Consider the following 55741-nt stretch of genomic DNA (forward strand, 5'->3'; position numbering starts at 1 on the left):
CAACAAGGCCGCCGCTGGCCAGTCGCTCGCGCTCAGCGCCGCGGCAACCGCCTCGACCTCCGTGCTCCGCGGGCCCTGCCGGGCCCACGGGGGAGGTCAGCGTTCCTCGCGGAAGTCGACGTGCCGGCGCGCGACCGGGTCGTACTTGCGCAGCACCAGCCGGTCGGCGTCGGTGCGGCGGTTCTTGCGGGTCACATAGGTGAAGCCGGTCTCGGCCGTGGACCTGAGCTTGACGACGGGGCGCAGTTCGCTGCGGGCCATGGTTCTCCTCCTCCGAGGGGTGGGCGGTCGGGAAACGGCTTCCGCCGAAATGGAAGTCGTTTTCACGGGGTTCAACACGGCCTCCGCCCCGCCCATTCCCCGGCGGCGGCGGGCGGTGGCGGCGCTGGTCGGCCGCGCGACCGCGTACGCGCCGGGGCTCGTCGGGCGGCGCGCGCTCCCGCCGGCGGCTCCGGTCGTCCGGTCCGCCGCCCGCACCGTCCGTCCGGGTGTCCGACCAGGGCCGTCCTGGTCCGGTCGGATCCGCTCGGCGGGCGGATCGGGGTGGGGCTCCGTAGGCTCGACGCATGTCTGATGCGTACGCGGTCCGGCGGGAGCGTCTGAGGGAGCACGGCAGTGCGGCCGGGGCCGATGCGGCGCTGATCACCCGGGCGGCGAACGTGCGGTACCTGACCGGTTGCCCGCCGTGCGGCGCGACGCTGCTGCTCACCCGGGAGCGGGCGCTGCTGGCGCTGCCGGACGACCTGCCGCCGGACGACACCGGTGAGCACCTGATCGTCGAGGACGTCACCCGGGTGCCGGTGGCGGCGGGCGCCGACACCGCGCTGGCGGCCGCCGCGGCCGCGGCCCGGCTGGGGGTGGCCGACCTGGCGGTGGAGGAGCACGACCTGACCGTCGCCCGGCACCGCGCCGTGGCTGGTCTGGCGGAGGGCGTCCGGCTGGCCGACCTCGGCCGGGCGGTCGAACAGCTGCGGGTGATCAAGGACGAGCACGAGATCGCGGACCTGCGGATCGCCGCCGAGATCGCCGACCAGGCGCTCGGCGAACTGCTGGAGTCGATCCTGGTCGGCCGGACCGAGCGGCACCTGGCGATGGAGCTGGAACGCCGGATGATCGACCACGGTGCGGACCGGGCGGCCTTCCCGGTCTCGGTCGGCACCGGCAGCCACTCCGGCCAGCAGTCCCACCAGCCCACCGACCGGCGGGTGGAGGAGGGTGACTTCCTCACCGTCGTCCTGGGTGCCCAGTACCGCGGGTACGGCGTCTCGACCGCCCGGACCTTCGTGATCGGCGCCGCCCCGGCGCCCTGGCAGGTCGAACTGCACCGCCTGGTGTTCCGGGCCCAGCGGGCCGGGCGGGAGGCGCTCGGTCCGGGCGTCGAACAGTACGTGCCCGACCAGGCCGCCCGGGAGATCCTCCACGCGGCCGGGCACACCGAGAGCTCGCCGCACCCCGTCGGTCACGGCATCGGGCTGGAGATCCGGGAGGCCCCGCGCCTCGGGCCGTCGGACATGGGTAAACTGGACAGCCGCGTGCCGGTCACCGTCGGTCCAGGGGTTCACCTCCCGGGCCGGGGCGGTGTCCGGATCGAGGACACGCTCGTGGTGCGCCCCCTCGAAGAGGGCGGGCCCGAGCTGCTCACCATCACCACCAAGGAGCTCCTCGCCCTGTGACCCGCGACCGCCCGAGGCGGCCGGGGGCGGCAGGACGCACCCCTTGGTTCCTTGACAGCTATATCCAGGAGTAAGTGCGCCCGTGGCTTCCACGAACGATCTCAAGAACGGCATGGTTCTCAAGCTGGAGGGCGGCAAGCTCTGGTCCGTCGTCGAGTTCCAGCACGTCAAGCCCGGTAAGGGCCCGGCCTTCGTGCGCACCAAGCTCAAGGAGGTCCTGACGGGCAAGGTCGTCGACAAGACCTTCAACGCCGGCACCAAGGTCGAGACCGCCAACGTCGACAAGCGTGGCATGCAGTTCTCGTACAAGGACGGCGAGAACTTCGTGTTCATGGACACGGACACCTACGACCAGACCACGATCGAGCCCGCCGTCGTCGGCGACGCCGCGAAGTACCTGCTGGAGGGCTTCGAGGCCCTGGTCGCCATGTACGAGGGTGCTCCCCTGTACATCGAGCTCCCGGCCTCGGTCGAGCTGACCATCTCCCACACCGAGCCGGGCGTCCAGGGCGACCGCTCCACCGGTGGCTCCAAGCCGGCCACCCTGGAGACCGGCGCCGAGATCGCCGTGCCGCTGTTCATCGTCACCGGTGAGAAGATCAAGGTCGACACCCGCGACGGCAGCTACCTCGGCCGGGTGAAGTAAGTCCGTGTCGGCCGCACGCAGCAAGGCCCGTACGCGAGCCTTCCAGATCCTCTTCGAGGCCGACCACCGCGGGGTCGACCCGCAGCGGGTCCTCGCCGACTGGGTGGCCCGTGCCCGGGAGCCCAAGCCGGACGAGGGCACCCCGCAGGTCGGTGAGTACACCATGGAGCTGATCGAGGGGTACGTCCAGCACGCCCGCCGGATCGACGACCTCATCTCCGAGTACGCGGTGGGCTGGACGCTCGACCGGATGCCGATCGTGGACCGCAACGTCCTGCGGCTCGGTGCGTACGAGCTGATCTGGGAGGACGGCGTCCCGGACGCGGTCGTCCTGGACGAGGCCGTCGAGATCGCCAAGGAGTTCTCCACGGACGACTCCCCGGCCTTCGTCAACGGCCTGCTCGCCCGCTTCCTGGAGCTCAAGCCGAGCATCCGCCGGTAGGCGGCACTCCGACGCACGGCCGCCGGACCCGACAGGGTCCGGCGGCCGTCGTGCGTTCGGGCCGGGTGGCGTATGTTGGGACCCTACTCGCCAGTAACCTGGTGCTCCGGTGACCCACGCGCACCGGTGACCCCGCAGCGAAGGGCAGGCCACCCCCCATGACCACGGCGATCCGCAGCGAGTTCGACCAGGGCATCGCCCTCACCAGGCACCCGGCCGAGCCGGGCCGCTACGACGGCGAACTGGGCGCCGGCTGGCAGATCGGCGGCGGCGTCAACGGCGGGCTGCTGCTCGCGATGGCGGGCCACGCCCTCTCGCTGGAGCACGGCGACCACGCCGACCCGGTCTCGATCAGCGGTTACTACCTCTCCGCCTCCCACCCCGGCCCGGCCACCGTCCGTACCGAGGTGCTCCGCACCGGCCGCTCGCTCTCCACCGGCACCGCCTCGCTCAGCCAGGACGGCGTGGAGCGGCTGCGCGTGGTGGCCACCCACGGCGACCTCGCCGACGCCGGCGGCGACGTGCGGACCACCGCCCAGCCGCCGCAGCTGCCGCCGCCGGACCAGTGCGTCGGCGTGGAGCACGCCCCCAAGCAGCTGATCGAGCAGGCCGCCCTCCTGGAGCGGTTCGACCTGCGGCTCGACCCGGCGACCATCGGCTGGGCGCTCGGGCAGCCCTCCGGCAACGGCCGGATCCAGGGCTGGTTCCGGCTCGCCGACGGCCGGGAGCCCGACCCGCTGCTGCTCCTGCTGGTCGCGGACGCGCTGCCGCCGGTCACCTTCGACCTCGGGATGCCCGGCTGGGCCCCCACCATCGAGCTGACCGTCCACCTGCGGGCGAAGCCGGTGCCCGGCTGGCTGCGCGTCACCCATGCCACCCGCAACGTGGCCGGCGGCTACTTCGAGGAGGACGCCGAGGTCTGGGACGAGTCCGGCCGGCTGGTCGCCCAGTCGCGTCAGCTCGCCCGGGTGCCGCGGCAGGCCTGACCGCCGCCGTCCCGCTGCCCGCCGCGCCCGGCTGCCCGCCGGGTGCGGCGCGGTCCTGCGGGTTGCGCCGACCGGGTGACGTGCCTCGTCTCACGGTCGGTTACATTCCTGTGACACGCCGTACGTGTGCGACACCCGGGGCTGGGGAGGACAACGGTCGGCGGCACCCCTGCCGCCGCCGACCGCCACCGCCCCAGGAGCCTCCGATGAGCCGCAACGGCCGCGCCCGCCGCACCCCCGACTGCTCCGCCGCCGGCCCCCGCCCCCGCGCGCGGCTGCGGCACGAGCGGCGCCGGGCGGACGGCGCGGGGCAGGCCTTCGTCATCGGGGTGCTGACCAGTGCCGCCGACTTCGAGCGCGCCGCCGCCTGGCGCCTCTGCGACGCCCCGGACTACGAGACCTACCTGCGGGACACCGCCGACCTGCTCGCCGAGGCCCGGCGCGGCTTCGACACCGTCCGGGCCCGGATGTTCCACCCGCAGGACTTCGAGGAGTTCTGCCTCCTGCACGGCCTCGACCCGGCCGAGCCGGGCGCCCGCGACCGCTACCTGGTCAATCCGCCGCTGCAGACCCAGCTCCTCGCCTACCAGGGCGAGGACCTCGCCGGGGACTTCCTGCCCCGTCTGGTCCGGGCCCGCGAGAACGGGCTGACGCTGCGCCACGCGGACCTGCTGCTGGACGGCGGGCTCTACGAGGAGCACGGCCGGGCCGTCCGGGAGGCCTACCAGCGCGGCGCCGAGGTGTTCCGGCGGATGCTGGTCGGCGCGGGCAGCGGGGTCTACGAGCTGCGCCTCGCCGTGGACGCCCCCGGTGGCCGGCTGACGGCCGCGGCCCGGGTGCTCCAGTGGGAGGACGGCGTGGTGCGGATCAACGACGAGGACCTGGAGCTGGTCTGCGCGGTGCTCTGCGCGGGGCTGGCCCGGGAGCTGCCGGGGCTGGCGGTGCTGCACGGCACGCAGGGCTCGGCGGCGGCCTGCGGAGCCGGTGACGGGGCTGCCGGCCCCACCGGTGACGGAACCGCCGACCGGGCCTTCCGCGGGGCGGCCTGGGCCTGGGCCAGCTCCGGGCAGGGCTGGGCGCCGACGGCGGCCGCGGTGCGGCTGGAGGGCGTGGCGGCCGAGCCCGGCTACAGCCTGGGCACGGTCCGCTGAGGCCGCCGGAGCGCCCCGGGCCGGCTTCGGTCCGGGGCCGGACGCGCGACGGCGCGGCCCCCGTTCCGGGGCACCGCGCCGTGACGTTTCTGCTTGGCCCTGCCCGTTCCTGCTGGTGGGAGCTGGTGGGAGCTGGTGGGAGCCGGTGGGGGCGAGCCTCAGCTCGCCTCCTCCTCGCGCACCGCACGGCGCGCGTCGGGGTTCAGCACGCCCCAGGAGATCAGCTGCTCGGTCAGGATCGACGGCGACTGGTCGTAGATCACGGCCAGCGTGCGCAGGTCGTCCTGGCGGATCGAGAGCACCTTGCCGTTGTAGTCACCGCGCTGGCTCTGGATGGTCGCCGCGTAGCGCTGCAGCGGACCGGCCTTCTCGGACGGGACCTGGGTCAGTCTCTCCAGGTCCAGCACGAGGCGCGGCGGCGGCTCGGCCGCACCACCGGGCGTACCGCCGGGCAGCAGCTCCTGGACCGGAACGCCGTAGAACTCCGCCAGCTCGGCCAGCCGCTGCACGGTGACCGCACGGTCACCGCGCTCGTACGAGCCGACGACGACTGCCTTCCAGCGCCCCTGGGACTTCTCCTCGACACCGTGCAGGGAGAGCCCCTGCTGAGTGCGGATCGCTCGGAGTTTTCCTCCGAGTTGCTTCGCGTAGTCGCTGGACATTGATCTCCCCGGACGAGATTGCTTCGCGTTCAGTGGTGGGTCACGGGCGATTGTCGACGTCGTTACCGGTGGGTTCGACGCCAGTCTCGTAACTCACTGTGAGGTTACGTAGAGTGAGGTAGCTGCGTCAAGCCGAATGGGGCAGTCGTGCGAATGGCCCGCGTCCGCGGTGCGTCGCGGACGTTAACCCGGTGAAGCGGAATGATGGACGCCGGTTTGCCGCCGGGCGCGCTGGTACGATGGCGGGAGCCCGCGCCGCGTCGGCGGGGGCGTTCCAGACATCCTTTAAGGCCCGTCCAGTGAGGCGGGGAAGGAGGTCCGCTTCGGCATGACCACACATCACGAACCGACGCCGCGCCCGCCGCACCAGGTGCTGGACGGCACGGACATCGCCCGGGTGATCACCCGGATAGCGCACGAGATCGTCGAGCGCGCCAAGGGCGCGGAGGACGTCGTGCTGCTCGGCATCCACACCAGGGGCGTGCACCTCGCCCGCCGGCTGCGCGACCGGCTGACCCAGATCACCGGCCGGGAGATCCCGTTCGGGACGCTGGACATCACCATGTACCGGGACGACCTGCGGCTGAAGCCCGCCCGGGCCCTGGAGCACACCGAGATCCCGGCCGGCGGCATCGACGGCAGGCTCGTCGTCCTGGTCGACGACGTGCTCTTCTCGGGCCGCACCATCCGCGCCGCGCTCGACGCGCTCAGCGACATCGGCCGCCCGCGCGCCGTCCAGCTCGCCGTCCTGGTCGACCGCGGCCACCGCGAGCTGCCGATCCGCGCCGACTACGTGGGCAAGAACCTCCCCACCTCGCTGCGCGAGGCCGTGCAGGTCCGCCTCGCGGACAGCGACGGCGTGGACGCCGTGCTGGTCGGCGACCGCGACCACGCGGACGCGTCGCGCCCCCCGCGCAGTGAGCGCAGCTCGCAGGCCCTGGCCGCCCGGCCGTCCGAACCGCACCTCCCGGAGTACCCCGCGTGAAGCGCCACCTCGTCTCCGCCGCCGACCTCACCCGCGACGACGCGCTGCTGATCCTGGACACCGCCGAGGAGCTGGCCCAGCTCTCCGGACGGGCCGTCAAGAAGCTGCCTACGCTCCGTGGTCGAACGGTCGTCAACCTCTTCTTCGAAGACTCCACCCGCACCAAGACCTCCTTCGAGGTCGCCGAGAAGCGGCTCTCCGCCGACGTCATCAACTTCTCCGCCAAGGGCTCCTCGGTCTCCAAGGGCGAGAGCCTCAAGGACACCGCGCTGACCCTCCAGGCGATGGGCGCCGACGCGGTCGTCATCCGGCACCACGCCTCCGGCGCGCCGGCCCGGCTGGCCCAGTCCGACTGGCTGCACGGCAGCGTCATCAACGCCGGCGACGGCACCCACGAGCACCCCACCCAGGCGCTGCTCGACGCCTTCACCATGCGCCGCCACCTGAACGCCGGCCTCGGCCGCGACCTCGCCGGCCGGCGGGTGACCATCGTCGGCGACATCCTGCACAGCCGGGTGGCCCGCTCCAACGTCCACCTGCTCACCACCCTCGGCGCCCAGGTCACCTTCGTGGCCCCGCCGACGCTGCTGCCGATCGGCATCGAGAACTGGCCCTGCGAGGTCAGCTACGACCTGGAGAGCGTGCTCCCCAAGACGGACGCGCTGATGATGCTCCGGGTGCAGCGCGAGCGGATGAACGCCGCCTTCTTCCCGACCGAGCGCGAGTACAGCCGCCGCTACGGCCTGGACGGCAGCCGGATGGCGCAGCTGCCCGAGCACGCCATCGTGATGCACCCCGGCCCGATGGTCCGCGGCATGGAGATCACCGCCGAGGTCGCCGACTCGCCGCGCTGCACCGTGGTCGAGCAGGTCGCCAACGGCGTCTCCGTCCGGATGGCCGTCCTGTACCTGCTGCTCGGCGGCGCCACGCTCGCCGACGCCGCCCCCCGCACCGACTCCGTGGAGACCGCTCAGTGACCACCTACCTGATCCGCAACGCCCAGATCCTCGGCGGCGCCCCGCAGGACCTCCACCTCGCCGACGGCGTGGTCAAGGAGATCGGCACCGGCCTGGCGGTCGAGGCGGACATCGAGATCGACGCCTCCGGCCTGATCGTCCTGCCGGGCCTGGTCGACCTGCACACCCACCTGCGCGAGCCCGGCCGCGAGGACGCCGAGACGGTGCTCACCGGCACCCGGGCCGCCGCGATGGGCGGCTTCACCGCCGTGCACGCGATGGCCAACACCTTCCCGGTGGCCGACACCGCCGGCGTGGTCGAGCAGGTCTGGCGGCTCGGCCAGGAGTCCGGCTTCTGCGACGTGCGCCCGGTCGGCGCCGTCACCGTCGGCCTGGAGGGCAAGAAGCTCGCCGAGCTGGGCGCGATGCACGACTCGGCCGCCGAGGTGCGGGTCTTCTCCGACGACGGCAAGTGCGTCGACGACGCGGTGATCATGCGGCGGGCGCTGGAGTACGTGAAGGCCTTCGACGGGGTCGTCGCCCAGCACGCCCAGGAGCCCCGGCTCACCGAGGGCGCCCAGATGAACGAGGGCCAGGTCTCCGGCGAGCTCGGGCTGGGCGGCTGGCCGGCCGTCGCCGAGGAGGCGATCATCGCCCGCGACGTGCTGCTCGCCGCGCACGTCGGCTCGCGCCTGCACGTCTGCCACGTCTCGACGGCCGGCTCGGTGGAGATCATCCGCTGGGCCAAGGCCAAGGGCTGGAACGTCACCGCCGAGGTCACCCCGCACCACCTGCTGCTCACCGACGAGCTGGTCCGCTCCTACGACCCGGTGTACAAGGTGAACCCGCCGCTGCGCACCGCGGCCGACGTCCAGGCGCTGCGCAAGGCGCTCGCGGACGGCACCATCGACGCCGTCGCGACGGACCACGCGCCGCACCCGTCCGAGGACAAGGACTGCGAGTGGGCCGTGGCCGCGATGGGCATGGTCGGCCTGGAGACGGCGCTCTCGGTGGTGCAGCAGACCATGGTCGACACGGGCCTGCTGAACTGGGAGGGCGTCGCGGACCGGATGTCGCACCGACCGGCCCGGATCGGTCGCCTCACCGGCCACGGACGACCCGTCTCGGTCGGTGAGCCCGCCAACCTGGTGCTGTTCGATCCCGCGTACCGTGGTGCCGTGAACCCCGACAGCTTCGCCACCCGCAGTCGCAACACCCCCTACCGTGGCCTCGACCTGCCCGGCCGGGTGCACGCCACCTTCCTGCGCGGCACCGCCACGGTGCTCGCCGGCGAGCTGGTCGAGCAGGGCGGGCTCGCGTGAGCGCCTTCACCGGGCTCGCCCAGGAGCAGGCCAGGGTCACCGACTGGCCCGGGTACATCGGCTGGGCCATCGGCCTGCTGCTGGTGATCGGGCTGGTCTACTGGCTGATGCGCCAGGGCTGGAACTGGCGGCGCACCCTGCAGTCCGGCATCCCGCCGCTGCCCGCCGTGCCGGCCCGGGCCGGCCGGACCATCCTGGAGACCAGCGGCCGGTACCACGGCACCACCACCGCCGGGAACTGGCTGGACCGGGTCGTCGCGCACGGCCTGGGCACCCGCAGCCGGGCCGACCTGACCCTCGGCGCGGACGGCCTGCTGGTGCAGCGCCCCGGCGACGTCGACTTCTGGATCCCGGCCGAGCAGCTGACCGGGGCCCGGACGGACTCCGGGATCGCCGGCAAGGTCGTGCCGTCCGGACTGCTCGTCGTCACCTGGACGCACGAGGGCACCGCGCTGGACTCCGGGTTCCGGGCCGACCACCCCGGCGAGCACGCCGCCTGGGTCGAGGCGATCGCCCACCTCGCAACACGTACGCAGACGAAGACGGAAGAGGCCGCTCAATGACCGCACCTGCCCCCACCACGCAGCGCCAACGGCGGGACCGCGTCCCCGCCGTGCTCGTCCTGGAGGACGGCCGGATCTTCCGTGGCCAGGCCTACGGCGCGATCGGCGAGACCTTCGGCGAGGCCGTCTTCAACACCGGCATGTCCGGCTACCAGGAGACCCTGACCGACCCGTCGTACCACCGCCAGGTGGTCGCGATGACCGCCCCGCAGATCGGCAACACCGGCTGGAACGACGAGGACGACGAGTCCCGCCGGATCTGGGTCGCCGGCTACATCGTGCGCGACCCCGCCCGGGTGACGTCCAACTGGCGCTCGCGCCGCCCGCTCGACGAGGAGCTCGTCAACCAGGGCGTCGTCGGCATCAGCGGCATCGACACCCGCGCCCTCACCCGCCACCTGCGCGAGCGCGGCGCGATGCGCTGCGGCATCTTCTCCGGCCCGGCGCTGGCGGACGACGCCGCGCTGCTGGCCCGGGTGCAGCAGTCGCCCGAGATGAAGGGCGCCGACCTCTGCCCCGAGGTCGCCACCACCGAGCCGTACGTGGTGCCCGCCGTCGGCGAGAAGAAGTTCACCGTCGCCGCGCTGGACCTCGGCATCAAGGCGATGACCCCGCAGCGGATGGCCGAGCGCGGCATCGAGGTGCACGTGCTGCCGGCGAACTCCACGCTGGAGGACATCTACGCCGTCGACCCGGACGGCGTCTTCTTCTCCAACGGCCCGGGCGACCCGGCCACCGCCGACCACCAGGTCGCCGTGGCGCAGGGCGTGCTGGAGCGCCGGACCCCGTTCTTCGGGATCTGCTTCGGCAACCAGATCCTCGGCCGGGCGCTGGGCTTCGGCACCTACAAGCTCAAGTACGGCCACCGCGGCATCAACCAGCCGGTGCAGGACCGCACCACCGGCAAGGTCGAGGTGACCGCGCACAACCACGGCTTCGCCGTGAACGCGCCGCTGGACAAGGTGAGCGACACGCCGTTCGGCCGGGTCGAGGTCTCCCACGTCTGCCTCAACGACGATGTGGTCGAGGGCCTCCAGGCACTGGACGTGCCCGCCTTCAGCGTGCAGTACCACCCGGAGGCGGCGGCCGGCCCGCACGACGCGGCGTACCTCTTCGACCGGTTCGTCGAGCTCATGCGAGGCGACGACAACGACAGTGTTGAGCTCATGGAGGGCCAGCGTGCCTAAGCGCACCGACATCAAGTCCGTCCTGGTCATCGGCTCCGGCCCGATCGTCATCGGCCAGGCCGCGGAGTTCGACTACTCGGGCACGCAGGCCTGCCGGGTGCTCAAGGCCGAGGGCCTGCGGGTCATCCTGGTCAACTCCAACCCGGCCACGATCATGACCGACCCGGAGATCGCCGACGCCACCTACGTCGAGCCGATCACCCCGGAGTTCGTCGAGAAGATCATCGCCAAGGAGCGCCCGGACGCCCTGCTGCCGACCCTGGGCGGGCAGACCGCGCTCAACACGGCGATCGCGCTGGACGCCAACGGCGTGCTGGCCAAGTACAACGTGGAGCTGATCGGCGCCAAGGTCGACTCGATCCACAAGGGCGAGGACCGCGAGCTCTTCAAGGGCGTCGTCGAGGCCGTCAACGCCAAGATCGGCCACGGCGAGTCCGCCCGCTCGGTGATCTGCCACACCATGGACGACGTGCTGGCCGGCGTCGACACGCTCGGCGGCTACCCGGTCGTGGTCCGCCCCTCCTTCACCATGGGCGGCGCCGGCTCGGGCTTCGCGCACAACGAGGAGGACCTGCGCCGCATCGCCGGCCAGGGCCTGACCCTCTCGCCGACCACCGAGGTGCTCCTGGAGGAGTCCATCCTCGGCTGGAAGGAGTACGAGCTGGAGCTGATGCGCGACAAGAACGACAACGTCGTGGTCGTCTGCTCGATCGAGAACTTCGACCCGATGGGCGTGCACACCGGTGACTCGATCACCGTCGCCCCGGCGATGACGCTGACCGACCGCGAGTACCAGATCCTGCGCGACATCGGCATCGCGGTCATCCGCGAGGTCGGCGTGGACACCGGCGGCTGCAACATCCAGTTCGCGGTCGACCCCGCGGACGGCCGGGTCATCGTCATCGAGATGAACCCGCGCGTCTCGCGCTCCTCGGCGCTGGCCTCGAAGGCGACCGGCTTCCCGATCGCCAAGATCGCGGCGAAGCTCGCCGTCGGCTACACCCTGGACGAGATCCCCAACGACATCACCGAGCAGACGCCGGCGTCGTTCGAGCCGACCCTCGACTACGTCGTGGTGAAGGTCCCGCGGTTCGCGTTCGAGAAGTTCCCGAGCGCCGACGCCACGCTGACCACCACCATGAAGTCGGTCGGCGAGGCCATGGCCATGGGCCGCAACTTCCCCGAGGCGCTCAACAAGGCGCTCCGCTCGCTGGAGAAGAAGGGCTCCCAGTTCACCTGGGCCGGCCCGGTCGGCGACAAGACCGCGCTGCTGGAGAAGGCCGTGGTCCCCACCGACGGCCGGATCAACACCGTCATGGAGGCCATCCGGGCCGGCGCCACCGCGGAGGAGGTGTTCGAGTACACCAAGATCGACCCGTGGTTCGTCGACCAGCTCTTCCTGCTGGACGAGATCGCCGACGAGCTGGCCGAGGCCGCCGAGCTCACCCCCGAGCTGCTGCGCCACGCCAAGCGGCACGGCTTCTCCGACCTGCAGATCGGTGAGATCCGCGGCCTGCGGACCGACGTGGTCCGCGAGGTCCGGCACGCGCTCGGCATCCGCCCGGTGTTCAAGACCGTCGACACCTGCGCCGCCGAGTTCGCCGCCAAGACCCCGTACTTCTACTCGTCCTACGACGAGGAGAACGAGGTCGCCCCGCGCACCAAGCCCGCGGTGATCATCCTCGGCTCGGGCCCGAACCGCATCGGCCAGGGCATCGAGTTCGACTACTCGTGCGTCCACGCCTCCTTCGCGCTGGCCGACGCCGGGTACGAGACCGTGATGGTCAACTGCAACCCGGAGACCGTCTCCACCGACTACGACACCTCCGACCGGCTCTACTTCGAGCCGCTCACCCTGGAGGACGTGCTGGAGATCGTCCACGCCGAGCAGCAGGCCGGACCGCTCGCGGGCGTGATCGTCCAGCTCGGCGGCCAGACCCCGCTCGGCCTGGCCCAGGCGCTCAAGGACAACGGCGTGCCGATCGTCGGCACCCAGCCCGAGGCGATCGACCTCGCCGAGGAGCGCGGCGCCTTCGGCCGCGTGCTGCGCGACGCCGGCCTGCCCGCCCCCAAGCACGGCACCGCCTTCTCCTTCGAGGAGGCCAAGGCGATCGCCGACGAGATCGGCTACCCCGTGCTGGCCCGCCCGTCCTACGTGCTCGGCGGCCGCGGCATGGAGATCGTCTACGACGAGGCCTCGCTCGCCTCCTACCTGGAGCGGCACGCCGGTCTGATCTCCGAGCACCCGGTGCTGATCGACCGCTTCCTCGACGACGCGGTGGAGATCGACGTCGACGCGCTCTACGACGGCACCGAGCTCTACCTCGGCGGCGTCATGGAGCACATCGAGGAGGCCGGCATCCACTCCGGCGACTCCGCCTGCGCGCTGCCCCCGATCACCCTCGGCGGCTACGACATCAAGCGGCTGCGCACCTCCACCGAGGCGATCGCCCGCGGCGTCGGCGTCCGCGGCCTGATCAACATCCAGTTCGCCCTCTCCGGCGACATCCTGTACGTGCTGGAGGCCAACCCCCGCGCCTCCCGCACCGTGCCGTTCACCTCCAAGGCCACGGCGGTGCCGCTGGCCAAGGCCGCCGCCCGGATCTCGCTCGGCGCCACCGTCGCCGAGCTGCGCGCCGAGGGCCTGCTCCCGGCCGAGGGCGACGGCGGCACCCTGCCCGCCGACTGCCCGATCTCCGTCAAGGAGGCCGTGATGCCGTGGAGCCGCTTCCGCGACATCTACGGCCGCGGCGTGGACACCGTGCTCGGCCCGGAGATGCGCTCCACCGGCGAGGTCATGGGCATCGACAAGGTCTTCGGCACGGCGTACGCCAAGTCGCAGGCCGGTGCCTACGGCGCGCTGCCGACCAAGGGCAAGGTCTTCGTCTCCGTCGCCAACCGGGACAAGCGCAACCTGGTCTTCCCGGCCCGCGCGCTGGTCGGCCTCGGGTTCGAGCTGCTCGCCACCGCTGGCACCGCCGAGGTGCTGCAGCGCGGCGGCATCCCCGCCACCGTGGTGCGCAAGCACAGCGAGGGCGAGGGCCCGAACGGCGAGCGGACCATCGTCCAGCTGATCCACGACGGTGAGGTCGACCTCATCATCAACACGCCGTACGGCACCGGCGGCCGTCTCGACGGCTACGAGATCCGCACCGCCGCCGTCGCCCGTTCGGTGCCCTGCCTGACCACCGTCCAGGCGATGGGCGCCGCCGTCCAGGGCATCGACGCGCTGCTGCGCGACGAGGTCGGGGTGATGTCGCTCCAGGAGCACGCCCAGCTGATCAACGCCGGCCGCGCGAAGTAGCACCACCGCAGTGGGGGGCACCGACCGCCGGGTGCCCCCCACTGCCATGCCCACCCGTCGCCCGCCGCCGGCCCTCGCCCGACGGGCCGCGCCCGATCCTCAGTTGGGACCCGCTGTGTACAAGCTCCTGTTCGACCTCGTCTTCAAGAAGATGGACCCCGAGAAGGCCCACCACCTGGCCTTCTTCTGGGTCCGGCTGGCCTCCTCGGTGCCCGGCCTGCGCACCCTCGTCCGGCTGGTGCTGGCCCCGCGCGACCGGGCGCTGCGCACCACCGCCCTCGGCCTCGACCTGCCCGGCCCGTTCGGCCTGGCGGCCGGCTTCGACAAGAACGGCGTCGGCATCGACGGCCTGTCGATGCTCGGCTTCGACTACGTCGAGATCGGCACCGTCACCGGTGAGCCGCAGCCGGGCAACCCGGCGCCGCGGCTGTTCCGCCTGGTCGAGGACCGCGCGCTGATCAACCGCATGGGCTTCAACAACCAGGGCTCGGCCCGGGTCGCCGCCCGGCTGGCCGCACGCCCGCACACCAGCTCCACACCGGTCGTCGGCGTCAACATCGGCAAGACCAAGGTGGTCGAGGAGGCCGACGCGATCGCCGACTACGTGAAGTCCACCGAGCGGCTCGCCCAGTACGCCGACTATCTGGTGGTCAACGTCAGCTCGCCGAACACCCCGGGCCTGCGCAACCTCCAGGCCGTCTCGCACCTCGGCCCGCTGCTGGCCGCCGTCCGCGAGGCCGCCGACCGCTCCACCGCGCACCACGTGCCGCTGCTGGTCAAGATCGCCCCCGACCTGGCCGACGAGGATGTCGACGCGGTCGCCGACCTCGCCCTGGAGCTGGGCCTGGACGGCATCATCGCCACCAACACCACGATCGGCCGCGAGGGCCTGCGCGCGAGCGCCGCCCGGATCGAGGAGATCGGCATGGGCGGCCTCTCCGGCGCCCCGCTCAAGGCCCGCGCGCTGGAGGTGCTGCAGCGCCTGCGCGCCCGGACCGGGGGCCGGCTGACCCTGGTCTCGGTCGGCGGCATCGAGACCGCCGAGGACGCCTGGCAGCGCATCGTGCACGGCGCCGACCTGGTCCAGGGCTACAGCGCCTTCATCTACCAGGGCCCGTTCTGGTGCCGGCGCATCCACAAGGGCCTCTCCGCCCGCGTCCGGGCCGGCGGCTTCCGCGACCTCGCGGCCGCCGTCGGCAGCGCCAAGGCCTCCTGACCCCCGCCGGACCCCCTCACCCCCGTGCTACGCCCTGGAAGGACGTCATGACCCTCGCCCCCTTCGGTGCCCGCCTGCGGCACGCCCTCGACACCCGCGGCCAGCTCTGCGTGGGCATCGACCCGCACGCCTCCCTGCTCGCCGCCTGGGGGCTGGAGGACACCGTGGCGGGCCTGGAGACCTTCAGCCGCACCGTGGTCGAGGCCCTGGCCGACCGGGTGGCCGTGCTCAAGCCCCAGGCCGCCTTCTTCGAGCGGTTCGGCTCCCGGGGCGTCGCGGTGCTGGAGCGGTCCGTCGAGGAGGCCCGGGCGGCCGGCGCGCTCGTCCTGATGGACGCCAAGCGCGGCGACATCGGCTCCACCATGGCCGCGTACGCGGAGGCCTTCCTGGCGCCCGGCAGCCCGCTCTTCTCGGACGCCGTCACCGTCAGCCCGTACCTGGGCTTCGGCTCGCTGCGGCCGGCGCTCGACCTGGCGGCGGCAGGCGGCACCGGGGTGTTCGCGCTGGCCCTCACCTCCAACCCGGAGGGCGCCGAGGTGCAGCGCGCGACCGGCGCGGACGGCGAGCCGGTGGCGGCCGCGGTGCTGCGGCAGCTGGCCGCCGAGAACGCCGGCGCGGAGCCGCTCGGCTCGTTCGGCGCGGTGGTCGGCGCGACGCTGGCCGACGCGGGCGTCGACCTGGCGATCAACGGCCCGCTGCTGGCCCCGGGGATCGGCGCCCAGGGCGCCACGATGGCGGACCTGCCGCGGGTGTTCGGCGCCTCGGTGCGCAACGTGGTGCCGAGCGTCAGCCGCGACGTCCTGCGGCACGGCCCGTCGCCGGCGGCCCTGCGGGAGGCGGCGGACCGCTTCGTCCAGGAGTACGCGGACGCGGTGAAGTAGCGGGCGCCGCAGCGCTTTCGGGGGCACCCGAAGCGTCGCCGCGGAGGTGGCGTGATGTGCCGCGATGGCGTGACGGGGTGGCGCGGGGTCTCACGACTTGACGTGAGCGCCGTCACATCGGTGGTGCCAAAGGTCCGCAATCGCGGTCATTTTGCCCGGGAAAGTCCTGGTCGGCCTTGGCTGACCAGGACTTTTCGTGTTCTTTTCCTGACGTGGCGCCGCAATCCGGGTAGTGTCCGGCGATAGGTCATCGAAGAGCGGCGATTCCCGTTGCTCTCGCAGGTCAGAGCCGTGAGGTTCCCCTGCGGCCGGTGTCCTGGGAACCAAACCAGTCATAGCTCAATCCCTTCCTTCCACACCCTGAGGTGAACGGCGTGGCTCTTCCGCCCCTTACCCCTGAACAGCGCACCGCCGCGCTCGCCAAGGCCGCCGAGGCTCGCCGGGAGCGCGCCGAGGTCAAGAATCGGCTCAAGCACTCCGGTGCCTCCCTGCACGAGGTGATCAAGGCCGGCAAGGCCGACAACGACGTGATCGGCAAGATGAAGGTCTCCGCGCTCCTGGAGTCCCTCCCCGGTGTGGGCAAGGTCCGCGCCAAGCAGATCATGGAGCGCCTCGGCATCAGCGAGAGCCGTCGTGTCCGTGGCCTCGGCACGAACCAGATCGCCTCCCTGGAGCGGGAGTTCGGCGGCGGTGCCGCCTGACCGTGCCCCCGTGGTCCCGGGAGCGTCCGCGATCCGGGATAATCGGTGCATGAGTGAGCGTCCGCGGCTGACCGTGCTCTCCGGCCCCTCGGGGGTCGGCAAGAGCACGGTCGTCGCTCATATGAGGAAGCAGCACCCCGAAGTCTGGCTCTCGGTGTCGGCGACGACCCGCCACCCGAGGCCCGGCGAGCAGCACGGGGTCCAGTACCACTTCGTCGACAACGACGAGTTCGACAAGCTGATCGCCAACGGTGAGCTGCTGGAGTGGGCCGTGTTCGCGGGCAACCGCTACGGCACCCCGCGCCAGGCCGTACTGGAGAAGCTGGAAGCCGGCGTGCCGGTCCTGCTGGAGATCGACCTGCAGGGCGCCCGTCAGGTGCGCGAGTCGATGCCCGAGGCGCAGCTGGTCTTCCTGGCTCCGCCGAGCTGGGAGGAGCTGGTCCGCCGGCTCACCGGCCGGGGCACCGAGCCGCAGGACGTCATCGAGAAGCGGCTGGAGGCGGCCAAGGTCGAGCTGGCCGCCGAGACGGAGTTCGACACGAGCCTTGTCAACACCTCGGTCGAGCAGGTAGCGGCCGAACTGCTAGCCTTGCTCGGTGTAGTCTGACCTGTCTGTCTTTTCCACCTTTCGGAAGGTTTTCGCGTGTCCTCTTCCATGACCGCGCCCGAGGGCATCATCAACCCGCCGATCGACGAGCTGCTTGAGGCCACCGACTCCAAGTACAGCCTCGTGATCTACGCCGCCAAGCGCGCGCGTCAGATCAACGCGTACTACTCGCAGCTCGGTGAGGGCCTGCTGGAGTACGTCGGCCCGCTGGTGGACACCCACGTGCACGAGAAGCCGCTGTCGATCGCGCTGCGCGAGATCAACGCCGGCATGCTCACCGCCGAGGCGGTCGAGGCGGCCTGAGCCGGTCTCCCTGTCTGTTCTGTCGAAGGGCCCGTCGGATCCGTTCCGGCGGGCCCTTCGGCGTGCCCGGGGGCGGTGCGGGGTGCACCGTGCCGCCGGCCGGCGGGGGGTCGTAGGGTGAGCACGTCCCGAGCGAGGAGAGAGTGGGAAGCATGAGCGCGAGCACGGACCGGTCGGACGCACCGCGCGTCGTCCTCGGCGTCAGCGGCGGCATCGCCGCCTACAAGGCGTGCGAGGTGCTGCGGCGGTTCACCGAATCCGGCCACCAGGTGACCGTGGTGCCCACCGAGGCCGCGCTGCACTTCGTCGGCGAGGCCACCTGGGCCGCGCTCTCCGGCCGTCCCGCCGCCACCGAGACCTGGGAGCGGGTCCACGAGGTGCCGCACGTGCGGATCGGGCAGAGCGCCGACCTCGTCGTGGTCGCCCCCGCGACCGCCGACCTGATGGCCAAGGCGGCCCACGGGCTCGCCGACGACCTGCTCACCAACACCCTGCTGACCGCGCGCTGCCCGGTCGTCCTGGCGCCGGCGATGCACACCGAGATGTGGGAGCACCCGGCGACCCGGGAGAACGTGGCCACGCTGCGCCGCCGGGGCGTCGTGGTGCTGGAGCCCGCCGTCGGGCGGCTGACCGGCAAGGACACCGGCAAGGGGCGGCTGCCCGAGCCGTCCGCGATCTTCGACGCCTGCCGGGCGCTGCTGCGCCGGGGCGCGGCCGCGGCCGACCTGGCCGGCCGGCACGTGGTGGTCTCGGCCGGCGGTACCCGTGAGCCGCTGGACCCGGTGCGCTACCTCGGCAACCGGTCCTCCGGCAAGCAGGGCTACGCGCTGGCCGCGACCGCCGCGGCGCGCGGGGCCCGGGTGACGTTGCTCTCGGCCAACGCGGAGCTGCCCGACCCGGCCGGGGTCGACGTGGTGCACGTCTCGACCGCGCTGGAGCTGCGGGAGGCCGCGACGAAGGCGGCGGCGGACGCCGACGCGGTGGTGATGGCCGCCGCGGTGGCCGACTTCCGCCCGGCCGAGTACGCCAGCGGCAAGATCAAGAAGGTCGAGGGGGTCGAACCGGCCCCGGTCGCGCTGGTCCGCAACCCGGACATCCTGGCCGAGCTCTCCGCCCACCGGCCCCGTTCGGGTCAACTGGTGGTGGGTTTCGCGGCGGAGACCGACGACGTGCTGGCGAACGGGCGCGCGAAGCTCGCCCGCAAGGGCTGCGACCTGCTGGTGGTGAACGAGGTCGGCAACGGCAAGGCGTTCGGCACGGACGTCAACGAGGCCGTGATTCTGGGCTCGGACGGCAGTGAGACGGGGGTGCCGGTGGGGCCGAAGGAGGCGCTCGCCGACGTGGTCTGGGACCTGGTCGCGAAGCGGTGGCAACCGGTCGCCGAGTGATCTCAAGAGGTGAGCAACCGGTCTCCTTTTCCGGAATCGAGTCCCGATAGCCGGTAGCTGACCGTTACACTCCAGGAATCAAGTCTTTCCGGATGTCCCCGGTCCGCCGGGGGCCTTCAGTCAGCAGCCGCTGCAACCCCAGGGAGCGCTGTGTCTCGCCGCCTGTTCACCTCGGAATCCGTGACCGAGGGACACCCCGACAAGATCGCTGACCAGATCAGCGACACCATCCTTGACGCTCTCCTGCGAGAGGACCCGACGTCCCGGGTCGCCGTGGAGACGCTCATCACCACCGGCCAGGTGCACGTGGCCGGCGAGGTGACCACCAAGGCTTACGCGCCGATCGCGCAGCTCGTCCGGGACAAGATCCTGGAGATCGGCTACGACAGCTCCAAGAAGGGCTTCGACGGCGCCTCCTGCGGCGTCTCGGTGTCCATCGGTGCCCAGTCGCCCGACATCGCACAGGGTGTCGACACGGCGTACGAGGCCCGGGTGGAGGGTGACGAGGACGACCTGGACAAGCAGGGCGCCGGTGACCAGGGCCTGATGTTCGGCTACGCGTCCGACGAGACGCCCGAACTCATGCCGCTGCCGATCACCCTGGCGCACCGCCTCTCGCGTCGCCTCTCCGAGGTCCGCAAGAACGGGACGATCCCGTACCTGCGCCCCGACGGCAAGACCCAGGTCACCATCGAGTACGACGGCGACAAGGCCGTCCGCCTCGACACCGTGGTCGTCTCCTCGCAGCACGCGAGCGACATCGACCTCGACTCGCTGCTCACCCCGGACATCCGCGAGTTCGTCGTGGAGCCGGAGCTCAAGGCGCTCGCCGAGCAGGGCATCAAGCTCGTGACCGAGGGCTACCGCCTGCTGGTCAACCCGACCGGGCGCTTCGAGATCGGCGGCCCGATGGGCGACGCCGGCCTCACCGGCCGCAAGATCATCATCGACACCTACGGCGGCTTCGCCCGGCACGGCGGCGGCGCCTTCTCCGGCAAGGACCCGTCCAAGGTGGACCGCTCGGCCGCCTACGCGATGCGCTGGGTGGCGAAGAACATCGTCGCCGCCGGCCTCGCCAGCCGCGCCGAGGTGCAGGTCGCGTACGCGATCGGCAAGGCCGAGCCGGTCGGCCTCTTCGTGGAGACCTTCGGCACCGAGACCGTGCCGGTGCTCACCATCCAGAAGGCCGTCACCGACGTGTTCGACCTTCGCCCGGCCGCGATCATCCGCGACCTGGACCTGCTCCGCCCGATCTACTCGCAGACCGCCGCGTACGGCCACTTCGGCCGTGAGCTGCCGGACTTCACCTGGGAGCGGACCGACCGGGTCGAGCAGCTGAAGAAGGCCGTACAGGACTGACCCGCGGTCGGCCCGACCGATCGGACCGCAGGCGGCGGCCGCCCCGAAACGGGGGCGGCCGCCGCCTGCGGCGTTCCCCGGTCGGGGGCCGGTGCGGGCGTCATGTCGGTGTGACCTGGTAGTACTGGGAGCGATGAGCAGCACGCAGGGGAGTGACGAGGCCGGGGCGGCGCCGGAGCAGCTTGCCTTCATCCGGGAGACGGTCCGCCGGGCCAAGCCCCGGACGTGGCACGGCGCCAAGCGGGCCGAGCACCTGCCGGTGGCCCGGGTGGTGGTCGACAAGGGCGTCCTGACCATCGACAAGTTCTTCGACTACGAGGTGCCCGCCGCGATGGCGGACGACGCCCGGCCCGGCGTCCGGGTGCGGGTGCGCTTCGGGGCGCGGGTGGTGAAGGGCCAGCGCGAGGGCGGGGAGCTGCACGACGGGTTCATCGTCGAGCGGCTGGAGAAGAGCGACTTCCCTGGTCCGCTGGCGCCGCTCGCCCAGGTGCTCTCGCCCGAACCGGTCCTCACCCCGCAGCTGCTCCGGCTCTGCCGCACCGTCGCCGACCGGTACGCCGGCACCCTGGCGGACGTCCTCCAGCTGGCCGTACCGCCCCGGCACGCCAAGGCCGAGGCCGAGCCCTCGCCGCCGCCCGGCCCGCTGCCCGGGGCACCGCAGCCCGGCGGCTGGTCCCGCTACCCCGCCGGGCCCGACTTCCTCGCCGCGCTGGCCGCCGGCGGCCAGCCGCGCGCGGTCTGGACGGCGCTGCCCGGTCCCGGCTGGCCCTACGAGATCGCCCGGGCGGTCGCCGCCACGCTGGCGAGCGGGCGGGGCGCGCTGGTCGTGCTGCCGGAGGGCCGGTCGGTGGCGCGGGTCGACCAGGCGCTGACCGAGCTGCTGGGCGAGGGCATGCACGCGACCCTGGCGGCCGACCTCGGCCCCCGCGAGCGCTACCGGCGCTGGCTCACGGTGAGCCGCGGCTCGGTGCGCGCCGCCATCGGCACCCGCGCCGCCATGTTCGCGCCGGTGCACGACCTCGGGCTGGTGGTCGTCTGGTCGGACGGCGACAGCAGCCACAGCGATCCGCGCAGCCCGCACCCGCACGTGCGGGAGGTCGCGCTGCTGCGCGCGGCGGAGGAGGGCGCCGGCGTCCTGCTCGGCGGGCACGCCGTCACGGTCGAGGGCGCGCAGCTGGTCAGCACCGGCTGGGCCCGGCCGCTGGTGGCCGACCGGGAGACCGTCCGGCAGGTGGCGCCGAGGGTCCGTACCGTCACCGACCAGGACCAGCACCGGGACGCCGCCGCCCAGGCCGCCCGGCTGCCCTCGGTGGCCTGGGAGGTGGCCCGGGAGGCCCTGGCGAGCGGCGGCCCCGTGCTCATCCAGGTGCCGCGCCGCGGCTACGTGCCCCGGCTGTCCTGCGGGAACTGCCGCACGCCCGCGCGCTGCCGCCGCTGCGAGGGCCCGCTGGAGGCCTCGGCCGCCGACGCGCCGTTGCACTGCGGGTGGTGCGGGGAGGGCGCGGCCGACTGGCACTGCCAGGAGTGCGGCTCGTTCCGGCTGCGGGCCCAGGTGATCGGCGCCCGGCGCACGGCGGAGGAGCTGGGCAAGGCGTTCCCGCGCATCCCGGTCCGGACCTCCGGGCGGGACGCGGTGCTGGCGACCGTCCCGGCCGAGCCCGCCCTGGTGATCTCCACCCCGGGCGCCGAGCCGGTGGTGGAGGGCGGCAGCGGCTACGCGGCCGCCCTGCTGCTGGACGGCTGGGCGCTGCTCGGCCGCCCGGACCTGCGGGCCGGCGAGGAGACGCTGCGGCTCTGGCTGACCGCCGCCGCGCTGGTGAAGCCGTCGACGGAGGGCGGCGCGGTGGTCGTGGTGGCCGAGCCGACCGCGCGGCCGGTGCAGGCGCTGGTCCGCTGGGACCCGCTCGGCCACGCCGGGATGGAGCTGGAGGAGCGGGCGCAGCTGCACTTCCCCCCGGTGTCGCGGATGGCCTCGGTCAGTGGCAGCCCGGCGGCGGTGGCGGATCTGCTCGGGCTGATCCGGCTGCCCTCCGAGGCGGATGTGCTGGGGCCGGTGCCGGCGCCCGCGCTGCGGGGGGAGGAGCAGGAGCGGGCGCTGTTGCGGGTGCCGCCCGGGCAGGGCGCGGCGCTGGCGACGGCGCTGAAGGCGGCGCAGATCGCGCGGATCGCGCTGCGGACGCCGGAGGCGGTGAAGGTGCGGATCGATCCGACGGACATCGGGTGAGGTCCGGGGGCGGTCGGGTGGTCCGGAGGGTGTCGGCCGGGGTCTCGGGTGGCTTCGGCGGGTGTGGGCCGGTGGTTCGGGTGGCGTCGGCCGGGGTCTCTGGTGGTTCCGGTGGGCGTCGGCCGGGCGGGGCCCGTGCGGTTCGGCGTGATCGGCCGGACCGCACGGGCTGCCGTCGGGCTCAGCCGCGCAGCGGGATGCCGGGGCGGTCCAGGGCGCCCCGGTCGTGGGTAGGGCGGTCGTGCGCCGCCGCGCGCTCCAGTACGGCCCGGTCGAGGGCGCTGCGGTCCAGGCCGCCCTGGCGGGCCGCCGGGACGGTCGCGGCCAGTCCGGTCGGGGCGGGAGCGGCGGCCGGCAGCTCCTCGGAGCGGTCCGGCCGGGTCGGACCCGGCACCCCCGGGACGCCGCCGGCCGGCACCCCGCCGGCCGCCAGCAGCTCGCTGGTCGGCCGGCGCATCCCGTAGCGCCGGTGCACCGCCTGCTTGGTGACCCCGAGGGCCGAGCCCACCGAGTCCCAGGAGAAACCCAGCGCGCGGTCGAACTCGACCGCCGCCGCGACCAGCGTCTCCACGCTCTCGCGCAGCTCCTGCGCCAGCCGCACCGTCGGCGCGGGCGCCCGCCCGTACACCACGAACCCGGCCGAGGTACTGGGGCGGCGCGGACGGTAGACGTTGCCCAGCTGGGCGGTGAGCGTCCGCAGCGCGTCGACCTGCCGCCGGACCCGCTCGATGTCCCGCACCAGCAGGTGCAGGCTCGCCCGCGCCCGGGCGTCGTGATTGATCTGCTCGGCCATGGCCTACGTGCCACCTTCCGTACGGTTCAGCTCGGCCGGAACGTGATGTCCCGCGCGTTCCGGCCCCGGTCAATCTCACTTGACCAACGCCGGACCGCCCGCCGGGGTCACGCAGCCGGGCCGACTCGGGATATGCCAGAACACGGTGCCGGGAGCCGAAGGTCTGCGCGGGAGCGGTGCGGAGGGGCGGGCGGTGCCGCGATCCGATTGCATAGACTTGGCCGGTGGTCGGCCCGTCGGGCGGTCGTGGGCGGGTCGGTGACCGGTCCGTGGTCCGGACTCCCGGGGGCCCGTCCGTGGCACGCCGAACGCCCGAAACCCGAACGCCGAAGTACCGCACCTCCCGCACTCCTCAACTCCCCGACGGACAGGAGCCCGTACGCCGTGGCGATCCAGCCGATCCGCATCTTCGGTGACCCCGTCCTGCGGGCCACCGCCCAGCCGGTGACCACGTTCGACAAGGAACTGCGCAACCTGGTCCGGGATCTCACCGAGACCATGCTCGACGCCCCCGGTGCCGGCCTGGCGGCTCCCCAACTCGGCGTCTCGCTGCGGGTGTTCACCTACCACGTGGACGGCGTCACCGGGCACCTGATCAACCCCGACCTGTCGCTGACCGAGGAGGAGCAGGACGGCCCCGAGGGCTGCCTCTCGCTGCCCGGCCTGCGCTACGACACCAGGCGCGCGTACGGCGTGGTCGCCAAGGGCTTCACCATGTACGGCGATCCGGTCACGGTCGAGGGCACCGAGCTGCTCGCCCGCTGCATCCAGCACGAGACCGACCACCTCGACGGCATCATCTTCATCGACCGCCTCGACCGTGAGCGGCGCAAGGAAGCGCTGAAGGCGATCCGCGAAGCGGACTGGGGCGAGGGCCCCGCGCCCGTCGTCCGGGTCTCCCCGCACAGCACCTTCGGCTCCGCGCGCTGACCACCACCCCGGTCGCCGCTCCTACGGAATTCCCGCTACCAGAAAGGCCCTTGATGCGCCTCGTGTTCGCCGGCACCCCCGAGGTCGCCGTTCCCGCCCTGGACGCCCTGCTCGCCTCCGACCGGCACGAGGTCGTCGCGGTGGTCACCCGCCCCGACGCCCCCGCCGGACGCGGGCGCAAGCTGGTCGCCAGCCCCGTCGCCCAGCGCGCCGAGGAGGCCGGGATCGAGGTCCTCAAGCCGGTGAAGCCCAGCGACCCGGAGTTCATCGCCCGCCTCACCGAACTCGCCCCCGACTGCTGCCCGGTGGTCGCGTACGGCGCGCTGCTGCGCCCCGGCGCGCTGGAGATCCCCAAGCACGGCTGGGTCAACCTGCACTTCTCGCTGCTCCCGGCCTGGCGCGGCGCCGCCCCCGTGCAGCACGCGGTGCTGGCCGGCGACGAGGTCACCGGCGCGTCCACCTTCCTGATCGAGCAGGGCCTGGACTCCGGTCCGGTCTACGGCGTCATCACCGAGGAGATCCGCCCGGCCGACACCAGCGGTGAGCTGCTCGACCGGCTCGCGCGCTCCGGCGCCCGGCTGCTCGCCGCCACCATGGACGGGATCGCCGACGGCTCGCTGCACGCCGTCCCGCAGCCCGCCGAGGGCACCACGCTCGCGCCGAAGCTCACCGTCGAGGACGCCCGGATCGACTGGGCCCACCCCGCCCTGCGGATCGACCGCGTGGTCCGCGGCTGCGCCCCCGCCCCCGGCGCCTGGACGCTGTTCCGCGGTGAGCGGCTCAAGGTCTCCGGCCCGGTGAAGCTGCTGGCGGACGCCTCCGCGCTCGCCCCCGGGGAGCTGGCCGTCGGCAAGAACAGCATCCGGGTCGGCACCGGCAGCCACGAGATCGAGCTGGGCGAGGTGCAGCCGCAGGGCAAGAAGCCGATGCGCGCGGCCGACTGGGCCCGGGGGGCGCGGATCGAGTCCGGCGAGCGCTTCGAGGACGCCGCGCGCCCGTAGGACGGCGCTTCCGCCGGACGGCGCTTCCGTGCCGGGCCCGCCGGTCCCGCCTCGCCCGGGCGGGGCCGCCGGGCCCGGCGCGAAAGCGGTGCGGCGCCGGTCCGGGGTCCGGCACGGGCCGGGGCCGGGGTGTACCTTCGGACGAGTCTCCCCGGGCGACGAGTCTGCCCGGACCATGGGGAATACTGTTCGTTCGATAACCACCGCAGCACTTTGAGGCACCTTTTGAGCACTCCCAGCGCCGGCCGCGCGCCCCGTCCGCACCGTCGTCCCAAGAAGGACCCGGCGCGCATCGTCGCGTTCCGCGCCCTGCGGGCCGTCGACGAGCGCGACGCCTACGCCAACCTGATCCTGCCGTCCCTCCTGCGCGAAGCCGAGCAGAAGGGCATGGACCGGCGCGACGCCGCCCTCGCCACCGAGCTGGTCTACGGCACGCTGCGCCTCCAGGGCACCTACGACGCCGTCATCGCCGCCTGCATCGACCGGCCGCTCAGCAAGGTCGATCCGCCGGTCCTGGACGTCCTGTCCCTCGGCGCCCACCAGCTGCTCACCACCCGCATCCCCAGCCACGCCGCCGTCTCGGCGACCGTCGAGCTGGCCCGGGTGGTCCTCGGCGACGGCAAGGCCAAGTTCGTCAACGCCGTCCTGCGCCGGATCAGCGCCCACGACCTGGACGCCTGGATCGCCAAGGTCGCCCCGCCGTACGAGAAGGACGCCGAGGACCACCTCGCCGTCGTCCACTCGCACCCCCGCTGGGTGGTCGCCGCCCTCTGGGACTCGCTCGGCCGCTGGCAGCCCGACGCCTCCGACCGCACCGCGATCGAGGAGCTGCTGCGCGCCGACAACGAGCGCCCCGAGGTCACCCTGGTCGCCCGCCCCGGCCGGATCGCCGTCGCCGACCTCGCCGAGGCGCTGCCCGAGGCCGAGCCCGGCCGCTGGTCCCCGTTCGCGGTCCGGCTCGCCGAGGGCGGCGACCCGGGCGCGCTCCCGGCCGTCCAGGAGAACCGTGCCGGCGTCCAGGACGAGGGCAGCCAGCTGGTCGCGCTCGCCCTGGCCGCCGCGCCGCTCGACGGCCCGGACCGGGTCTGGCTGGACGGCTGCGCCGGCCCCGGCGGCAAGGCCGCGATGCTCGCCGCCCTGGCCGCCCAGCGCGGCGCCGCCCTGGTGGCCAGTGAGAAGCAGCCGCACCGGGCCCGGCTGGTGGCCCGCACGCTGGAGGGCAACCCCGGCCCGTACACCGTGATCGCCGCCGACGGCACCCGCCCCGCGTGGCGCGCCGACAGCTTCGACCGGGTGCTCGTGGACGTCCCCTGCTCCGGCCTCGGCGCGCTGCGCCGCCGCCCCGAGGCGCGCTGGCGCCGCCGGCCGGCGGACGTCGCCGCCTTCGGCCCGCTCCAGCGCGACCTGCTGCGCGGCGCCATCGACGCCACCCGGATCGGCGGCGTCGTCGGCTACGCGACCTGCTCGCCGCACCTCGCCGAGACCCGGGCCGTGGTGAACGACGTGCTGCGGGAGCAGGGTGGCCGGGTCGAGTGGATCGACGCCCGCCCGCTGCTGCCCGGCGTGCCGTCGCTGGGCGAGGGCCCGGACGTCCAGCTCTGGCCGCACCTGCACGGCACCGACGCGATGTACCTGGCGCTGCTGCGCCGGACGGCGTAGCCGGGAGGCGGGGGCAAGGAGGGCCGGTCGCGGGTGCGGCCGGCCCTTCGGCGTCCGCCGGGGGCCGGTTCGTCAGGGCGTCGCGAGTGCGGCGAGGAGTGCGGCGGCCTGGTGGCGGAGCCGGTCGAGCGGGAGGTCGTCGCAGTACAGGTCCGCACCGGGGACGCTGAAGGAGCCGAACCGGTGCACCGCTTGGTAGGCGAGGTACGGGCGGTGGCCGGCGCGGAGGTCCAGGCCGCACGCGAGGGTGGCGAAGTGGCCCTGGTCGCCCTCGCTGTCGGGGGCGGCGAGGTACCACTCGGCCTCGAACGGCTCGGGGCCGGACGGCAGATCCACGAGGGCTCGGGCCAGCGCGCGGACGTCGTCGGCCGTGTCGAACAGCAGCGACTCGGACACGTACGGGGAGGCCGCGAGCAACTCCCACCCGGCAGGGGTGCGGTGGACGGCGAGCGTGGAGGTGCCCTCGGCGGACGTCCAGTGGCAGAGCAGTGGCGGGTCGGTCAGGTCCATCCGGTCCGTCCGGTCCGTCCGGTCTACTCGGTCCAACGGGGGCCTCCGGGGCGGGGCGGTGCGGCGCGGGTGAGGACGGCGGTGCCGTGGGCGCCGGGTGGTCCGGTCAGGAAGGGGCCCGACTGGGTCAGCAGGTCAGCGATCCCGGTGCCCAACAGATGGGACGACCCGGTCATGATCCGCTCAGGCGGACGGCGGCGGGTCGGTGGTCAGGGGGCGGTCGGTGAGGCCGGTGCCGCCGAGACGGGTGGTCAGGCCGGCGAACAGGGCGATGTCGTCCGGGCTCCAGGAGGGTGCGGCGAACAGCTCGTCGGCGACGCGTTCGGCGGTGGCGCGGATGTCCCGGAGCAGGGTGCGGCCGGTGTCGGTGAGCGCCGCGTAGGCGACCCGGGCGTCCCGGGCGTCCGGCTCGCGGGTCACCAGGCCGATGCGCTCCAGCGGGGCGAGCCCCCGGGTGACGCCGGAGGCGGTGAGGCCGAGCGCCTCGGCGAGGTCCACCCGGCGGATCCGGCCGCCGGGCGCCTGGCCCAGCCGCAGCAGCAGGGTGAAATCGGCCAGGCTGACCCCGTGCAGGCCGCTCAGGCTCGCGTCGAACCGCCGTACCAGGGCCGCCTGCGCCCGGACCAGGCGCAGGGCCGCGTCCAGTGTGGAACTCATTGCCACCTCCTTGACTGCTCAAGTATAGCTGCGGACTGAGCCGTCGAGGAGGTGGCGGAGCGGGGGGTGCGGGACCGTGCGGGGTGGGATCAGGCGGTGCGGGCGGCTCGGCGCTGGCGCTTGCCGACGGCCGCCTGGGAGAGGTCCTCGGCCTGCGACCGGAGGTTCTTGTAGCCGTAGCCGTGTTCGTCGAGCCAGGACTTCGCCGCCCCCTCGGCCCGGTCGGCGGCCTCCAGGATGTCCTCCTCCGCCTCGCCCGAGTCCAGGAAGCGGAAGGTGAAGGCGGGGCGCGAGGCGAGGTCGTAGCTGAGGTGCCCCTCGGGCGTGAACGACGCGTACAGCACGTCGTGTTCGGCCGCGCGGGCGAGGAGTTCGGCGTGCTGGTCGGCGTCGAGGCCGTCGAAGGAGCCGCGGACGGTGACGCGGAAGGTGCGAGTGGTCATCCCTCGACCCTAGCCATCGGGGCCGGTCCGGTTCCACCGCGTTTCGCCGGTGGTCGGCCCCGGGGTAGCCGGTGGTCGGGCCCGGGGCACCGGGTGGGACCCCCCACCCGGTGCCCGCGGGGCTCAGGCCTCGCGCAGGGCGGCCTCGGCCGGCGCGGTGCCGTCGGGGCCGGCGGGGGCCGGCGCGGCGGGCTCCGCGTCGTCCGCGCCGCCCAGCGCGGGCCAGCGGATCTGCGTCGCACAGAGCGAGACGACGGCGGCGGACGCGGCCACCGCGGCCATGCCCCACACCAGGCTGCTGCCGTTGGCGATGAAGCCGATCACCGCCGGCCCCGCGAGCAGACCCGTCGTTCCGGTGGCGGCGACCAGCGCCAGCGCGTCCGAGCCCTGCCGGGCGGCGGCCACGTAGATGCACGGGGTCACGGCCGCGACGCCCAGCCCCACGCAGGCGAACCCGAGCAGCGTCGGCACCACCCCGCCGGCCAGCAGCGCGAGCGCCAGGCCGCCGCCCGCCAGCAGGCTGCCGAAGCGGACGATCCGCCCGTCGCCGAAGCGGGTGCGCCAGCCGTCGGCGAAGATCCGGGCCGCGACCATCATGACCGAGACGACGGCGATGCCCAGCGGGGCCAGCTGGGGCGCCGCGTTGACGACGTCCTTCAGGTAGAGGGCCGACCAGTCGTTCATGGCGCCCTCGGTGATGGTGCCGAACACCATCGCCAGGCCCATCCAGATCGTCACCCGCGAGGGCAGCGTCAGCCCGCGCCGCTTCTTCGGCGCCTGCGGCTCGGCGGCCTCCGGCGCTTCCGCGGCCGCCTTCTGGTCATCCGTCAGCATGCCCGTCTGGGCGAGCCCGAGGAGCAGCAGGAGGACGACGGCGGCGAGGCCGAAGTGCACGGACAGGGTGGTGGTGAAGGCGTTGACGCCGGAGGCGAGCAGGGCGGCGAGCAGCGAGCCGGCGCTGAAGGTGGCATGCAGCCTGGACATCGCCGTCCGCCGGTACGTGACCTCCAGGGCGGCGCCCTGCGCGTTCATCGCGACGTTCAGGCAGCCGACCGCGATGCCGTCGAAGCAGGCCACCACCAGGGTCACCGGGTAGTTGGGCGCCACGGTGAGCCCGAGCAGCACCAGGCCCAGGGCGAGCGCCGACAGGGTGGCGAGCAGCCGTGAACCGAGCCGCTTCATCAGCGCCGCGACCAGCGGGAAGGACACCGCCGCGCCCACCCCGCAGACCATCAGCAGCAGGCCGAGTTCGGCCTCGCTCAGGTCCAGCCGGCTCTTCAGCGCGGGCAGGCGGGAGACCCACGTCGCGTACTGGAAGCCGAGGAAGCAGAACAGGGCCGCGATGGCCAGTTGGGCTCGGCGGTAGTCGTCGCGCAGGCGGAGCATGTTCATCGAACCACTTCGTCTTTCAGGGGCGACCCGGTGAACGGGCCGTGGGGGTGCCGCGGCGCCCCGGAGCCGGCTGCGGCGAGCAGGGCCGTGGGGGTGGGAGCCGCCGGGAGGGGAGGCGCGGCGGGGGGAGCCGTGCGCAGGGACATCGACATGTAGACCGCCTGGGGGCCGTAGCTCGCCGGGAGTTCGACCTCCGGCTCGGCGCGGTAGCCCAGCGGGGCCCAGAGGACCTCGCTGCCCCGGACGGCCACCAGCGAGATGGTCTCGAACCGCCGCAGCCGGGCCGTTCGCGCGAGGTGGCCGAGTACCAGGGGCGCGAGCCCCCGGCCGCGCAGCTCCTCGGCGATCACCAGGTCGTGCGCGTGCATGTTGGTGGACCGGACGCCGGCGGCCTCCGGCCGGCTCAGGTCCGGGCACGCGTGGAGCGGGTAGGGCAGGGCGAGCAGGTAGCCGCCGAGGCGCCCCCGGTGCTCCACCGCGAAGCAGGTGGTGGGCGAGGCCCGGCCCCGGGACTCCAGTGCCGCCCGCCCCTCGGACAGACCGCTCGCGCTGTAGGCGCGGGCCTCCAGTGCCACGACCTCGTCCCAGTCGTCGGCGGCCAGCAGTCGGACGCGGACGCCCTCGGCGATCTCGTCGGCCATCATGCGGGACCTCCTTCGGAGACGGGAACGGGGGTGGGGACGGGGGCAGGGGTGGGGCGGCCGGTGCCGTCGGTCCGGCGGACGCAGGTGTACGGGAGCGGCTCGAACCCGTTGAAGCCCTGGGTCGTGTACGCCGTGGCGTAGGCGCCGCAGGAGAAGATCCAGACCGGATCCCCGGAGGCGGCGGCCGCCGGTACCGCGACGAGGCCGTCGTCGTCGGTGTACGCGTCGTCGCTGTCGCAGGTCGGGCCCGCGACGACGGCCGGAAGGTAGCCGCCCTCGGTGGCGGAGTCCCGCGGGTGGGTGGGGAACTCCATCCGGTACTGCAGTTCGTCCATCTCGTACAGGCCGTTGAACTTGCCGCAGCCCAGGTAGAGCCAGTGCTGCCGCTCGCCGTCGAGCTGCTGCCGGGAGGTCAGCCGGGCGACCTGGGTCCGGATGGCGCCGTGGTCCGCGACCAGGTGGCGCCCCGGCTCCAGGAGGAAGTCCAGCGGCGCCGCCGACACCTCCCGGAGTCGCTGCATGCCCTCCCGGAGTACGGCGAACATCTTGTCCACCGGCGGGTCGAGCGGCCTGCCCCGCTTGTCGAGGACGCCGAGGGCGGGCAGGCCGCCGCCGAGGTTGACGTGGTCCAGCAGGATGCCCCGCCGGTCCAGCTCCTCGACCACGGCGGTGAGCGAGTCCAGCGCGCTCTGCCAGGCGTCGGAGGTCATCTGCTGCGACCCGACGTGGACGGAGAGCCCCGACGGGGTCAGCCCCGCCGCGCGCGCCGCCTCCAGGACCAGGACGGCGTCCGCCGGTGAGCAGCCGAACTTCCGGCTCAGGCCCCAGAGCGCGCCGTCCCCGGTGGTGGCGACCCGGCAGAACACCCGGGCACCCGGGGCGTGGACGGCGAGCGCCGTGACGTCCTCCAGGCTGTCCGTCGCGAAGTCCCGGACGCCGAGCCGGTACGCCTCGGCGATGTTGCGGTCGGACTTGATGGTGTTGCCGTAGTGGATCCGCTCGACCGGGACGCCGGTGCGCAGGGCCTGGGCTATCTCCTGCGGGCCGGCCGCGTCGAAGCCGGCGCCCAGCCCCGCCAGGTGGGCGAGGACCTCGTCCACCGGGCACGCCTTCATGGCGAAGCGGACGGCGATGCCCGGCAGTTCGCGCAGCAGCGCCGTGTACTGGCCCTCGATCCCGTCGAGGTCGTAGTAGATCCGGTCGTCGGTCGCGGCCGCCAGGGCGGCGCGCAGAAGTGTGTTCTCAGACATCGTCGATAGCTCCAGGCCCGGTCAGCGGGCCAGCTGCTCGGGGCCGGTGGCCTTGCACGCCCGCACCAGCGGACCCCACGCCCCGATCAGCAGTGCGAAGTCCTCGGTGTCCGCCTGTGCCTCGTCGAGCAGGCGGTCCCGCAGGGTGAGCAGGTGGTCGGCGAACTCGGCGTACTTGCCGCCGAGTCGGCGGTAGGCGCCGTCCAGGTCGGACAGCCGGCGGACGTTCTCCGCCCGGTCCGTCCCGATGCTGCGCCGGACGGAGTCGGCGATCACGGCGACCCGTACGCGGTGCTCGTCGTCGAGCAGCGCACCGCCCGCCGCCTCCATGTCGAAGTACACCGGGTAGAGGTAGAGCATCGACAGCAGGAACTTGGTGAACCGCAGCTGGTAGGCGGTGAACCCGGCGCCCGTGCGGCGCTCGGGGGTGTAGTAGTTCACGATGTGCCGGTTGTGCACCACGCCGGGCAGGGTGGCGTCGCGCACCACGTGCAGGAGGAAGTAGTCGCTGCCGATGGTGTCGGTCGCGGACGGCAGCGGCAGGCGCTCGTACACCGCGTGGTCGAAGCCGATGTTGCACATGTCGACCCGCCAGATGTCCGGGAGGTCCAGGACGGCGCGGTCCTCGGTGAACGGGTCGGTGCCGCCTCCGACGAAGGAGTCGTCGACGAGCTCCCGCTTCTCCTGCTCCGATGCCCCGGCCGGCGCCCAGAGCGCGACGACCTCGTCGTAGACGGCCGGGTCCAGCTCGCGGATCTCGCCGATGTCGACGGAGAGTTCACCGACGAAGGAGCCGCCGACCATCGCCACCGGCTTCTCGGCGTGCGCCGGGTCGAGGGTGTTCTCGGTGACGCCGGCCGCCGCGTCGGCCGCCCGCTTCCCGAGGGACAGCAGCTCGTGGTGGATCGGGAAGACCGGCTTCCCGTCCAGGACCTGGAAGTGGCTGTCGGAGTCCCGGCGGTGGACGGAGCGGCAGCCGAGGGCGGCGGCGATCAGGAACGCCCGGTTGGTGCAGGCGCCGTAGGAGACGGCGTCCGGCAGCATCAGGTCGAGCACCCGGGCCGGCTCGGCGACCGCGGCGGCGTCGATCACCCGCCGCAGGAACGTCCGCTGCCGGGCTTCGTCGAGGTGGTGCACGACCACGCCCGCCGCCCCGGGCAGCGCGTCCACGGCCTTGGCGTGGACGGCGAACGTCGGCTCGTCGGAGGAGTCCAGCACCAGCAGGTGCACCTCGACGCCGAACCGAGCGGCGGCGTAGGCGGCTTCCTCGCCGATCGACGCGATGGTGTCGGCGCAGGCCCGGTTGGTGGGGAGGGTCAGGCAGATCCTGTCCACGCCGGCGGCCCGGTTCACGCGTCGCCGTCCGGGGTGCCGCGTCGGGCGGTGTGCTGTGCGGTGTTCGGTTCGGCGTTCTGCTCGGTCTCCGGTTCGGTGCGCTGCCCGGCGTGCCAGGACTCCAGGCCCAGCAGCTTGGCGCCGAGGTCGCTCAGCCCGGCCTTGCCGTAGCGCAGCGACTCGTGCTTCCGCGGGTCGCCCACCAGCGTCTTGTTCCACGTCGGGGTGGAGAGGTCGCGCCAGGAGGCGATCCGCGAGGCCTTGAGCTCCTCGTGCTCCTCCAGGGCCGGCATCATCGAGAGGTACTGGACCGCCCGGACGCCCTGCTCCGAGGTGTTGCGCGCCACGCCGTGGGCGAGCAGGCCGTTCCAGATCAGCAGGTCGCCGGCCTTCAACTCGGGCCGCACGACCGGGAACTCCGTACGGTCGACGGCGGGCCGGATCGGGTCGCGGTCGGCCGGCTGAGCGGCCTGCCACTGGTTGAACCGCCGGAACAGCTCGGGGTTGCACTGGAAGCCGCCGTGGTCCGGCCGGGTGTCGTTGAGCGCGATGATCCCCTGGACGCGCTGCGGCAGGATGCCGAGCGTGGTGTCGACGTCCCAGTGCAGCTCGATGTCGAAGCCCTTGTCCGTCGCCTCGATCAGCGCGCGGTCACGGTTGCCGACGTTCGGCGGGTTGAGGTTGAGCCGGTCCAGCGTCACCCAGAGCTCTTCGCAGTCCCAGACGTCGACGAACGCGTCGTAGACCCGCTGCGCCTGGCGGCTGTCCCAGATCAGCTGGTGCTGGTAGGCCTCGACGAAGCCGTAGATGTGCAGGTGCTGGGCCAGTTCGTCGGCGAACTCCCGCTCCTCGTACCAGGTCTCCGGCCGCTCCGGGTCCAGGCCCTGGAAGTCCCAGGCGAAGTCCAGCAGCCGCTTCGCCGCCTCGGCCGGGATCGCCTCCCGGACGACGACGTAGCCGTACGTCTGCCAGAACGAGTAGTCCTCCTCGGAGAGCACGCGCAGCGGCCGCGCCTTCTCGATGTCCTTCAGCGGTGTCCTGGCGAGGTAGGTCTCGCCGTCGTTGCTGAAGTACGGGGTGTCGGAGGCGGCCCGATACAGGTATCCGTCAGGCTTCGGCATGCAATCACTCCAGAGGTCGGGAAACTACTGCGGCCGGGACGCAGCGCCGGTTCACGGGGCGGCTCCTGCGCCCGTACGCTCCGCCGTTCCCGTGCCGCCGCGCGCACGGCGGCATCGCCGCAGGGCGGCGTCGGAGGACGGCCGACCGGCGGCAACGCGTGCTCGGGCGCGGACGGTTCGGGGCGCGGTGGCCACGAACGGCCGGCGGCGGACGGCTCCTGGGAGAGCGCGGCCGAGGGCGCCGGTCGGGTGAAGGGTGAAGGTGAAGGGGGAGAGGGCGGAGGGTGGTTGATCGGGGTGTCGGGCGACGGGGCTTCGGACAGCGGGGAGGTTGCGGGTCTCGCGGTTCCCGGCGGCGCTCAGCGCGCGTGCGGTTCCCGCGGGGGTGGCGGGCCCGGTCGGGTCCTCGGGGCTGTCGCATCCAGGGACGGACCGCCCGTTTCCCGCGGGGACGGGGCCGGGATTCCTTCCTCCTTCTTGTGTTCGAAGCCCCCGACGCGTCGTTGACGCCCTCGGTGGACATGCGGCGGCGTCGGCCAACTCGCGTGTCCGGCACGGGGCATCGCCGGGACTTCCCACCTCGTCAAACTTGCTTCCCCTACGGTGGACTAGACCAACTTGTGGTGTCAACCCTTCTCCGGAGGAGGCTCGCCGCCGCCGTCGGGATCCGTGGGAACGGGCGGTGACCAGGCCGGAGTTGCGGCGGAGGAACGGCCTGCGCGGCCGGTGGCGACCCCTGCCCGAAGGCGCCGGGCGGTTGCCCTTTCGGGCAACCGGGGCATGAGCGGCCGCCGGGGCGGCGTTGGTGACGGGGATGGCGACGGCGCTGGAGCCAGTGGCGGGCCGGGGTGGGGGCGGGCCGGGAGCCGGCCTGTCCGGTGCCTAGCGGGCGTGGTCCTCGCGCCGGGCGTGCTCGTCCGACGGGCGGCCCTGCGCCGTGCCGGTCGGTGGCGCCGGGTGGCCGGCCGGGGTCTGCTGCGCCGTCCAGGCCAGCAGCAGTCGCAGGGCGTCCTCGGACGGGCTGCCGGGCTCGGGCGCGTAGGTGATCAGCGCCTGGGCCGGGTCGTCGGCCGCCCGCAGGGTCTCGTAGGTCAATTCGAGCGTGCCGACCACCGGGTGGTGGAAGCGCTTGACCCCGGACGTCTTGTCCCGCACCGGGTGTTCGGCCCACCAGGTGCGGAACTCCCGGCTCTTCATCGCGAGTTCACCGATCAGCTCGCGCAGTCGCGGGTCGTCGGGCCGGCGGCCCGCCTCCATGCCCAGATGGGCCACGTTCCCCCGCGCGCACTCGTCCCAGTCCGCGTACAGGGAACGGGACTCGGGGTGCAGGAAGGTGATCCTGGCGATGTTGCGCGCGGCGGGTTCCAGGGCCGCGAAGTCGCCGAACAGCGCGCTCGCCGCCCGGTTCCAGGCCAGCACGTCCATCCGCTGCCCCATCACCAGCGCGGGCAGCTCCGGGAGGGACCGCAGGAGGGTCCGCAGCATCGGCCGGACGCGCTGCGGCTCCTCCGCCGGCGCGGCCCGCCGCGTGGCGGCGGTCGGGCGGGCGATCCGGTGCAGGTGCCGGGTCTCCTGCTCCTCCAGGCGCAGCGCCCGGGCCAGCGCGTCGAGCACCGCGGGCGAGGCGTTGCGGACCCGGCCCTGTTCCATCCGGGTGTAGTAGTCGACGCTGACCCCGGCGAGTTCGGCGATCTCCTCGCGGCGCAGGCCGGCGACCCGCCGCCGGGCGCCCGCGCCGGGCAGGCCGACCTCCTGGGGCAGCAGCCGGGCGCGGCGGGAACGCAGGAAGACGCCGAGGGCGGTCGGGGAACTCATGTGCCGATTCTGGCCGACGCGCCGCCGTCGTGCCTGGTCCTGTCAGGACCAGGCACGACGATCGGCCGGCGCGGGGCGGTCGTGCGGGGGAACCGGTCGGTCGGTCCGGTCCGCTGCCGGGGCGTCGCCGGCCGGGCGGCCGTCGGCCCAGGTCAGGGTGGAGACGAGGGAGCGGAAGGCCGCCCGGTAGGTCCGGGGGCTGGTCCCCGTGTGGTGCTGGAAGTGGTGGCGCAGGTTGGCGGGCGTGCCGAGCCCCGTGCGGGTGGCGATGCGTTCGACCGGCTCGTCGCCGCGCTCCAGCAGGCGCTGCGCGAGCTGGATGCGCGCGCGGAGCAGGTACTGCAGCGGCGGCAGCCCGGTCTCGGCCCGGAAGCGCCTGGTCAGGCCGCGGACGGTGAGTCCGGCGTGGTCGGCGAGGTCGTTCAGCGTCAGCGGGCGGTCGAGGTGGGCCTCCAGCCACCGGAGCGTCGGCCCGAGCCGGGAGCCCCCGGGACCCGGTGCGCGAGCGGTACCGGTGGTGGCCGCCGACGCGGTGGTGGCCGCCGCCCCGCTGGAGGCCGCCGGCCCGGCAGGCCCGTGCAGCTCCAGGAAGACCTGCCGCTCCGTCTCGATGGCGACCGGCTCGCCGTGGTCCAGGGTGATCAGCCGCAGGCAGAGGTCGACCCCGCCGAGCACCCCCGCCGCGCTGTGGAACGGCGCCGCGTCCGTGACCGAGCCCTCCGGGTCGACCTCGATCCGGGGGTGGCGCCCGGCCAGTTCGGCGGCGTACCGGCGGCCGGTCGCGGCCCGCCGCCCGTCCAGCAGCCCGGTGGCGGCGAGGGTGAACGTCCCCGTCCCGATCGCACCGATCCGGCTGCCCCCCGCCGCCGCGGCCCGCAGCGCGTCGACGACCCCGGGTGGCGGCTCCGCGCGGAAACCGTCGTGGCCGGGCACCAGCACGGTGTCCGCACCCGCCAGCCCCTCCAGACCCCACGGTGTGTCGAGCCGGAACGGTGCCGGCGCCCCCGTCGTACGGAACCCGGGGCCCGCGCAGTACCGCACCTCGTACCCGACGTGCGGGTGGTGGCGCGCGGCGGCGCCGAAGGAGATCCCCGGCGCGGTGAGCTGGTGGCCCGGTACGCCGTCGAGGGCGAGGACAGCGATCACTGGCATGTCCAGAATTTAGCCGAGGGTGACATCGGAGCCGCTGTTCCGGGCGCGGGCCGGTGCGAAGGATGGGCGGTACGCGGCACCCGCACCGCCGGGGCGCCCGCGCCAACCTGATCCGAACACCCCGAAGCGCGCTCACGCGCACCCCGAACGAAGGACCTGCCATGCCCGCTTTCAGCTCCCTGGCCCGCCGAGCGGCCCGCGTCGCCACCGTCGCCCTGGCCGCGACGGTGTGCGCCACCGCCATGACCGGCAGCGCCGGAGCCATCGTCAACGGGACGGACGCCACCGGGCGCTACCCGTACATGGCCTCGATCCCGCTGACGGCCCCGACGCACGGCCTGCTCGACGGCGTCTGCGGGGCGACGCTGATCCACCCCCGGTGGGTGCTGACGGCGGGCCACTGCGTGGACACCCGGCCCGAGGTCGGCGTCGTCCTGGACGGCACCGTCCGGATCGGCTCGGACCGGCGCACGTCCGGCGGCACCGTGCGCACCATCGAGCGGACGATCACCCACCCCGGCTACGGGATCGGCACCGGTGGCGGCGGAGCCAACCAGGACGACCTCGCGCTGATCCGGCTGGACCGCCCGGTGAGCGAGCAGCCCGTCCGGATCGCCGACCGCGTCGCCCGGCCCGGCACGCCGACCCGGCTGCTCGGCTTCGGCAGCGTCGCCGACGTGGACACCCCGCAGCGGGCCGAGTTCGCGAACCGGCTCCAGCAGTTGGAGACCCGCCGGGGAGCCGTCGACGAGTGCGCCCCCGGCCGGGCGGGGTGGCTGCGCCTGTGCACGGTCAGCCAGGTGCCGGGCGCGATGGCCTGCTTCGGGGACTCCGGCGGCCCGCAGCTCCAGAAGGGCCGGGGCGGGCGCTGGGAACTCGTCGGCACCACCTCGGGGGACGGCGACACCGACCCGACCTGTTCGACCGGCCCGGGCCTCTACACCAGCGTTCCGGCGTACGCGGACTGGATCCGGCAGACGATCCACCAGAACAGCTGACCCCCGGCGGCGGCAGCACCCGGCGCTGCCGCCGCCCGGCCCCCGGCCGCCAGGGCAGTATGGGAACGCCGCCCCACCGGTCGCCGAAGAGTCGAGGAGAGCCGACCACGTGGCACGAACCGAGTTCTACGACGATCCCGGCGCGCCGGAGCCGAACCGGCTGGTGGTGGCGGCGTCGGCCGTGGTGGCCGACGAGGACGGGCGCGTGCTGCTCCAACGGCGCACCGACAACGGCCTGTACGCGCTGCCGGGCGGCACGATGGACCTCGGTGAGTCGCTTCCCGGCGCCGCGGTCCGGGAGGTCCGCGAGGAGACCGGGCTCGTCGTCGAGATCACCGGGCTGGTCGGCACCTACACCGACCCCCGGCATGTGATCGCCTACTCCGACGGCGAGGTGCGGCAGCAGTTCAACGTCTGCTTCACCGCCCGCGTCACAGGCGGGGAGCTCCGGATCTCCGACGAGTCGACCGACCTGCGGTTCGTGGCTCCGGACGACATCGGGGACCTGCCGATGCACCACACGCAGCGGCTCCGGCTCCGGCACTACCTCGACCACCGGGCGACGCCCTACCTGGGGTGACCGCCGGGACGGTGGCCACGCCGCCCCGGGCTTCGGGTACATTCCGGGTATGTCGGTCATCGCCGTCCTCGTGCCCGACGGGCTGCCCGGACACCACCTCACCACGCCGGGGCTGGTGTTCGGGACGGCGGCGCGTGAGCACCCGGGTGTCGCCTACGAGGTGCGGTTGTGTGCCGCGCCCGGGCCGGTCGGGATCGGGCTGCCGGCGCCGCTGGGCATCACCGTCCCGCACGGGCCGGAGGGCCTCGCCGACGCCGACATCGTGCTGCTGGCGGGGCGTGACGGCGCCCCGGCGGAGCCGCCGTCCGAGGTCCTCGACGTGCTGCGGGCCGTCGCCGCGCGGGGCGGCCGGATCGGCGCGATCGGCACCGGGGTGTTTACCCTCGCGGCCACCGGCCTGCTCGACGGCCGGCGCGCCACCACCGGTTGGCGGCACACCGCTGAACTGGCCCGGCGGCACCCCCGGATCGAGGTCGACCCGGTCGGCGCGGCGGTGGCCGACGGCCGCTTCCTCACCTCGGCCGGGATCTTCGGCGGGCTGGACGTCTGCCTGCACCTGCTGGCCCAGGACCACGGGGAGCGGACGGCCGGCGAGACCTCGCGGGAGCTCCTCACCCCCCTGCTGCGGCACGCGGACCGCGTCCAGGAGGGCATCGACCGCGAACTCGCCGACAGCGCGGGCCTCGAACCGACCCTGCGCTGGCTGAAGGCCCGCCTCCACCTCCCGCTGGCCCCCGCCGACGTCGCCGCGCACGCAGGAATCAGCGTCAGCAGCCTCAACCGCCGGTTCCGCGCCCAGGCCGGCGTCAGCCCGCCGCAGTACCTGCTCCGGCTGCGCCTGGACCGCGCCCGCGAGCTGCTCACGGAGACCGACGAGCCGGTGGAACGGGTGGCGGCGCTGGCCGGTTTCGCGTCGGCCGCGAGCCTGCGGCAGCACTTCGCCCGGCTGACCGGCACCACGCCGCGCTCCTACCGCGCACGGCACCGGGCGGCCGCCGGGGCGCCCGCCCCCGGGTCTACCCCGTAGCCAGGACCCGCGCGAGCGCCGCCCGCCCGGCCGGACCCCAGGTCCGCTGCCCACCGGGGAGGCCGCGCTCCCCGGCCAGGCCGATGCCGATCAGGGAGAGGCAGCGCAGCAGCGCCCAGCCCCGGGCGCGCAGCACCGTCGCCGTGTCCACCTCGGCCGCGGTGGCCTCGGCGTAGGCGTCGAAGAAGCCGTCCGCCGCGCCTTCGGGCAGGAGCAGCCAGGCCGCCGCGAGGTCCGCCGCCGGGTCGCCGGCGCAGAGTTCGCCGAAGTCGAGCACGCCGGACAGCGTCCCGTCCGTGACGACGACGTTCGCCGGGTGGAGGTCGCCGTGCAGCCAGCGCGGCGGGCCCTCCCGGTCGGGCGCGGCGACGGCCTCCGCCCAGACCCGCCGGACGTCTGCCGCGACGTCGGCGGCGACGAGGTGGAACTGCGGCTCGAAGCCGCCGACGGCCTCCCTGGGCGGAGCGCCCCGGTTCGAACCGGGGAACGCCCCGGCGGGCGCCGCCCGGTGGAGCGCCGCGAGGAACTCCGCGAGCACGCCCGCCGCGTGGTCGCCCCGCTCGATCGGCGCCCGGTCGGCGGGCTCGCCCGGTACCCAGCGCACCACGCTCCACGGCCGGGGGAAGAGCGCGGACGGCTCACCGGCCCGAACGTGGACCGGGATCGGTAGGGGCAGCCGCGGGGCCAGCACGGACAGCCACTCCCGCTCCTTGCGCAGCAGCTCCGGCGCCCGTTCCGTGCGGGGGATCCGTACGGCCAACTCCTCGCCGAGCCGCCACTGCTGGTTGTCCCACCCGGCGTCCACCCGGCGGATGTCCAGCCCAGCGAGGTCCGGGTGCTGCTCCCGCAGGAGTTCCCGCACCGAGGTCTCGTCGATCGCGAAGTCGGTCATGCGCGGCCCCGGGTTCCTGTGCTGTGGAGGGCCATTGTGCCCCGGGCGGGCGGAGTCCGATTGCCTCGTTCGGGTGGTGTCGGGTCGATTCCCTGGCGGAGGTGGCGAGTTGGGTACTACCGTGCGGCCATGACCGAGCTCGTCCGCCGTCGTCACGTCGACTACGGCCGCCTGTCCAGCGCGAGTTGTCCGCTCGACCGCTGACGTACGGCCTGCCGCGCGCGCCTCTCCCGCGCCCCGCGCTGTCGCCGTCCGGTCCTCGCCGGTCGCCGCGGTCTCCGTGAGCGGGCCCGATGTCCCGAAGTGCCCGAGGCGGCCACGCCGTTCCGGCGTACCCGCCGGTGCCCCGCGCCCGGGCGCCTCCTGCGGTGAAACCCTCTCCTCACATGTCCTCGAATGTCCTGGAACATCCTCGAACGTCCTTGAACGTCCTCGAACGTCCTCGAAGGAGACAGTCATGACCGAAGCCGGTGCCGCCACCGAGCACTACCTCCGCAACAACGCCGCCTACGCGGTCGACTTCCAGGGGCCGCTGCCGCTCCCGCCGGGCCGCCGGAGTGCCGTCCTGGCCTGCATGGACGCGCGGCTCGACGTCTACGCGGCGCTCGGGCTCGACGAGGGCGACTCGCACGTGATCCGCAACGCCGGCGGCGTCGCCACGGACGACGCGATCCGCTCGCTGGCGATCAGTCAGCGGCTGCTGGGCACGCAGGAGATCATCCTGATCCACCACACCGACTGCGGCATGCTGACCTTCGGCGACGACGCCTTCCGGGAGTCGATCCGGGAGGAGACGGGCATCAAGCCGCCCTGGGCGGCCGAGGCCTTCGCCGACCTGGAGGCGGACGTCCGGCAGTCCGCTGCCCGGATCCGGAACAGTCCGTTCGTCCCGAGGACCGACGCCCTGCGCGGGTTCGTCTTCGACATCGCGACCGGGAAGCTCGCGGAGGTGGTGCTGTAGCAGGGTGAGCGGTCCCGGTGCCCCGCCGTCGTGCCACGTCGCGCGCGCGGAGTGTGCACGTCGCGCGGGCGGGGTGCCGGGGCCGTCACCAGGCCTGGGCGGCCAGCCAGTCGGCGATCGCGCCGCCGATCGCGTCGGGCCGGTCCTCGGGGGCGTGGTGCCTCGCCGGGCCGCAGTGCTCGACGGTCAGATGGCTGATGTGCTCCCGGCTCCAGGCGATCATGGCCTCGTCGATCAGCAGGGTCGGCGAGGAGTCGAAGGTCAGCAGCAGCTTGGGCACGTCCGTGCTGTCCGCGAGCCAGGCGCCGTAGGCGGTCATCCGGGCGACGACGTCGGCCGGCTCGCCGTCGATCGGCATCATGCGCGGCCAGGCGAGCAGCGGGCGCCGGCTCGCGGGGGTGGGGTAGGGGGCGCGGTAGGGCCGGACGTCCGCCTCGGCGAGCGGGGTCAGCACGCCGCCCGTGAACGCGGTCTCGATGAGGACGTTCTGTTCGAGGACCAGTCGCTCGCCGACCCCGGGGGTGCGGAAGGCCTCGAAGCGGGCGCGTGCGGGCGCGGGGAGTTCCGCGGCTGCGAGGGGCTTGAGCATGGTCTCCAGCAGGACCACGCCGCGTACCCGCTCCGGGTGGCGGGCGGCCCGGTCGAGGGCGAGTGCGCCGCCCCAGTCGTGGCCGACCAGGACGACGTCCCGCAGGTCCAGCGCGTCGAACCAGGCGTCCAGGTAGCGGGCCTGGTCGGCGAAGTCGTAGGCGATGTCGGGCTTGCCGGAGGCGCCCATGCCGATCAGGTCGGGGGCGAGGGCGCGGGCGCGGCCGGCGAGGTGCGGGGTGACGCCGCGCCACAGGTGGGAGGAGGCCGGGTTGCCGTGCAGGAAGACCACGGGCGGGTGGCCCGGGCCGCTGTCGGGGCCGCCGGCGGGGGCGCTGTTCGTGTAGGCGATGTGGGAGTCGATGACGTCGACGGTGGGCATGGTCGGTCGGTCCTCTCGCGGTGCCGCGTGATTCGTTTGCCGTCTTAACGTTCGTAGCACTAACGGTTTCGATGCGCTCCCCACCGTATGTCGTTAGTGGGACTAACGCAATGAGTAGAATCAGGGCCATGGACACCCAGGGCGCCAAGGGCCCGACCCCGAGCCGGACCCCGACCCCGACGGGCGCCGCTGCCGCCGTCAGCGACGACGGCCCGGCCGACCATCCGGCGCCTGCCCGAGTGCGCGCGCTGCCGAGCAGGCTGCTGGCGATGAACGCGATGTACGCCGACCGCCTGGTGGGCGACGGCCTCGCCGCCGAGGGCGCCCGCAAGTGGCACTTCGTGGTCCTGGTCGCCCTCGCCGAGGCCGGCCCGGCCAGCCAGTCGACGCTCAGCCGGCGCACCGGCGTCTACCGCAGTGACATGGTCGCCGTCGTCAACGACCTCGCCGACCGCGGCTTCGTGGAGCGCACGCCCGATCCCGACGACCGCCGCCGCAACGTCGTCACGGTCACCTCGGAGGGGCGTGGCTATCTGCGCCGCCTCGACGCGATCGTCGACGCGGCGCAGGAGGAGCTGCTCGCGCCGCTGAGCGCCGCCGAGCGCGGCACGCTGACCGAGCTGCTGGCCAGGCTCCTGGACCACCACGCCAAGGTGGCGCCGCCCGCCGGCTGAGCGCGCCCCGGGCCCGACCGGTCAGAGCAGGCCGAGGTGGTCCAGGGCGAGATAGGCCGCGGCGGCGTCGGTCAGCTCACCCGTGCGGAGCACACGGCTGCGGAACTCCGCCAGGCCGAGCGTGATGACATCGATGAACTCGGTCCCCTCGGGCGCCGGTTCGGCGACCTGGACGCAGTCGGTGGCGACGAAGGCGAACCGGTGGGCGTCGGAGTAGGCGTCCAGCCAGCACTGCCCGACCGGCTGGATCTCGCCCCGGTAGCCGGTCTCCTCCAGCAGTTCCCGGGCGATGGCCTCGGCCGGGAGTTCGCCCGGCTCCAGCAGGCCACCGGGCAGCTCGTACAGCACCCGGCCGGGCCCGGGCCGGTACTGGCGGGCGAGGACGACCCGCCGGTCGGGAGTGAGCGCGAGCACCGCACCGGCCGGGCTTTCGCGCTTCAGGTAGAAGTCCGCCCGGCTGCCGTCCGGCAGTTGGAAGTCGACCCGGTCGACGGATCGGCCGAACTTGCCGAAGACGGTGGCGCGTTCGAGCTCGCGCCAGGGTGGGGTGGGGGTGTCGGTCGCCATGGCCAGGACTGTACGGCCCCGGCCGGGTGACTCGGCGGACGACGGCGAGCGGGTGCACGGTGGCTGGCGGGCGACGGCGGGTGGCGGGGGCGGGCAGGATGGGTGGATGGACACGGTGACGATCAGCGACGAAGACCGCCGGCTCCTCGGAGCCTGGACCGCCGACTGCGCCGAGCGCGTCCTGCCGCTGTTCGAGGCGCGGGCCCCCGCCGACACCCGCCCGGGCGAGGCGATCGAGGGCATCCGCGTCTTCACCCGCGACGGGAAGCGGACGGGGCGGCTCCGCGCCGTCGCCCTCGCGGCGCTCGCAGCCGCGCGTGACGTCGCCGACCCGGCGGCCACGGCGGCCGCCCGCGCCGCGGGCTACGCGGCGGCGAGCCCCTACATCCACCCGCTGGCCACCCCCCACCAGGCGAAACACGCCCTCGGCCCGGCGATGTACGCGGCGCACGCGCGGGAACTCGCGGCGGCCGGCGACCGGGCGGCCGGTGATGCGGAGATCCGGTGGGCGATCGAGCACGCACCGCCCGCCGTCGGCGCGATCCTGCGCCAGCTGCCGCCCTTCACCCCCGGCCGCAGCCGCCTGGACGCCTTCCGCGACCGCCTCGAAACCGAGCTGCGGGGCTGATCGGGGGCCCGGCCCTGGGGGCGGACGGCCGCTTGGGGGCAGGCCGGCCCGCGGAAGGTGCCGAACAACCAGCAGCGGGACCGGTGTTCGGCGCGGCCGGCTACGGGCCCTCGATGCCGATGACGGTGCCGAACGGGTCGCGCAGCTGGGCGATCCGGCGGCCCGGCGCGATCGTCAGCGGCCCGCGGTGGTGCGTGCAGCCTGCCGCCAGCAGCCGTTCACGGGCGTGGTCGACGTCGTCCACGCCCCAGTACACGACCGGGCTGCCGCCCCGGCGATTGCGCGCGTCATCGGCGGGGTGGAACCCGACCTCGACCCCGGCGATCTCCACCCAGGCGTAGACGGACCCGGTGTCGCTGACGTCCGTGGTCACGGGCACGCCCAGGAACTCCCCCCACCAGCGGGCCGACGCCCCGGGGTCGAGCGCGAAGGTCATCACGGTGGTGACGCTCTTGAACACCGCATGCCTCCAGGGAGCTCGTCCACCCGTCCGGGAGCACCGCCGGCGTCGACGCGGAGCACCATCGTGTCAGACCGGGAGAGCGGGCCCCGCCGGTGCCGGTGCCCTGTGTACCGTGGAACTCCGCCGCCGACGCGGCTGACACGATCCGGCGGGGGAGCACCTGTGGAGCAGCGTCCGGATGCGGCCGACGGTCTCGGCATGTTCGGGTGCGGCCTCGTCCTCATGCTCCTCGTCTGGCTGGCCCTGGCGGGTCTCGCCCACCTGCTCGGACTGGCCGACCGCATGAACTGGGTGGGATGGCTGATCGTCCCCCCGGCCGGAATCGGCGGTGTCCTCCTCGGTCGCGCGTACTTCGCGCGTCGCGGCCGGTCGTAGCGGCTCCGGCGGTTCGGTCGGCGCGGCCGGAAGCCGACCGTGCCGTGCGTCCGGTCGTCGTCATCGGTTGGGGGTTGCCGGGGTCGCTGGTTAGCGTGGCGGTATGACTGAGAACCCGGGAGCCGCTGACTGGCGCGCGGTGAATCGTGCCAACTGGGACGAGCGCGTCCCGATCCACACCTCAGGGGCGTTCTACGACGTGCCCGGCTTCGTCGCGGGCAAGGACCCGCTGCGGGCCTTCGAGCTCGCCGAGGTCGGCGACGTCACCGGGAAGACGCTGGTGCACCTGCAGTGCCACATCGGCCTGGACACGCTGGCGTGGGCCCGGCGGGGCGCCACGGTCACCGGGCTGGACTTCTCGGCGCCGGCCGTGGCCGAGGCCGAGGGGATCGCCAAGGAGATCGGCGCGGCCACGGCCCGCTTCGTCACCGCCGATGTGTACGACGCCGTCGAGGTGCTCGACGGCAGCACGTTCGACATCGTCTACACCGGCCTGGGAGCCCTGTGCTGGCTCCCCGACATCGACCGGTGGGCCCGGACGGCGGCCGCGCTGGTCGCCCCGGGCGGCTTCCTCTACCTGGCCGAGTTCCACCCGTTCGCCGACATCATGGCGGAGGACGGCCGGACCGTCGAGACGGACTACTTCCGGCGCGACCCGATGGTCTGGGACGAGCCCGGCACCTATGCCGACCTGGGCGCGGTGACCACCGCCAACGTGACGATCGAGTGGCAGCACGGGATCGGCGAGGTGCTCAGCGCCCTGGTGGCGGTCGGCCTGCGGGTGGAGTTCCTGCACGAGCACGACTTCACGCTGTTCCCCCGCTTCCCCGTCCTGGAGTCGGAGGACGGCGCCTACCGCTACCCGGCCGGGCAGCCGCGCGTGCCGCTGATCTACTCGATCCGCGCGACGAAGCCGGTGTAGGGACGGGCACGAGCGCCGGCGCAGTCGGCCGGCTGGGACCGGGCGGCGAACCGAGCGGTCCTTCGGGCAGGCTCGGGGCATGGTCTCGGTGTTGCAGAACGTGGCGACCGACTGTGCGGATGCCTGTGCGTTGGCTCGGTTCTGGAGTGAGGTGCTCGGCCGTCCGCCGCATCCGGGAGGACAGGCCGGGTGATCCGGAAACCGAAGTGATGCTGCCGGAGGGCCCGCTGTTGCACTTCAACCAGGTGCCGGAACCGAAGACGGTCAAGAACCGGTTCCACCTGTGCCTGCGTCCGGAGACCACGCGCGAGGAGGAGGTCGAACGCCTGCTGACCCTCGGGGCCATCCTCGTCGATGACCGCCGGGAGCCCGAAGGTCCCGGCGGGGCCGTCCTCGCGGACCCCGAGGGCAATGAGTTCCGCGTTCGCCGCGGTGCGTCCGACCGGGCGGCGATGTCCTCCTGAGGCTGGAGCAGGCAGCCGTCGTGGGCCTTGCTCGCGGCGGGCTGGGCCGTCTCGATGGCCACGACTCCAGTCCTCCGAAGCCCCCTGACAGGGCTGAGCCGGCGCTCAAGCCCCATGGAGCGTGGCGCCGTCCGCCGGGGCCTTCCAGGGCCGCCCCGACCGGTGTGTGAGCCGAGCCGGAATCTGTGGGAAAGACGCCGGGGCCGCGCTCGGTCGAGCGCGGCCCCGGGGTTCTCGGTGCGATGTCAGTAGGTGGAGGTGTAGAGGGTGTAGGCGACGTCGGCGCGGCCCGCGTAGGCGTTGCTCAGTGCGAAGACGTGGGTGCTGGGGCGGAAGATGCCGAAGGTGGTGCGGCCGGTGCCGAGCCAGTCGCCGACGACGGGGAGGTCGCCCTTCTCGCCGTAGGTGGCGGTGGAGACGCTGCCGTCGTCGTGGCGCAGGATGAAGAGGTTGGGGTCGCCGGCGTTGCGGCCGGGGCGGAGGACGCCGAACTGGGCGTGCTGGACGCCGTCCCAGTCGCCGACGACGGGGAGGTCGCCGGGGTCGCCGAAGCGCAGGGTGGTGACAGTGCCGTCGTCGTGGCGTACGGCGAGGAGGCCGGCGCTGGGTCGGTAGACGGCCAGCTGGTCGTTCCGGCCGCGGTCCCAGGCACCGACCACGGGGACGTCCCCCGGATCGCCGAACTGGACCGTCGACACCGAGCCGTCACCGTGCTTCAGGGCGAAGGTGGAGGTACTGGGACGGTAGATGCCCGACTGGCACTGGCAGGTGTTGTCCCAGTTGCCGACGACGGGGAGGTCGCCCGGGTCGCCGAAGCTCCAGTTGCTGGACGGCGTCGAGTCGGACTTGTTGTACGAGAGCGCCCAGCGGCCGTTGTCGAACAGGCCGTTGTGGCTGGTCGGGCCGCCGAAGTAGCCGGTGAACGGCACGCCCGCCTGCGGGCCCGCGACCCGTACGGCCCGCGAGCTGCTCGCGGAGCGGCCGTGGTCGTCGGTGACGGTTTCGGTGATCGTGTAGGTGCCGCCGACGCCGTACTCGTGGGTGAGGGGCGCGGGCGTGTTCGGGCCCTCGACGACGGCGGGGGCGGTGCCGTCACCGAAGTCGAAGACGTGCCGGGCGACCGGCCAGGGGCTGGTGGTCTGGGCCGCCACCGTGACCTGGGCGCGGGACCGGTCGCCGTTGCCCCAGGTGAACTGCGCCCCGAGGTCCGGGACCGGGGCGATGGTGACCTTGCTGGTGGCCGTGCGGACCAGGCCGGATTGGCTGGTGCCGGTCAGCGTCGCCGTGTAGGTGCCGGCGGCCGGGTAGTCGTGGTCGGGGAAGCTGAACTCGGACCGGACGGCGAGGGGCGCGCTGCCGTCCCCGAAGTCCAGCGTTCCGGTGCCCGACCAGCCGGCCGAGAAGTCGCCCCAGAAGGACGCGTTGAGCGGGTGGTCCCGTACGGGCGCCGGGCGGCCGCTCAGCTCGACGTGCAGCGGGTCCTGGAGTTCGATGGCTCCACGGTCCCGGAAGCCCGCGGGGGCGGTGTCGGGGAGGGGGTGGTCGGCCGGCGCCCGGTCGTAGAGGTCGGTGGCCAGCATGCCGGGGGCGGTCGGGTCGGCCGCGTCCGTCAGGCCCACCGTGCCGGCCGGCTCGTACTCCATCACCTGGTTGAACTGCGGGTTCGCGTCGTTGTCGTGCGCGCCCTGCCCGGTGGCCCGGAAGTCCTCGGGGGTGGCGTAGGACGTGCCGCCCCAGGAGTAGGAGACCGGGCTCGACCGTACGACGGAGTTGTAGTCGACCTTGGTGCCCTGGGTGGAGCCGGCCGACACCACCAGCGGGGTCGCCGTGGGATAGGTGCCCGTGCACTGGGAGGCGGGCCACTTGTAGAGGATGTTGTTCTCGACCACGGCCCCGGTGGAGGTGCCGGCGAGCTCCAGGTCGGTCTGGCAGTTGCGGGCGAAGGTGTTGCCCACCACGATCGTGCCGGGCGCGTCGGTGGCGATCACGCCCCGGCCGGTGGCCTCCACGATCTGGTTGGTGGTGACGACGGTGCCGCTCACCCCGGCCTCGACGGCGACGCCGGCGACGGGCGCCCCGTAGGACCGGGTGCGGCTGACCGTGACGTCCGCGCTGGTCCCGGTGACTCGGATGGTCGGGGTCGCCTCGGGGTAGGCCCGGACGCCGTTGAAGACCGGGTTGCCGCCGGACACGTCGTTCCGGTCCAGGACGATCCGCGCGGAGTCCTTGACGAGTACGGCCTCCTGCGGGGCGGCGAGGCTGAGGCCGGTCAGGGTGACGTCGTGAACGCCCTCGAACACGAAGGCGTGCGCCGCGGGGGTCTCACCCTGGCCCCACGAGTCGGTCCCCACGAGCGAGGACGGCGTGTCGTAGGGGATGTCGCCCTTGAAGACGATCGGCTTGCCGGGCAGACCGGAGCGCTTGATCGTGACCTGGCCGACGAGCCGGAGGTTGGGTGCGATCTGGACGGTCTGCCCCGGTTCGGCCACGTTCGCGGCGGCCTGGACGGTGCAGAACGGCTGCGCCTGGGTGCCGGTCCCGCCGTCGGAGCAGTTCGCGTTGTAGGCGTTGTTCACGTGGAGCACGGCCGCGCTCGCGGCGTGGGCGGTGAACGGCAGCACGGTCCCGGCGACCGCGGAGCCGGCGATCGCGGCGGCCAGGCCGACGCGACGGGATATTGCCATGGGCGGAGTTCCCCCTGATATGACACGGCGTGAGGTGCGGCGCTGTCCCGACTGGCGCGCCGACAGAAGGCCCTTCTCAGGCAGACTGCAGGAAAGGGCGGCACAAGTATCCACGAGCCCTTCACGCCGCCTCAACCGGGTATCCCGTCGGTGCGGACGACGTCGGTGGGACACCGGGAAGCGACGACGGTGCAGGTGGAGTCGGCGCGGCCGCCTGGGCGTCGCCGGGGGCGAAGCAGTGGGTGCGACGGTGCGGCTCAGGGCCTCGGCGGGAACCTGGCCGGTACTCGATCCGTGCGACCAAGGCGGTGCAGGAGGGCGGACCCCCGCGCCGGTCGGAGCGGGGACGCCCCCGGAAACGGCGCTGCCGCGCCGCCCGGTGGTCCGGGCGGCGCGGCAGGCTCTCCGTCTGCGCGGAGCGGGCCGGGGCCGAGGGCTCAGGCCGAGAAGTAGCCGATCAGGTCGGCGACCACGTCGGTGGCGCCCCACTGGTTGGTGAACGACACCCGCCCGTCCACCACGGGCACCATCACCAGCGCGGACACGACTTCGCCCGGCCGGTAGTTGATGTTCGAGGCGTCCGGACGCTCCGTCCCGTGCGGGTAGACCGTCAGGAAGCTGGTGTCGGTCGGCCACACCACGGTGACGTTCATCAGCACCTCGGTGACGCCGGTCGAGGGCACCCCCTCGACCCCGGCCACCTTCAGGCTGACCACGTCGCCCGCCCCGCCCAGCGCGCCGGTCCGGGCGCCCTCGCCGGTGCGGGTGTCCATCAGCCGCACCAGGTCGGACGCCGAGTAGGTGGCGCCCTTGGCGGAGTAGTACCCGACGACGTCGACCCCGAGGTCGACCTCGCCCCAGGCGTTGTAGAGGTCCACCTTGCCGTCCGCGCCCACCGGGACGGTCACCAGGTTGGAGACGTTCTGCCCGGTGGTGAAGTTGACGTTCGACGCGTCGGGCACCCCCTGGCCGTGCGGGTACGCCGTGACGTACCCGGTCCGGGTGGGGTTGACGGCGGTCACGCTCATGACGACCGCCGTCACGCCGGTGGTCGGGACGCCGGCGACCCCGGTCACCTGGAGCGGCACCACGCCGCCCCAGCCGACCCGGCCGGCGGGCGCGCCGACGCCCGAGACGGTGTTGAGGATGCGCGTCGGGTTGATCGGGCTCAGCAGGGAGCCGGCGCCGCCGTCCGTGTAGTACCCGGCGATGTCGACGCCGAGGTCGACCTCGCCCCAGGCGTTGCGCAGGTCCACCTTGCCGTTGGACAGCGGCACGGTCACCAGGTTGGGCACGTTCTGCCCGGCCGCGAAGCTCACGGTCGGCAGGTCGGGCACCGGCCGGCCGCTCGGGTACACCGAGATGGCGCTGTTCCGGGTGGGGTTGACGGCCGTCACGTTCATCACGACCGCGGTGACGCCGGTGGCCGGGACCCCGCCGACGCCGGCGACCTGCAACGTCACCACACCGCCCTGACGGACCCGGCCGGCGGGGGCTCCGACGCCCGAGACGGTGTTGAGGATCCGGGACGGCGGGACGGGGACGAACCGGCCCTTGGCCGCGGCCTGGGCGGCCTTGACGGTGAACGCGTTGGCGAGGACCGTGCGGTAGCCGTCGGCCTGGATGTCGTAGCTGCCCGGCGCGAGGCCGTTGGTGTCCACCAGGACGTGCAGCGAGGTGCCGTCGGCGTTGACCGAGAGCGGGGTCACGAGCGGCTGGGTCGGGCTGCCGTCGCGGCGCAGACCCAGCTTGCTGCCCAGGGTGAGGCCGCTGCCGCGGATCTCCACCTGGACCCGCGTCCCGGCGGCGCCGGTGGCGGGGCTCACCGCGCCCACCGTCAGGGGGTTCGCCGGACCGGTGCAGTTGGGGTACTCGCAGGTGCCCTGGAAGCTGTACTCGATCGGCGTCGCGGCCCGGCCCGGACCGATCACCAGGATCGCCCGGCCGCCCTCGGCGGACGTGGTGCTCTGGCAGCGGGCCCCGAACACGCCGGAGTTGTTGCCGCACTGGTAGCTGAGGTCGCTGGTGGTCCACTTGCCGGGGCTGAGCAGCCAGACGAACGGCTGGACGCCCGAGGTCGCGCTGGTCACGCCGGACACCGTGAAGGACTGCGAGGGCTGCATGTCGATCACCGCGCAGTACGCGGTGGACGACTCGGTGAACACCCCGCTGCGGGTCGGGAACCCGGCGATCGACGCCTGGTGCGCGGTGCACTCCGGCGCCCAGCCGCTCGACGTGCCGACCGTCCAGGTGTCCACGTTGGCGTGGATCGCGGTGCCGCGGTACCCGGCCGCGACCACGACCATGGTGTACGAGGTCGAGCCGGTGAGCTGGCAGGGGTTCACGGCGCCGGCCCACTGGGTGCAGACGTACTTGCCGTCGGCGTCGATGACCTGCGACTCGACCGTGCCGTCCGAGGAGCGCGCCGACAGCCACAGCTTGTCCGTGGCGGCGGCGGTGACCCGCACGCACCGGGCGTCCAGCGCCGAGGTGAGCTCGATCGGGAGGGACGGTCCGCCGAAGGCGGTGGACGCCGGGCCGAGGCAGCTCGCGGTGGGCGAGATGTCACGCCGCACCACCTTGTAGGTGTCGCCCCAGGTGCTGTTGGTCAGCAGCGCCGTGTACGCCACACCGGGGGTGAACCGGCAGTTGAAGGCCGAGCTGCTGCCGGTGGAGCAGACCACGGTGCCCTGCGGGTCCACCACCTGCACCGAGGCGTTGACCCGGTTGGCGGTGTTGGTGTAGTCGAACTGCTCGGCGGTGGAGTGCCGGTCGGCCGGCAGGCCCAGGCAGGCCTGCTTCACGGTCGCGGTGAGCGTGAACTCCGCGCCCCAGCTGCCGTCGTAGGGGCTCTGCGGCCAGGCCAGGCAGCCGGCGGTGTCGCCGGTCCGGTGAACCACCAACTGGTAGGCCTGGCCCGGCGTGCCGGTCAGCACCACGCGGAACGGCGCGGTACCGGTCAGCCGGCAGATCGCCGACGGGTAGGCCTCGTCGACGCACTGCTTGGCGCCGGCCGCGTCGAAGACGGCGGCGGTGGCGTACCCGTCCGTCGTCGGCGGCCGGTTGAGCAGGTAGACGCCGGTCCCGGTGGCCGTCGGCAGGGTCAGGCAGTCCGCCCGGCCGCGCGCGCCGAAGGTACCCGCGGCCGCGCCGGAGACCAGTCCGTCGTCCTTGCCGGCGGTGCAGCCCCGGGTCTCGCTGTCCGAGCGGAACACCATGCCGAACGCCGGGTTCTCGAACGTCCGGGCCTCAAGTGCCCAGGTGTAGGTTCCGGGTGTCAGGTCGCAGCCGACGCCCTGGTAGCAGTCGCCGGTGAGCCGGACGCCGTCGGCCGTGTACAACTCGCCGGACAGGGTGGTGCCGTCGGCCGTGACCGGCGCGAAGGAGTACTTGCCGGCGGTGGGGACGTGGAGGAGGCGGCAGCGCACCGTCGAGGTGAGGTCCGGTGCGGACCCGAACGCCTGCGGTTCGACCGTCAGGCAGCCCTCGGCCGGGGCGAGTCGCTCCACGGCGAGGTTGTAGGCCACCGAATCGCCCCAGGTGCGCTGCACCAGGACCCGGAACGGTGCCGGGCCGGCGAGCTTGCAGACGACCGGGTCGCCGAAGCCGTGCGCGCACAGCTCGGTGCCGGTGGCGTCGAAGACCTGCTCGTTGGGCAGGCCGGAGACGTACGTCCGCAGCGTGTCGCCGGCGGCGAGGTCCAGCGTGTAGCAGTCGCCCGCGGAGCCCTGGGGCAGCGTGCGGGAGAAGGCGTTCCGCGCGCCGAGCCTGCGGTCGGCGGCGGTCACCGCGGTGCAGCCGGCGCCGGAGAGCAGCGGGAGGTAGGACAGCGAGACGCCGTTGGACCGGAAGTCGCCGTTGCGGACCGCCAGCGTGTACGTGCCCGCCTGGCCGGTTGCGCAGCGCAGCACGGTGGAGAGGTTGGCGCAGCTGACGGCGGTGCCGTCCGGCGCGGTCAGCTGCGGGTAGACCGGCGAGTAGACCGCGACGGCCTGGACGAAGACCACGTCCTTGGGCTGCGCCAGCGTGAAGGTGACGGTGGCCGTCTTGTCCGGGTCGATCGCGCAGGTGGCGACCGTGCCGGGAGTCAGCGACGCCGGACAGGGACCGGTCGGGTCGGCCGCCTTGAGCGCTTGGACGGCGGCGTCGCGCGCGGCCTTCGGGTCCACCGCGGGCGGTGCCGGGGCCGTCGGGCCGGCGGTGGGCACCGGCTCCGCGGTGGTGCTCGGGCTCTGCCCGGCGGGCTCGCCCGGTGCGGCGGTCGGCGTGGTCGTCGGCGCGGCCGCCGGCTCGCTCGCGGACGAGGTGGCCGCGGGCGGATTCACCGCAGCGGCGGCCGGGTTGATCTGGCCCATCAGCGTGGCCAGCACGGCGACCAGCAGGACGGCCGGCGTGGTGGTGACCGCTCGTATCCGTCGGTGTCGCCCACGTCTGCCTGACGGCAGCATGCTCATCTCTTCCCCCATCTCAGGACGTGCCTGACTGACTTCCATGGACCGCTGCGGGAGCTCAGCGCAGCCGGGAGTCTAGCGAGCCGGACCGACGTCGTGATCATGGGCTCCGGCAGGGACGAGGGTGCCACGGGAGCCCCGCGTGCGCGACGGGATTAATCCGGCCGGGCCGGCCTGGCGCGCCGTGCTGTCGCTGTCGTCGGCGGACCCTTGAGGCGGGAGTTCAGGGATGCTCTGACGCCCCGTCCGCGGCCACCTCCGTGAGCCGCCGGAACCGCTCCGGGCCGGGCCCCGCGCCGTCGCGGTGCCCGGCCCGGGAGCGGTCAGGTGTTGGTTCAGGTGTTGGTTCAGTGGCGGGGCTAGGCCGTGTCTGATAATCCGCGTCCGTTCAGAGATCCCAGGACCGCAGCCGCTCCAGTGCCTCCCACTCGGGGCGGAGCAGGGAGAGCATGGCGATGTCGTACCGCCGCCCCCGGTGGAGACAGGCGGCCCGCCGGATGCCCTCGTGGGTGAAACCGGCGCGGGCGAGGAGGGCGAGCGCCGCTGCGTTGCCGGTGTGGGGAAGCGTTTCAAGGCGGTGCAGCGGGAGTTCGCCGAATGCGAGGTCGATAAGGGCATTCAGGGCGGCGCGCCCGTAACCGCGGCCGCGGTGGTCAGGATCGACGAGGAGACGGACGGTGGCGGTGCCATCGGACATGTTCTGCTCAGCCAGGGCTGCCGCGCCAACCGGCGTGCCGTCCGGGAGCAGTGCGAGGAAGCCGTCGTGGTCGGTGTCGTCGATGTCGCGTTCGATCTGCTCACGCACCGCGGAGAGCGGGCGCGGCCATTGGCCTAGCTCGTGCGCGGACACCGGCTCGGACCACCATGCGTGCAGAAGCTCGGCATCGTCTACGTCGAGCGGGGCGAGGGTGATGGTTGGGGCCGCGGCCGGAGAGGCGTTCTCGCTGGTCATGGGCGGATGCTAGGCCACACCTCGCACGTGATCCTATTTGGGCAGGTCATTGTTCCTCCGCTCGCAGCCAGAGGATCAGCGCGGCGAGAACTACGCCAGCTCGGTAGCGGGTGGCCAGCTTGTCGAACCTGGTTGCCACTGCCCGGAATTGCTTCAGCCTGGCAAAGCACCGCTCGACAACGTTCCGTCCCTTGTAGGCGGTCTTGTCGAAAGCCGGCGGCCGACCGCCCCGGCCCGTGCGGCGGGCGCGGTTGGCGATCTGGTCCCGGCGTTCGGGGATGGTTGCCTTGATCCGCCGACGCCGCAGCAGGTTGCGGATCTTTCGGGAGGAGTAGGCCTAATGGGAGACGAAGGTCGGCCACCACCTGGTCGGGCCTGGTCCTCGGCCGCCCGGCCCCGACGCGCGGAACACGGATGGCGTCGAGGACGGCAGGCAGCATCGTGCAGTCCGCCGTGTTGCCGGTGCTCAGCACGATTTCCAGGGCCACGACGACTGCTCGTCGGCCAGGAAGGACTCGACGAGTTCGGCGGCGCGTTCCTCGGAGATCACGCCTTCATCCTTCACCACGGGTCAACCGGATTATCGTCGGCGGGCCCTGCCCGGGTCGGGCAGGGCCTGCCGCGTCGGTCAGGCGGTGAAGTTGGGGGACCCGGCTTCGATGGCCTTCACGAAGGCGCTCCACTCGGCCTGGTCGAAGGCGAGGTGGGGGCGGGTGAGGTCCTTGTCGTCGCCGAGCCAGACGTCGCCGTTGGGGAAGCGGGCGATGATCACGCAATTGCCGTTGCCGTCACCGGAGAAGGGGGACTTGGCCCAGGCGGCGGTGGCGGGATCGTGGTCGTAGGGATCGTGCGTCTGGCTCACGTCAGCTCTTCCA

General features: G+C 73.5%; 52 protein-coding genes and 2 pseudogenes (1 of these 54 cut by a window edge). 31 read left to right on the forward strand and 23 right to left on the reverse strand.

The window, feature by feature from the left end:
• Positions 1 to 96 precede the first annotated feature (96 nt).
• Positions 97 to 261, reverse strand: coding sequence for a 50S ribosomal protein L33 (rpmG, locus tag ABT263_RS14190; protein ID WP_329486785.1), 165 nt, complete (start codon positions 259 to 261; stop codon positions 97 to 99).
• A gap of 305 nt (positions 262 to 566) precedes the next feature.
• Here rpmG and ABT263_RS14195 point away from each other — a divergent pair, with 305 nt between their 5' ends.
• The 5 genes from ABT263_RS14195 (at position 567) to ABT263_RS14215 (ending at position 4898) form a co-directional block, all read left to right on the forward strand.
• Positions 567 to 1673, forward strand: coding sequence for a M24 family metallopeptidase (locus ABT263_RS14195; RefSeq protein WP_329486784.1), 1107 nt, complete (start codon positions 567 to 569; stop codon positions 1671 to 1673).
• An 82-nt stretch (positions 1674 to 1755) separates the two neighbouring features.
• Positions 1756 to 2319, forward strand: a complete 564-nt coding sequence (gene efp, locus ABT263_RS14200) for an elongation factor P (RefSeq protein WP_329486783.1) — start codon at positions 1756 to 1758, stop codon at positions 2317 to 2319.
• A 4-nt stretch (positions 2320 to 2323) separates the two neighbouring features.
• Positions 2324 to 2761, forward strand: a complete 438-nt coding sequence (nusB, locus tag ABT263_RS14205) for a transcription antitermination factor NusB (RefSeq protein ID WP_329486782.1) — start codon at positions 2324 to 2326, stop codon at positions 2759 to 2761.
• 158 nt (positions 2762 to 2919) lie between these two features.
• Positions 2920 to 3747 (forward strand): thioesterase family protein, encoded by an 828-nt coding sequence (locus tag ABT263_RS14210; RefSeq protein WP_352290771.1) that lies wholly within the window; start codon positions 2920 to 2922, stop codon positions 3745 to 3747.
• A gap of 206 nt (positions 3748 to 3953) precedes the next feature.
• Positions 3954 to 4898: a DUF8829 domain-containing protein gene (locus tag ABT263_RS14215; protein WP_352290772.1), complete on the forward strand. Its 945-nt coding sequence runs from the start codon at positions 3954 to 3956 to the stop codon at positions 4896 to 4898.
• Between the two features lie 158 nt (positions 4899 to 5056).
• On the opposite strand, the gene bldD is transcribed toward ABT263_RS14215, so the two are convergent.
• Complete coding sequence (gene bldD, locus ABT263_RS14220; protein WP_031072501.1) at positions 5057 to 5560, reverse strand: transcriptional regulator BldD; 504 nt, start codon at positions 5558 to 5560, stop codon at positions 5057 to 5059.
• 328 nt (positions 5561 to 5888) lie between these two features.
• Between bldD and pyrR the strand changes: the two genes are divergently transcribed.
• From pyrR to ABT263_RS14290, 14 genes are all read left to right on the forward strand, one after another.
• Positions 5889 to 6545: a bifunctional pyr operon transcriptional regulator/uracil phosphoribosyltransferase PyrR gene (gene pyrR / locus ABT263_RS14225; protein ID WP_352290773.1), complete on the forward strand. Its 657-nt coding sequence runs from the start codon at positions 5889 to 5891 to the stop codon at positions 6543 to 6545.
• Positions 6542 to 7522, forward strand: coding sequence for an aspartate carbamoyltransferase catalytic subunit (locus ABT263_RS14230; RefSeq protein ID WP_329486778.1), 981 nt, complete (start codon positions 6542 to 6544; stop codon positions 7520 to 7522). Before pyrR ends, ABT263_RS14230 begins: the two co-directional genes overlap by 4 nt.
• On the forward strand, positions 7519 to 8823 hold the full coding sequence (locus ABT263_RS14235; RefSeq protein WP_329486777.1) for a dihydroorotase: 1305 nt from the start codon (positions 7519 to 7521) through the stop codon (positions 8821 to 8823). The genes ABT263_RS14230 and ABT263_RS14235 overlap by 4 nt, the downstream gene beginning before the upstream one ends.
• Positions 8820 to 9386, forward strand: coding sequence for a PH-like domain-containing protein (locus ABT263_RS14240; RefSeq protein WP_329486776.1), 567 nt, complete (start codon positions 8820 to 8822; stop codon positions 9384 to 9386). The genes ABT263_RS14235 and ABT263_RS14240 overlap by 4 nt, the downstream gene beginning before the upstream one ends.
• Complete coding sequence (gene carA, locus ABT263_RS14245; protein WP_329486775.1) at positions 9383 to 10573, forward strand: glutamine-hydrolyzing carbamoyl-phosphate synthase small subunit; 1191 nt, start codon at positions 9383 to 9385, stop codon at positions 10571 to 10573. Before ABT263_RS14240 ends, carA begins: the two co-directional genes overlap by 4 nt.
• Positions 10566 to 13877, forward strand: coding sequence for a carbamoyl-phosphate synthase large subunit (carB, locus tag ABT263_RS14250; RefSeq protein ID WP_329486774.1), 3312 nt, complete (start codon positions 10566 to 10568; stop codon positions 13875 to 13877). Before carA ends, carB begins: the two co-directional genes overlap by 8 nt.
• 115 nt (positions 13878 to 13992) lie before the next feature.
• Positions 13993 to 15093 carry a quinone-dependent dihydroorotate dehydrogenase gene (locus tag ABT263_RS14255; RefSeq protein ID WP_352290774.1) on the forward strand — a complete coding sequence of 367 codons (1101 nt, stop codon included), beginning with the start codon at positions 13993 to 13995 and terminating at the stop codon, positions 15091 to 15093.
• Between the two features lie 47 nt (positions 15094 to 15140).
• A complete protein-coding gene (pyrF, locus tag ABT263_RS14260) occupies positions 15141 to 15974 on the forward strand; it encodes an orotidine-5'-phosphate decarboxylase (protein WP_352290775.1) in 834 nt (277 codons plus the stop codon).
• 374 nt (positions 15975 to 16348) lie between these two features.
• Entirely contained in the window at positions 16349 to 16675 is a 327-nt protein-coding gene (gene mihF, locus ABT263_RS14265; protein ID WP_030056187.1) for an integration host factor, actinobacterial type, read from the forward strand.
• A 49-nt stretch (positions 16676 to 16724) separates the two neighbouring features.
• On the forward strand, positions 16725 to 17282 hold the full coding sequence (gmk, locus tag ABT263_RS14270) for a guanylate kinase (RefSeq protein WP_352290776.1): 558 nt from the start codon (positions 16725 to 16727) through the stop codon (positions 17280 to 17282).
• Between the two features lie 36 nt (positions 17283 to 17318).
• Positions 17319 to 17585 (forward strand): DNA-directed RNA polymerase subunit omega, encoded by a 267-nt coding sequence (gene rpoZ / locus ABT263_RS14275; protein WP_030056185.1) that lies wholly within the window; start codon positions 17319 to 17321, stop codon positions 17583 to 17585.
• A gap of 152 nt (positions 17586 to 17737) precedes the next feature.
• Entirely contained in the window at positions 17738 to 18973 is a 1236-nt protein-coding gene (gene coaBC / locus ABT263_RS14280; RefSeq protein ID WP_352290777.1) for a bifunctional phosphopantothenoylcysteine decarboxylase/phosphopantothenate--cysteine ligase CoaBC, read from the forward strand.
• Positions 18974 to 19123: 150 nt separating this feature from the next.
• Positions 19124 to 20332: a methionine adenosyltransferase gene (gene metK / locus ABT263_RS14285; protein WP_329486768.1), complete on the forward strand. Its 1209-nt coding sequence runs from the start codon at positions 19124 to 19126 to the stop codon at positions 20330 to 20332.
• Positions 20333 to 20465: 133 nt separating this feature from the next.
• Positions 20466 to 22556 (forward strand): primosomal protein N', encoded by a 2091-nt coding sequence (locus tag ABT263_RS14290; protein WP_329486767.1) that lies wholly within the window; start codon positions 20466 to 20468, stop codon positions 22554 to 22556.
• A 181-nt stretch (positions 22557 to 22737) separates the two neighbouring features.
• Here ABT263_RS14290 and ABT263_RS14295 read toward each other — a convergent pair whose 3' ends face one another.
• On the reverse strand, positions 22738 to 23349 hold the full coding sequence (locus ABT263_RS14295) for a hypothetical protein (protein ID WP_329486766.1): 612 nt from the start codon (positions 23347 to 23349) through the stop codon (positions 22738 to 22740).
• A gap of 384 nt (positions 23350 to 23733) precedes the next feature.
• Between ABT263_RS14295 and def the strand changes: the two genes are divergently transcribed.
• The 3 genes from def to ABT263_RS14310 all read left to right on the forward strand — a co-directional run bounded on the left by def (position 23734) and on the right by ABT263_RS14310 (position 26939).
• Positions 23734 to 24279: a peptide deformylase gene (gene def, locus ABT263_RS14300; RefSeq protein WP_352290778.1), complete on the forward strand. Its 546-nt coding sequence runs from the start codon at positions 23734 to 23736 to the stop codon at positions 24277 to 24279.
• A gap of 53 nt (positions 24280 to 24332) precedes the next feature.
• A complete protein-coding gene (fmt, locus tag ABT263_RS14305) occupies positions 24333 to 25280 on the forward strand; it encodes a methionyl-tRNA formyltransferase (RefSeq protein WP_352290779.1) in 948 nt (315 codons plus the stop codon).
• 225 nt (positions 25281 to 25505) lie between these two features.
• Entirely contained in the window at positions 25506 to 26939 is a 1434-nt protein-coding gene (locus ABT263_RS14310; RefSeq protein ID WP_352290780.1) for an RsmB/NOP family class I SAM-dependent RNA methyltransferase, read from the forward strand.
• A gap of 72 nt (positions 26940 to 27011) precedes the next feature.
• Here the strand turns inward: ABT263_RS14310 and ABT263_RS14315 are convergent, their stop codons facing one another.
• From ABT263_RS14315 to ABT263_RS14360, 10 genes are all read right to left on the reverse strand, one after another.
• Complete coding sequence (locus ABT263_RS14315; RefSeq protein WP_352290781.1) at positions 27012 to 27485, reverse strand: hypothetical protein; 474 nt, start codon at positions 27483 to 27485, stop codon at positions 27012 to 27014.
• A 147-nt stretch (positions 27486 to 27632) separates the two neighbouring features.
• Positions 27633 to 28106 (reverse strand): MarR family winged helix-turn-helix transcriptional regulator, encoded by a 474-nt coding sequence (locus ABT263_RS14320; protein ID WP_352290782.1) that lies wholly within the window; start codon positions 28104 to 28106, stop codon positions 27633 to 27635.
• 89 nt (positions 28107 to 28195) lie between these two features.
• The gene (locus tag ABT263_RS14325) at positions 28196 to 28549 is read right to left on the reverse strand and encodes a DUF6204 family protein (RefSeq protein ID WP_329486760.1); all 354 of its coding nucleotides are present in this window, start codon (positions 28547 to 28549) and stop codon (positions 28196 to 28198) included.
• A 123-nt stretch (positions 28550 to 28672) separates the two neighbouring features.
• Positions 28673 to 29935, reverse strand: a complete 1263-nt coding sequence (locus tag ABT263_RS14330; RefSeq protein WP_352290859.1) for an MFS transporter — start codon at positions 29933 to 29935, stop codon at positions 28673 to 28675.
• Positions 29936 to 29937: 2 nt separating this feature from the next.
• Entirely contained in the window at positions 29938 to 30585 is a 648-nt protein-coding gene (locus ABT263_RS14335) for a GNAT family N-acetyltransferase (protein ID WP_352290783.1), read from the reverse strand.
• The gene (locus tag ABT263_RS14340; protein WP_352290784.1) at positions 30582 to 31835 is read right to left on the reverse strand and encodes a type III PLP-dependent enzyme; all 1254 of its coding nucleotides are present in this window, start codon (positions 31833 to 31835) and stop codon (positions 30582 to 30584) included. Before ABT263_RS14340 ends, ABT263_RS14335 begins: the two co-directional genes overlap by 4 nt.
• Before the next feature lie 21 nt (positions 31836 to 31856).
• Positions 31857 to 33170 (reverse strand): DUF6271 family protein, encoded by a 1314-nt coding sequence (locus tag ABT263_RS14345; RefSeq protein WP_352290860.1) that lies wholly within the window; start codon positions 33168 to 33170, stop codon positions 31857 to 31859.
• Positions 33171 to 33184: 14 nt separating this feature from the next.
• Entirely contained in the window at positions 33185 to 34291 is a 1107-nt protein-coding gene (locus ABT263_RS14350; RefSeq protein WP_352290785.1) for a phytanoyl-CoA dioxygenase family protein, read from the reverse strand.
• An 882-nt stretch (positions 34292 to 35173) separates the two neighbouring features.
• The gene (locus ABT263_RS14355; protein ID WP_352290786.1) at positions 35174 to 36106 is read right to left on the reverse strand and encodes a helix-turn-helix transcriptional regulator; all 933 of its coding nucleotides are present in this window, start codon (positions 36104 to 36106) and stop codon (positions 35174 to 35176) included.
• Between the two features lie 42 nt (positions 36107 to 36148).
• Positions 36149 to 37258: a GlxA family transcriptional regulator gene (locus tag ABT263_RS14360; protein ID WP_352290787.1), complete on the reverse strand. Its 1110-nt coding sequence runs from the start codon at positions 37256 to 37258 to the stop codon at positions 36149 to 36151.
• Positions 37259 to 37419: 161 nt separating this feature from the next.
• Between ABT263_RS14360 and ABT263_RS14365 the strand changes: the two genes are divergently transcribed.
• From ABT263_RS14365 to ABT263_RS14375, 3 genes are all read left to right on the forward strand, one after another.
• Entirely contained in the window at positions 37420 to 38256 is an 837-nt protein-coding gene (locus tag ABT263_RS14365) for a S1 family peptidase (RefSeq protein ID WP_352290788.1), read from the forward strand.
• Between the two features lie 109 nt (positions 38257 to 38365).
• Positions 38366 to 38836, forward strand: a complete 471-nt coding sequence (locus ABT263_RS14370) for an NUDIX domain-containing protein (RefSeq protein WP_352290789.1) — start codon at positions 38366 to 38368, stop codon at positions 38834 to 38836.
• A gap of 49 nt (positions 38837 to 38885) precedes the next feature.
• The gene (locus ABT263_RS14375) at positions 38886 to 39863 is read left to right on the forward strand and encodes a GlxA family transcriptional regulator (RefSeq protein WP_352290790.1); all 978 of its coding nucleotides are present in this window, start codon (positions 38886 to 38888) and stop codon (positions 39861 to 39863) included.
• On the opposite strand, the gene ABT263_RS14380 is transcribed toward ABT263_RS14375, so the two are convergent.
• Positions 39853 to 40755 carry an aminoglycoside phosphotransferase family protein gene (locus ABT263_RS14380; RefSeq protein ID WP_352290791.1) on the reverse strand — a complete coding sequence of 301 codons (903 nt, stop codon included), beginning with the start codon at positions 40753 to 40755 and terminating at the stop codon, positions 39853 to 39855. The two genes, ABT263_RS14375 and ABT263_RS14380, sit on opposite strands and share 11 nt — an antisense overlap.
• A gap of 457 nt (positions 40756 to 41212) precedes the next feature.
• Between ABT263_RS14380 and ABT263_RS14385 the strand changes: the two genes are divergently transcribed.
• Complete coding sequence (locus ABT263_RS14385; protein ID WP_329486750.1) at positions 41213 to 41716, forward strand: beta-class carbonic anhydrase; 504 nt, start codon at positions 41213 to 41215, stop codon at positions 41714 to 41716.
• Positions 41717 to 41801: 85 nt separating this feature from the next.
• On the opposite strand, the gene ABT263_RS14390 is transcribed toward ABT263_RS14385, so the two are convergent.
• Entirely contained in the window at positions 41802 to 42686 is an 885-nt protein-coding gene (locus tag ABT263_RS14390) for a haloalkane dehalogenase (RefSeq protein ID WP_502885803.1), read from the reverse strand.
• 128 nt (positions 42687 to 42814) lie between these two features.
• Here ABT263_RS14390 and ABT263_RS14395 point away from each other — a divergent pair, with 128 nt between their 5' ends.
• Positions 42815 to 43360 (forward strand): MarR family winged helix-turn-helix transcriptional regulator, encoded by a 546-nt coding sequence (locus ABT263_RS14395; RefSeq protein WP_352290793.1) that lies wholly within the window; start codon positions 42815 to 42817, stop codon positions 43358 to 43360.
• 21 nt (positions 43361 to 43381) lie between these two features.
• Here the strand turns inward: ABT263_RS14395 and ABT263_RS14400 are convergent, their stop codons facing one another.
• The gene (locus ABT263_RS14400) at positions 43382 to 43927 is read right to left on the reverse strand and encodes an NUDIX hydrolase (protein WP_352290794.1); all 546 of its coding nucleotides are present in this window, start codon (positions 43925 to 43927) and stop codon (positions 43382 to 43384) included.
• A gap of 106 nt (positions 43928 to 44033) precedes the next feature.
• Here ABT263_RS14400 and ABT263_RS14405 point away from each other — a divergent pair, with 106 nt between their 5' ends.
• Positions 44034 to 44555, forward strand: a complete 522-nt coding sequence (locus ABT263_RS14405) for a putative immunity protein (RefSeq protein ID WP_352290795.1) — start codon at positions 44034 to 44036, stop codon at positions 44553 to 44555.
• Positions 44556 to 44655: 100 nt separating this feature from the next.
• Here the strand turns inward: ABT263_RS14405 and ABT263_RS14410 are convergent, their stop codons facing one another.
• Positions 44656 to 45015, reverse strand: a complete 360-nt coding sequence (locus ABT263_RS14410) for a VOC family protein (RefSeq protein WP_352290796.1) — start codon at positions 45013 to 45015, stop codon at positions 44656 to 44658.
• 165 nt (positions 45016 to 45180) lie between these two features.
• Between ABT263_RS14410 and ABT263_RS14415 the strand changes: the two genes are divergently transcribed.
• The 3 genes and pseudogenes from ABT263_RS14415 (at position 45181) to ABT263_RS14425 (ending at position 46779) form a co-directional block, all read left to right on the forward strand.
• On the forward strand, positions 45181 to 45393 hold the full coding sequence (locus tag ABT263_RS14415; RefSeq protein ID WP_352290797.1) for a hypothetical protein: 213 nt from the start codon (positions 45181 to 45183) through the stop codon (positions 45391 to 45393).
• Between the two features lie 103 nt (positions 45394 to 45496).
• On the forward strand, positions 45497 to 46315 hold the full coding sequence (locus tag ABT263_RS14420; protein WP_352290798.1) for a class I SAM-dependent methyltransferase: 819 nt from the start codon (positions 45497 to 45499) through the stop codon (positions 46313 to 46315).
• A 79-nt stretch (positions 46316 to 46394) separates the two neighbouring features.
• Positions 46395 to 46779, forward strand: a pseudogene (locus ABT263_RS14425) (VOC family protein).
• Positions 46780 to 47024: 245 nt separating this feature from the next.
• Here ABT263_RS14425 and ABT263_RS14430 read toward each other — a convergent pair.
• The 6 genes and pseudogenes from ABT263_RS14430 to ABT263_RS14455 form a co-directional block, all read right to left on the reverse strand.
• Positions 47025 to 49463: a PKD domain-containing protein gene (locus ABT263_RS14430; protein ID WP_352290799.1), complete on the reverse strand. Its 2439-nt coding sequence runs from the start codon at positions 49461 to 49463 to the stop codon at positions 47025 to 47027.
• A gap of 437 nt (positions 49464 to 49900) precedes the next feature.
• Positions 49901 to 53917 carry a hypothetical protein gene (locus ABT263_RS14435; RefSeq protein WP_352290800.1) on the reverse strand — a complete coding sequence of 1339 codons (4017 nt, stop codon included), beginning with the start codon at positions 53915 to 53917 and terminating at the stop codon, positions 49901 to 49903.
• A 385-nt stretch (positions 53918 to 54302) separates the two neighbouring features.
• Positions 54303 to 54866: a GNAT family N-acetyltransferase gene (locus ABT263_RS14440; protein WP_352290801.1), complete on the reverse strand. Its 564-nt coding sequence runs from the start codon at positions 54864 to 54866 to the stop codon at positions 54303 to 54305.
• 46 nt (positions 54867 to 54912) lie between these two features.
• Positions 54913 to 55348: pseudogene (locus tag ABT263_RS14445) on the reverse strand (transposase); the annotation flags it as partial.
• Between the two features lie 146 nt (positions 55349 to 55494).
• Positions 55495 to 55728: a DUF397 domain-containing protein gene (locus ABT263_RS14450; RefSeq protein ID WP_352290802.1), complete on the reverse strand. Its 234-nt coding sequence runs from the start codon at positions 55726 to 55728 to the stop codon at positions 55495 to 55497.
• Positions 55725 to 55741 carry the 3' end of a helix-turn-helix domain-containing protein gene (locus ABT263_RS14455; RefSeq protein ID WP_352290803.1) on the reverse strand. 844 nt of this gene lie beyond the right edge of the window, so 17 of the gene's 861 nt are visible here — the last part of the coding sequence; its start codon lies off the right edge, out of view; its stop codon occupies positions 55725 to 55727. Before ABT263_RS14455 ends, ABT263_RS14450 begins: the two co-directional genes overlap by 4 nt.

Origin of the sequence: Kitasatospora sp. NPDC001603 (genome assembly GCF_040298365.1) — a bacterium.
In the GTDB taxonomy this organism is placed as follows: domain Bacteria; phylum Actinomycetota; class Actinomycetes; order Streptomycetales; family Streptomycetaceae; genus Kitasatospora.

Excerpts from the sequence above, each read along its gene's own strand:
- rpmG (WP_329486785.1), bottom strand. The coding sequence starts at position 261 with ATGGCCCGCAGCGAACTGCGCCCCGTCGTCAAGCTCAGGTCCACGGCC.
- ABT263_RS14195 (WP_329486784.1), top strand. The coding sequence starts at position 567 with ATGTCTGATGCGTACGCGGTCCGGCGGGAGCGTCTGAGGGAGCACGGC.
- ABT263_RS14210 (WP_352290771.1), top strand. The coding sequence starts at position 2,920 with ATGACCACGGCGATCCGCAGCGAGTTCGACCAGGGCATCGCCCTCACC.
- ABT263_RS14215 (WP_352290772.1), top strand. The coding sequence starts at position 3,954 with ATGAGCCGCAACGGCCGCGCCCGCCGCACCCCCGACTGCTCCGCCGCC.
- bldD (WP_031072501.1), bottom strand. The coding sequence starts at position 5,560 with ATGTCCAGCGACTACGCGAAGCAACTCGGAGGAAAACTCCGAGCGATC.
- pyrR (WP_352290773.1), top strand. The coding sequence starts at position 5,889 with ATGACCACACATCACGAACCGACGCCGCGCCCGCCGCACCAGGTGCTG.
- carA (WP_329486775.1), top strand. The coding sequence starts at position 9,383 with ATGACCGCACCTGCCCCCACCACGCAGCGCCAACGGCGGGACCGCGTC.
- pyrF (WP_352290775.1), top strand. The coding sequence starts at position 15,141 with ATGACCCTCGCCCCCTTCGGTGCCCGCCTGCGGCACGCCCTCGACACC.
- gmk (WP_352290776.1), top strand. The coding sequence starts at position 16,725 with ATGAGTGAGCGTCCGCGGCTGACCGTGCTCTCCGGCCCCTCGGGGGTC.
- coaBC (WP_352290777.1), top strand. The coding sequence starts at position 17,738 with ATGAGCGCGAGCACGGACCGGTCGGACGCACCGCGCGTCGTCCTCGGC.
- ABT263_RS14290 (WP_329486767.1), top strand. The coding sequence starts at position 20,466 with ATGAGCAGCACGCAGGGGAGTGACGAGGCCGGGGCGGCGCCGGAGCAG.
- ABT263_RS14295 (WP_329486766.1), bottom strand. The coding sequence starts at position 23,349 with ATGGCCGAGCAGATCAATCACGACGCCCGGGCGCGGGCGAGCCTGCAC.
- fmt (WP_352290779.1), top strand. The coding sequence starts at position 24,333 with ATGCGCCTCGTGTTCGCCGGCACCCCCGAGGTCGCCGTTCCCGCCCTG.
- ABT263_RS14320 (WP_352290782.1), bottom strand. The coding sequence starts at position 28,106 with ATGAGTTCCACACTGGACGCGGCCCTGCGCCTGGTCCGGGCGCAGGCG.
- ABT263_RS14325 (WP_329486760.1), bottom strand. The coding sequence starts at position 28,549 with ATGACCACTCGCACCTTCCGCGTCACCGTCCGCGGCTCCTTCGACGGC.
- ABT263_RS14330 (WP_352290859.1), bottom strand. The coding sequence starts at position 29,935 with ATGCTCCGCCTGCGCGACGACTACCGCCGAGCCCAACTGGCCATCGCG.
- ABT263_RS14335 (WP_352290783.1), bottom strand. The coding sequence starts at position 30,585 with ATGATGGCCGACGAGATCGCCGAGGGCGTCCGCGTCCGACTGCTGGCC.
- ABT263_RS14340 (WP_352290784.1), bottom strand. The coding sequence starts at position 31,835 with ATGTCTGAGAACACACTTCTGCGCGCCGCCCTGGCGGCCGCGACCGAC.
- ABT263_RS14350 (WP_352290785.1), bottom strand. The coding sequence starts at position 34,291 with ATGCCGAAGCCTGACGGATACCTGTATCGGGCCGCCTCCGACACCCCG.
- ABT263_RS14355 (WP_352290786.1), bottom strand. The coding sequence starts at position 36,106 with ATGAGTTCCCCGACCGCCCTCGGCGTCTTCCTGCGTTCCCGCCGCGCC.
- ABT263_RS14360 (WP_352290787.1), bottom strand. The coding sequence starts at position 37,258 with ATGCCAGTGATCGCTGTCCTCGCCCTCGACGGCGTACCGGGCCACCAG.
- ABT263_RS14365 (WP_352290788.1), top strand. The coding sequence starts at position 37,420 with ATGCCCGCTTTCAGCTCCCTGGCCCGCCGAGCGGCCCGCGTCGCCACC.
- ABT263_RS14375 (WP_352290790.1), top strand. The coding sequence starts at position 38,886 with ATGTCGGTCATCGCCGTCCTCGTGCCCGACGGGCTGCCCGGACACCAC.
- ABT263_RS14380 (WP_352290791.1), bottom strand. The coding sequence starts at position 40,755 with ATGACCGACTTCGCGATCGACGAGACCTCGGTGCGGGAACTCCTGCGG.
- ABT263_RS14385 (WP_329486750.1), top strand. The coding sequence starts at position 41,213 with ATGACCGAAGCCGGTGCCGCCACCGAGCACTACCTCCGCAACAACGCC.
- ABT263_RS14390 (WP_502885803.1), bottom strand. The coding sequence starts at position 42,686 with ATGCCCACCGTCGACGTCATCGACTCCCACATCGCCTACACGAACAGC.
- ABT263_RS14395 (WP_352290793.1), top strand. The coding sequence starts at position 42,815 with ATGGACACCCAGGGCGCCAAGGGCCCGACCCCGAGCCGGACCCCGACC.
- ABT263_RS14400 (WP_352290794.1), bottom strand. The coding sequence starts at position 43,927 with ATGGCGACCGACACCCCCACCCCACCCTGGCGCGAGCTCGAACGCGCC.
- ABT263_RS14405 (WP_352290795.1), top strand. The coding sequence starts at position 44,034 with ATGGACACGGTGACGATCAGCGACGAAGACCGCCGGCTCCTCGGAGCC.
- ABT263_RS14420 (WP_352290798.1), top strand. The coding sequence starts at position 45,497 with ATGACTGAGAACCCGGGAGCCGCTGACTGGCGCGCGGTGAATCGTGCC.
- ABT263_RS14430 (WP_352290799.1), bottom strand. The coding sequence starts at position 49,463 with ATGGCAATATCCCGTCGCGTCGGCCTGGCCGCCGCGATCGCCGGCTCC.
- ABT263_RS14435 (WP_352290800.1), bottom strand. The coding sequence starts at position 53,917 with ATGAGCATGCTGCCGTCAGGCAGACGTGGGCGACACCGACGGATACGA.
- ABT263_RS14440 (WP_352290801.1), bottom strand. The coding sequence starts at position 54,866 with ATGACCAGCGAGAACGCCTCTCCGGCCGCGGCCCCAACCATCACCCTC.